This is a genomic window from Chengkuizengella marina (assembly GCF_009910845.1).
GTDB lineage: Bacteria > Bacillota > Bacilli > Paenibacillales > KCTC-33759 > Chengkuizengella > Chengkuizengella marina.
In genome coordinates, this window is sequence record NZ_SIJB01000016.1 from 1 (window position 1) to 57,671 (window position 57,671).

Here is a 57,671-nt window from a genome sequence, read left to right on the forward strand (position 1 = left end):
TTAAATAGCGAAAAAATAAAGAAGGCAACTGCTTTTCCTCCCACCCCTGAAGGAGTGGGTTTCCAAGCCGAAAAGTATATGATATTTCACTCCCACGCTGTAAATAAAAAAAGGAAAAAGAGAGAATTTTTCAAATTCTCTTCCTCCTTAATTATTTATTTAAAATAAAATTTAGTTTACTTTGCACCTGACATCATTTTTTGAAAGTAGATTAAATATTACGCTCGTGCCTCAAACCCCAAAGCATTCTCAACAATGATTTCAATCAAAAGCTCATTCTCATAATCAATCTCAACTTCTAAAGACTTTAATCTAGAAATAATAGCTGTAATTGTTTCTTGTTTTATATATTCTAAATCTTCACTTTCATCAACATCTTGAGCATACAATATAATATCTCGAATTGCATCGAATACTGACTCGAACTTTTCTTTATTATCAACATCAACGTTTTTACTTACTATGATCTTTACAAACAATAAAAGTTGATCTGTTAATTTAATAGAATCATGGGTTACATAACCTTTACTCTTCAAATATGGATATAAAAATAATCCAATAACAATTATTACAACACTAATTAATATAATCCAAACTGTTTCCATTATTTCTCCTCCTTATCGTTATCACTCAATCTATCTAACATGACGAAGAACAGCCAAGGCATATCATTGATGACATCTTGAGGTTTTTCAGAAACTTTCTTCTTCCAATCTTCAGCGTTATTTACTAAATCTTTCTTATTCAAATTATCAATAGCTTGATGTGCTAAATTAATTTCCCAATCTTTTAATTTCATTATAACTTCCTCCTTAGATAAACATTCATAATATTCCTTGATTACATCCTTGAGTAATTGATCATAAGATTTTCCCAATTTTGAAAGTGAATTTTGGGGATCAGTTTTTCTCTGAGGATCTAAAATATGATGTCCAACAATAGCTTTTGATGGATTCAATCCAAATTTGTAGCAAATATAAGCTAGTATCCAAGCATATCTTTTATAAGATTCTTCATTACTGATATTTCCTCGTTTATATGAATAGCAAAGCTCAACACCGATAGCAATATCATTGGCATCGTCTCCAAATAATTGATTATCCATCGTTTTTTGATACTGAACATGCCACGCCTTTTCTGGTGTTCCTGTTAATGCTGGAATACACTCATAAATCCCAGTGTGATCCACAAAAATATGAGCAGAAGCACTCATTATATTTCTAGAATTCTCATAATATTTAATATTCTGTAAAGCTGTTGAACCATCATTTCCAGTATCATGAGCAACAATAAACCCCACTCTTGGCATCTTGATTCCTGAACGCCTTTTTGTGCCAGAAGTGAGGTATTTCTTATTAATTGAATATTTCATTTTGAAACTCAAACTTAATCATCCCTTTCTTTAAATTGGAATATCGTTATCTCCTTCTTTTTTTGATTTATTAAAACCACTTATTGCTTCCTTAGCCATGTTAAAAGCATTTATTCCTGCTATTGCATATATCAGAGTACTCATAAAAGTAAGTAAATTATCTGAGATATCACCATCTAATACATACATCGTTAATCCGAAGAATGATGAAATTAAAAATATTAGAATTAATGCACTAACCTTTACTTCATCAACAGAAAAGACCTTATCAAATAAATTATTCATTTAAATCCTCCCTAACCAAGTGTTTCTTTTAGTAATATCGTTAAAATAGAACCCAAAATCCCTATTAAAAACCAAACTGATTTTGACCAAAGTTGCTCCCATTTAGTTGTTGAACCTTCTCTAAACTTCTCTAAATTTTGTGTTAATTCATTAATCTCTTTGTCTCGACTTCTGAACATTTCATTAATCTCATCTCTAGGGATAAAAGTCTTATTCCAGGTGTCTAGCTTGTTATCCATTTTCATTATCAAATCACGCATTGCCTTAATCTCAGCTTCTAACTTTGCCAGTCTCTCAATATCTTGCTTATCCATTTCAAATCAATTCCTCCAATTTATGGTCATAGTAAATCTATATAAAAAGAGTAGCGAAAAAAAGCCACTCTTTGAAAAAAAGCGACTGATAAAATCGGTATTTTATCGAACGAATCAAGCTACATATTCTTCACCTGTAATCTCCAAAAACTCAGCTTCAGTAATCTTTTCTCTCTCAACAAAAACCTTCACCTGGTCAATGGTATAATACTTCGGATAATATCGCTCAACAATCTTTTTCCAATCCATTAAATGACACCTCCCTCAACAAGTGATAATGTAAGTCCAGCTAATTCACTTTCTAGTTCTTCAATCTGATTTTCTTTTTCAAGTGAATCAAGAAACTGTGTAGCATTTTCACTTTCTAACTCTTCGATTTGACTCTCCTTTTGTAAAGAATCAAAAATGAGATTTGCATTTTCTTCTTTTAGTAATTCAAGTTCATCTTCCGTTGTAAGGGGTACAGGTCTAGATTTAATATCCATTACATCATCATAAGTAAACTTAGTCATATGAGTTTTAAAAGTGATTACTTCAGTAACCTCAATATCTTCATATGCAAGTTCTAATTCTTCTGTCCATTCTTCGTGATCTTCGGTGATTTCAAGAGGTTCTTGATCTTCATAGTTTGTTATAGTTTCCTCGATTTCTTTGTAGTAGAGTAGGTTTTCCTCATCATCCATTTGATGGACTTCTACTTGGTCGGCAGTAAAGAGTGGAATCATTTGACCTGTAGGGACTTGCCCCCAATAGAGTAGGTTTCCTTCATCATCCGTTTTGTGAATATCATCGTATGTCTCGGTTTCTTCATTCCACACTTGCTCAATGACGGGTTCATCGGTAAATTCTATAGTTTCGCCCTTGACTGTTTTTTCGTATGTCTTTTGGTTTCCTTGGTCATCTAGTAAAGGTATTTGAATTGTCTCTATATTCGTCACTGGATCATCCGTTGTTTCAGTAGTTTCAATTATCTTAGTGATTGTTTCATTCACTTCTAACTGAGGTTGAGAAAGCAAGTATAAAACGTTACCTTCCTCGTCAAACTTTTGTTTCTGTTCAATGTTATAGATTGTTTTTTGTGCATTTTCTAAGTACACATTTTGGATTGCATATTCAAAAGGCTGTGGATCTCGATTGAGTCCCACAACCTTGTTAGTGCTTATGCTTATAATTACAGTATCCATTTTACACCTCCTTGATTAGTGGATTTCCTGTAATTTTGTAATCTGCTTCTTCTGAATTATGTGAACTTCCACCTGAGATACATATTGCATCATTCCCATAACGTGTTCTAACTCGTAAATAGATTTCTTCATTTATTACTACAAGACCAAAAATTATAGTTAAATGTGGGATTGGATATGCCAAATCTTGACCAATGAAAGCTGGTAAACTGCTATTAATGGAACCAATAGTTGCACTTTGAGAGTTAAGCCAAGAATTAATTATTGGAATATGAATAAAAGGCATGTCTGCATTACCATAACTAGAATGATTTTTTAACTCAACTTTTTCATTCAAAAGCAAATAATCAAATACATCAGTTCCTTTAGGGAGTATAGGTGAAAGGATTTTGATTTTTGATTCACTGTCAGTATACTCCCTATGATGAATATCCCCTGTTCCTCTAGTTGTCACAACCAAATCATTAGACAATGTTAATATCTTACCTTCTTTAGTTTCTAACCCTTGATACGGCACATGGTCATACCAAAGAGCCACACTATCCGTTATTCCTGTGCGGTAATCTCTAATGAGATATTCTAGTTTTATCTCCTTTGTTTCTTTACGGACTTTGATGACGTTGGATTTGACGTAGTCTATTTCTTCGCTTAGTTCTACGTCTAGTTTGATGTAGTCGGTGTATACTATACTGTCACTGTTTACTCCTGCTGGATGGGTACTGTGGACTAGGATATAGACTTTTTGGTTGTTGGTGGTAACATTTACTGAACTTCCATCCCCTAAGCTAGATATTGTTGTGCTAGGAACTGATGAATTGTTTGAACCACCTGAATACTCAAACCAAGAGCTTATATCATTACGCCAATACATTATTTTTACCCCATAAGCCAATCCACCACTCCCATCATCACCTTGACCGTATCCAGTCCATGAAACGGTGAGTTTACGGATAACTTCTTTTAGTTCTGATAGAGATAAGCCTAAGTGGGATAGGTCGAATTCGAATAAATTGGCTCTATACGAATTATCATTTGTAACATAATTACTAAGTAAATTACCATCCATTTTAGATAAAGAATTATAATTATAATCTGTTAATTCAGTTACAAAATCAGAAGGTGTTAGGGTTGTGATATCTGTCGCTTCTAAATTGTATGCTTTATGCGGTACACTAATATCATCCCCTACGACTTTCCCCAAATAGTTTAACGTGGGTTTAGATTTTCGCCCTGGTGTCCATGTTGGGTTAGGATTGATGCCTTTTTCTATTTTGAAATTAGAACATCTTAACATAGGTGTTCTATCAGGTATATCTATATGTTCCTTATTAAGCGCCCAACAATAGAAATAATTTGCAGTACTATTCTTATCAAACTTTTTAGTAACATATATTCTTCGCTTTTCTCCTTTTTTCATAGTTGTTTGCGTTTCAGTAGAGCCTGCTATATTGTCATAAAGATTAACTGAATAGCGAAATTCTTCATCATATAAGGCTTCTATAACCGCAGAATATGTCACATATTCATTTAAAGGAGGGTTGTCAATATAGTTCAAAAAACCGATAATAGCATTATCATTTCCGTCCGACTTATAGGAAATTTCTATTACTCCTTTATCAACTGCATCTACATAAGAGCTATTATCGTAAATATAAAATCCTTTCACATCCACAGGAAATGCCTGATTCGTTGTCAAAAGGTTCTCAGTCATCACTGGAAACTCATTTTCTGGAACATGTACATCATATCCTGTTTCGGATACATCGACTTGGATTTCCAACTCAACGTAATCTGTATAGATGGTAGATTTTACCTTAAAATCATAAATAGCTTCTTGGCCTGCTGTGACTCTTGCTGTATCATTAATTCTTTCTAAAGTAAACTGGATTCCATTTACATCAACTACTTTCCAAAGATTTTCACCAGATTCCGTATGAGAAAGATAATCTCCTATTTTCACATAGTCTCTTATATTTTCTGAAATAATGTACGTTCTTTCTTCCCCTGTTTCAATTGTGTCATCTATAGGAAATAATAGTGATGTTTTTACATCTACTGCTGGATCGGTGTAGGTTAGATAGTGGGCAAAACCATTATCATCAATATATTGCGGATGATTGTTCATATTTACAGTAAAATCAATTTTTGTTACAGCACTATTTGTATGAGTGGCAGGCTCGTAAAAATACCATGAATTATCATCATTTCTCCACCCACTTAAAATAGCCTTATTCCCACTAGGACTCCAACCATATCCCCACCAATTACATGCTATTCTATATATCCTATCCTTCAATCTTTGCACCTTATCTTCAATTGTCACGCAACCTTCAAAAAAACCTTCGCCTAGTTTGTCGGTGATGGCTCGGATGATGTTGAAGGAGAATATGTGTTGAGTTTGATTTAAATTTATCTCTGTTGCTGAATCATATGATATATTATCATGTTTACTTATTTCTCTATAATTAATATCCGTAATCTCATGTGTAAATTCATCAGGACTGTATAAATGCTCACCATTTCCAACGGCCTTTGTTATATGAGGGTTTAAGTCCGTATCCCCACCATATTTCCCCTCAAAATTAGCCTTAATCGTCACAATACCCTCATCAGATTTAACTAACTTCTGCTTATTCACTTCACCTTCCAGCACTTCAGTTGGTACATGTTCAATTCCGTTTCCACCTGCATAGTTAATACTATACTCAATCAAAATATCTGCTGTATTATCACTTGGCGGTGTGTCTATAGTATAGGTTGCTTCACTTGTTGCTAGATTTGTCCATGTTCCGATGATACCATCAGCTTTGACCTTTGGAGTTGATGTGTCTGCTGTGGTTTCTACTATCCAATAGGTGCTTATGTCAGAACTGTTGTATTCTACATCCGTTGAAACAATATTATTGTCAACGTCTATATCAATTACAGTAATGGTTAAACTATAATCTATTTCGTAGTCTGGTTGCCAAAGATTATAAGTGTCTCCTATGGAGAGTTTCGACACATCAGTTACTGTGAATTTTGTAGAGTCTACAGTTAAATCTTTGTGAGTTTGACCATCTGCATAGCTAATAATCTTAGTTAATGCTGTATCTTCATCAATCACACCACTAACAATACCATCATAACCATTAATTTTAATCGTATCTCCTGATATCCATTCACCCTCAACACTTTGTGCAACCTCTATATGTGGTAAATGTCCATTAGATAAAACTTCTATTTTATCGGACACTTTTTGACTTGTTTGTGCATCGGATAGGATGCGTTTTTGGTCGGTTAAATCGAATCTAGTATTTATTTCTCCGTTGGCGTAGTCGTATGGAACGTACCATTTTCCATGTGGGACGAATACTGGATTAGGCTGCTCACTTATGGAAAGACTTGGTGCATTTATATAAGCTGTAAAATCATAAGTGTTATTTCCATTAGGTCTGATATATAAACGTGCATCGCTCCCTTGTATCGAAAAAGTAATACTATATTTAATCCACCCATTTTCTAAAGATTTTTTATTAGAAGATATTATTGATAGATTGTCATTATTATAATAATCAATTGATTTTTTATCTTCCCACCCTTTTCCATAGAACGAAAAAGTGTATATTATCCCTTCTATGTGCTTAAGAACTAGATAAGTCCCTTTGTTCATTGGATTATAACCAGTATTTCCTGTATTGGTTGCTTTTAATTGCTGTGATTTTGTATTCGTAATATAAAATATATCATTTACTATGTCATAATCAGTAGCATTATAATTTCTAAAATCGGAACTAAGCGTGTCGACATTATTAAATAGTGGGTCTTTAAGTAAATTCTCAACAATATTAGGATAATTATTCACATATGGGAGTTTTTTCACCAATTCCTCACCTGTGAATTCAGGGTCAACATCTATTTTATCGTAGGTTTCTTTATTTATTTCATATACTGCAAAATCTTTACCGTAACCATATTCGCCGTCTATGCCATTAATATAAACATGGGGATTAATACGAGTTGCATCACTTTTAAAACTATCAGGTTCTAATTTTACATATGAATATTTAAACTGTGAATCAGTTACCAATGCACTACTTCTATAGTCTCCACTAACAACATCTCCATCTACATATAGTTTTGTGCTTGTTGCTGTCCCATTTTTTATTTGTGCTATAACTAGATAATAAGAATTTTCATTTACTACATAACTAGCATGATAAGCAGTTGCAGTAATATCGTCATTTATTTCAACTTTTATTAAATCATCTTCTAAGGTTAAAATAGACCTAGAACCATTATTGATCCATCCATCTATTCCATTTTTAGAGATATCTCCATGAACTCCTATTAAATTAACCAATTCCCTAGTAATCCCATCATTACCTAACACCTTTACAGCTTGCAACTCAGGTTCAACATAACTAGGAGCTTTCTCCAATCCAAAATATTCTTTTTTCATGTCGACATTTCCGTTTTTACCCTCTAGCAAACGATTAAATTCTTCTTGCATAACTTTGTTGTAATCTACACTTGTAAGGGATACTTTGTGGCGTAGGTCGATGACGTCACGTTGATCTATGATGTTGGAAAATAGATTGTCTGGTCGGTCTGAGGTGTAAATGTAACCTCTTGCATCAGTCACACCACTGCTGCCAAAATGTTCTATGGTTATTTTGTTTGTTCCATCTTTAGATAAGACCTTAAACCCCCAAGTTGTATCATTAGAGTACCAAGTATCACCAACCACAACTTTTCCATAATCTAATTCTGCTATAGATATTTGCCTTACTTCATTATCATTTAATGTTGGGGAAAAAGTGTAATCTAGTACATAATACTCCCTAGCACCATTCGTATTTTCAACGCTATATCCTCCACTGTTTCTACGTTTAATACGAAACATAGGGATGGCATAGACGTAGCCGTCTGCTGTGAGTAAGGCATCTTTTGAAGTATCAGAACCATTACCAGCAATAAACATTCCTAGATCGTTGAAATGTAAAAAATACTCTGAATCATGATGTGTAGTAGCATGTGGGTTATTATATATACTTTCACCAAAAAACATATACATGGCATTGTTTGGACTGATAGGTTCAGAGTTTCCTCCTTGTGGTTTAACTAACTCATTTTTTTCTGAATAATTAATGATATTATGATCAAAAATTCCTTCAGAATAAGTTTCAAAATCAACCCCTGCAACACTTCTAAACCTCCAACTCATTTCATATCCATTACCCTCTATAGGAAAGTATGTTTCAAAGAAAACAAGATCCTCACGTATTCCCTCCGTTGGTGCAGGTGGTAAATCTATAATCGTTCCTGCTGAAATAGTGTTTAAATAGCCATTAACATTAACAACAGTGTCCTGTAAAATCTTAATTTTATTTGGCTCTGATAAGTCTAATTCTGAAAGATTTAGAAAACCTGAGTGGATACTATTACGTACTATTTCAGCTTTGGCATGATCGATAGTAGATAAAGCATTCGTCGTTGCATATCCAGTTAAATTCAAAGAATGGATATTAATCCATTCAGATCCATTGTACCTGTACCAATCATTTGTATCTTTTACCTGGACTACATCTCCCAACGATGGAGATGGATAAGTAATTGCAATATCTGCAAAACTGTCAACTGGATTCAAGTAATTTAATTTAGTGGTAGTGGCTGCACTATTAGCACTGTTTGTGGCTGCTTCAGTATTTACGATTGCTTCAGCAGTATTTGTTTGACGTTCTTGTTCTTGTCGTTCTCTAATTTCTTCTGCTGTCACACGATTGTCTTCTTCTTTTGCTATTCCCGAATTTAATTCTTGTACATTTTCAACTTCATTATCTAGAGTTTCATAAATTTCATCTATATCACCTTTTAATGTCTTTACGACTTCCCCATCATTTTGTTCGGTGTATACCATGGTAGATGGGATGTAATGTAGGCCAGTACCCTTGTATTGGAAATTTAATTGCAATCCATTCCTGGAACTATGAAATGTGACTATATTCGATACATAATCTATAGTGAATTGATTTTCATCTAGCTCACCACTCGATTTCTCTACCCATTCAACTGCGTCCCCAGTAACTTTAACTTTATGAAATCTATCAGGAATTTCTTTAAGTAGTGCTTTAGAATTTACAACTAACACCGATTCACTAATGTCTATGTATGGATCATCATCAGTACCAGCTCTGCGTTTTGTTAAAATTGGATCATTGTATTCAAAACTCAACCTGCCATCTCCTTTTCTTTGCAAATCAAAAAGCACCTCTTAATCGAGATGCTTTGTTTGTTCCAATAAAAGTCTAGTTTTATCGGGTATTATTTTTTATTTTTATCATTACTTTTTTGCTTTTTAAGTCGTTCATTTTCTATTGTTAGTTGCTTTAACTGTGCTTTAAGAATTGCTTCAGATCTAGACTTCGATTTAATTTCGTCTAAGAGTATATCAATAATGTCTAAAGACTCTACTTTATTATTCAGTCCCCTCATCCTCCCTTATAATATTTTCAACAATATTTTTTTCAATTCTTAGTCTCTTCTTATTTTTATCGATTTCTATTTTTTCTTCAGCAGATACAAATTTTTCTATTATCTGTCCATTGTTATTCACCAACACTTTATAGAGCAAATTATCACCACATTTCTAAATGTCATATACTTCTAATCTGTAGTCCTCAAAATCTTTTCTTTTTGCCTTGATTTCATACGCAAATTGAATGTCATCGCCCCTCACAATAAAGTAGTCTGTATGTCTCTCTGATAAATAAATAGTTCCACTTCCATAAGCCGTTAAAAAGACATGATATTCAACTTCTGTATTAACAGTTTCTTTAAACAAATTGTCTATATCTATTCTGCATTCTCCACTAGAAACTTCACCTTTACCAATATCGCCAAAATAATATTCTGCTGTCTCATAAGCACTAACCCCTACATATCCGAGAGATGTAAGAACACCTGCATTCTTAGTTCCTCCAATGGCTAAGAAATCTCCAATTAGCGTAGTGTCCCCAGTTAAAAAAAGATCTCCACCTACTCCAGAACTTATAGACACACTCCCCACTCCTGTAATTGATGCTGGCTCTTCAGAAAAAAGCGATAACCTACCACTAGAATGCAATCTTAAGCTTCCCGGAGCTATTGTATCCTCGTTTTTATAAGTAGAAATAGAGTAATTCCCATAAGACATTACACTTGCAGATTCATACCCAGTTTCAGAACTATATGATGAGTACATTGAAAGTACTTTCTTTTCATTTCCGTTACTATCTTGATTATAGAAATTTATACTATGAGGATCTGCCTCAATTGCAATTCGAGTGTATTCTTCTTCACCAATGATTTCTATTTTATCTTCTGCTATTTCTACCCTGTTTGGTTGATCGTTCTTTTTTGACTTAATTGTAAATCCCACTAAGATTCCAGCCAGTATACTTTCTGCTTCAATTGTGCCGGATTTAATTTGTCCGCCATCTATTAATGTCGTATCTGAGTATTCCCAATTATCAAAGGGAAAACCATTAGCATCAGTATAATCTTTTGCTGCTTGCTCTCTAACAGACATAATTTTATTAATTAATTTTGATTTTTTATTTTGTACATCATCAAACTTGCTATTTATATTAATTCTATTTTCTTCGGTAACTACCATAGGATAATTTATTTGATCGATCCAATTTTTTATTTCAGATTCAAGTGTAGTCAGGGCATTCTCATAATTAGTTTTTTCAGTTGTTATTTCTAATTTATTTGCAGCATCAATAAAATCAACTGACTCAGATTTGACTTGATTTAAATTAATTTTTAAATTTTCAGATTCTGCAAATTGAATAAAGCCATCATCTGAAAATTTACTTATTTCTGTTTGTAGCGTGTTTATACTCTCAACAAATCCAGAATCCAGATTGCCTTCAGACAAACCACCTATAATAGTTAACGTTGCACCATCTAAAGTTGCACCATCTTTATCAAATGTGAAAGTTCCTGCTTCATTTTGTATCGTTAGATTCTCACCGGCAATAATTTGTCCCCACAACCTCTCAGCAATAACGCCTTGAGATGTAATCGCGTTTTTGAATGTATTTCCCCCATCATTCGTTATGGCCAAAACATTATGCACGGCTCTTAAATAATTTAAATCATCTGCAGGACTCTTTAATGTTAATCCTCGTTCATCAAGAGAATAGTTTAAATCCTTACCCGATAAAATTGCTCTTTTATTGGCATCCCATTCTTGCTCTAATAGTTGTCTCATCTCTGTATTTGTTTCTTCTGCTAGATCCCATTTAAATTTACTCATATCGACGGTTGTACTTGTACTTACAGCACGTTGAAGTAAATCTGCAAATTTAAGAAATCCATTCTTTATATCTTTATGATTGGCAATCGTAAGCTTTAATTTATTTCCATCAATCTCGTGTTCAATTTTTATTACTTTTGCCTTCAGATCAATTCCTAGATTCGAATATCGAACCGTAATAATTCCACCTAATTTTAATCTGTTCCAATCATGAGGTGTGTTTAGAGCATTTAGAAAATCAATAGAATCTATTTCGTATGAAATTATTGGTTGGCTAAGTCTTTTTAATCGTTCAACACCTTCCTCATATAAATCGTCAGCAGAGGAATAGTTGCTGTCTTGCCAAACCTGTTCTTTAATAAACCTGTTTCTTTCAATAATTAACTCTTCCGCGAAGTTATTTTCAACTGCTACTTCTGATTGCAATTCACTTATTTGTATTTCTACATTTTCTATTTCTGCCTGCTTAGCTATAATCTCATCTTCTTTATCAACAACTTGATTCTCTTTTTCTGCCTTTTGCTCATTAAGGTCACTTAAATCATCCCCAACTGCAACTGCAGTATCTATATTGTCTTCAATGATTTTTAGTTCAGTTTCGAGTTCGAAAAGTTCATTCTTTAAAGTTGTTTGTTCAGATTGTAACGTAGATTTTTGATCCAGCAATATCGTAAATTGACCATCTTTTGATTCTAAAAGCTCGTTATATTCTTCTATAGCAATGCACAATTCATCACTCATGTAAGGGCTATGACTAATCACATTACCTTCTTCATCACGTTCAAATCCATACATATAAAAAGAAAAATCCTCAATGTAATCAACACCAGTAGGATTTTTTGAATTAATGCTTATATTGTCTTTTCCATAAATATAAAGCCTGGTTACGACATCATCAAAATTTTCATTTTCACTCAAACTCTTGAGATAATTGCCTTGCTCAATTGTTAAACCTTCATTGACACCCAGATTCTCAGAAAAGTAAAACGAAACTTCTTTATTGATTGTATCGATGATTGGAATTATATCTCCATACCTATCGTAGTTATTGTAGAAAAATTCTAAAAGATCCGTTTGTGTTTCATCAAACGTCCTATATTTAAGTTCAATACTGGGATCAATATATTTTACTTTCCAGTCTGTTTTTGCAAGCAATGTATCGTTCAAGACACCATCATCATCAATTGAAGAGTCATATAACTTTTTTGTCCCAGTGTAATTCCGAATTAATTTGTTTTTCCATTCATACTGCAACTCCATACACTCGACCGTTTTCTCTTCTTCGCCATCTGATGTATTAACTTCTGGATTCGTAATTATAAAATAGATTTTTTCATGTCCTTTTTCATATCGAATCAAGTAATCGCCGCGAATCAACGGAATATGAGGATTATCTATCGGCTCAAAATCCTGCATTATTTTAGTTGGGAGAGTAAATGATAGTTGGCTAACCCCACCGTAGTTAAATGTGATTCTTCTGTCTCTTGCCTCATGTAGCACTGCAATTGTTGTACGGTCTGGCTTGCATAAATAAAGCTGAACTTTTTCAGGTTCGTTATTAAAATCTACTGCTAGCATTCCTATCATCCTTTCATTGCGAATCTGTAGTTAAAAACAATTTTACAAGCACCTTTAACTTCCAATTTGTTAGATCCATATACTAATTCAAGCCAGTTCATATTAAACGAATCATACCTATATAAATCAGGATCAGATGTTTGTATTAATCGTTTTTTATTGTCCATATTCACTGTTTCTCCGTCAAATAATTCAGAGAACAAAAAAACCCGTCCTTCGTTGGACAAGTTTGTAATTTGGAGTTCTCCATCACCATATTTTAGAATGTTTAATTCTGGAAACAATGAGACATCACCTAGATTATCAAATTCAATTGTTGTTGGTTCTGATATATCCGATAAATCATATATTTTTTGATACTTTTGTGTATATGTATAAGGTGAGATACTAAGAAAGGTTAGTTCAACGTAGCCTTGCTGGTTTCCATTAGTTATAAGTTCACTATCACCTTCTAGACACAGAAAGTATAATTTATTAACATCGTCAACAGAGTAAAATTCAGCAAACTTACCACAATCTAGCCACCTTGCTATTTCTCTTCGTTTAACGGTAGTCCAATATAAACCATCGTCTAGTGTAAGTGTGATTTTATATTTTGCAGGGTTGTCCTGGTATCCATAAATATATGAAATGGGTTCGCCAATGTTTCGTTCTAATATTATTTCCTTATCCGGCAAATAAGGTTCGCCAATAAGTCCTGGTTTTGTTTTAACTAACTGCACTCCCATTGTTTCACTTCTGATTCCATTATAGGAAAAATAAGTTGAATCCAATTTATCACCTCCGATTTTCATCCAATAAAAGACTAATTTTATTGGATATATTTATTTTATTTATCATTTATTAACTGAAATAAAAAGACAATTAAATGTCTTTTTTAAATCTAAAAAATTACTTAACTATTGTTTTTTTAACCATATCATGTTTCAGAGGGGCAAAACCTTCATTATAAACACCTGAAGGAATATCGCCTTTTAGCTCTATCATTGTTGATGAAATTTTTTTATTTTTCCTACTTAATGATTCTAAAATTATTTTTAACATTCTACCTCCTGCAATAAAAAAAGATCCCTTGAATGAGATCTTCTATTTTGCTATTGGTTTATTATAACTTTTAGCCTCTGATTTTTCTTTAACAATGATTTCTTTAAGAGGGGTAAATCCTTGATTATAAGTACTATATGCGATTTTCCCTATACCTTTAACTTTAGTAGTTGAGATTTTGTTTTTTCTTTCATTTCTAATCATGATATTACCTCCTTTAACTAATTTGTTCAGCTTTATTTTTAATTTCTTCACAAAACTTAGTATTGAAACCTAATAAAAGAAAATATGATGTCAAATCATTAAACTGCTCTATATTCTCTGTATTAAAAACTTCCTTTTCCTTGCTTATTATAGCAAGCCCCAATCTAAATTTACCATAGTTCTTAACAATTGCAAATTGCTGTATTTCTTGTGATGAAGGGACGATATCCTCTACATATTTTAATACAAATCTTGGATCATTCTGTATTAAACATGTGCGAACTAAGGCGTTTGTTGTAATAGAATCAACGACTTCATCTTCCAAATAAGTTAATAAAAAATCCTCACCATTCTCGTCACTATCATCTGGTGTTATCCAGAGAACTTGAAAATTACCATTATCAAAATTAAAAATTTCTTTTACTCTATCGTGTACTCTAGTCATTAGAGTAACCAATTTATCATTAACATTTATACTAGAGTGCTGATGATCTATAGCATTGATAACCGCAGCTACTTCTTTTCCAAAAACACTTTGACTTATAACTTCTTTTTTCCAAAAATAAGAATAAAAAACTGATTTTAAGACTGTATATATACCCACCATAAGTAGATATACTATGATTACAATCCCTAATATAGAGAAAAAAGAGATTATATTGTTTTCTATAGTAGGAGGTTCTAAGTGCGAAATCCATGAGACTAAATAATAAAGTATTGGATGAATTACATTGAGGAGATCAGCCAAAATGGATTTTAAACTTTCTTTAAAAAAAATAATTAAACCTCCACCAACCAATGTTGGCAACGCACTCCATTTGATAACTTTCATGTTCATTAAAAAATGATCTCCATTAACTTGATTTAGAATCCTTTATTTTACCATTTCCTTTAATTGCTGTTACATTAACTTTCTGACCACTCTCAGTATAATAAGTTTTTGTACCCAACACTTCACCTGGTTTAACAATCTTTTTCAAAGGCTTAAATGAGCCAATTCCTACATTTCTGTTTTTTTTCACTCTCACATACCTCCTAAATCTAGCATTTAGGATATATGTATGTAGAAATAGATATTATATGACTATATTATACCATAATCTGCTAATGTCCACACTCTATTTTTATTATTGAAAGTATAATAAGACCGTCCATTAGAACGATCTTATTATAAGAAGACATGTAGCACGCAATTTTTTCGCTAGAAAAGTGTCATTATTGTTCTAAAGGTGGGCTACCTCCTAAGAGTACGATTTTCCAATCAGATTCCTCTTTTTCTTGAATCAAATGGACAGCATAATGATTTTTTCCGTTTCTCATATCTGTATTCTCTGGATCTATTTCTCCACGCAAGCTAAAATCTAATTCAGTATATAGAACTCGATAATCATAAGCACCTTCGACTTCTGATTCTTCTGGTGCAATACTAGTGATATCAGACATTCTTAGAAATTTAGCACCAACTACTTCTTCATGTAACTTTCTGCCATAGCCTTCGGCTCTATCTTCTTTTATAAATCCAGTCATTAACTCTAGTGATTCATCGTACTTTTGCTCTCCACGTAATTTAAAGTGTTGCCAAGCTACTGCTTCAGCTCCTTCTAATGGTGGGGAAGTAATAATGTTCAATCCTTCTTTTGAAATATATCTTTTTCCATCACTCCCTGTTACTATCCCAGTTTTTTTATTAGGATCAGATTCTTCTTCAATTGATTCTTCAACTGATTCTTCAATTTTATCACTGGTAATTTCGTCTCCAGTTGTTTTTGCTTCTCCACATCCGCTTGCCACAATTAACAGGAACAGTATTAAAAACATATAGATATAAGTTTTAATGTTCATCAATCTATCAACCCACTATTAACCCATACAGTTTGATCTCTAACCACTAAATCATAACTCCGATAAAAATGCTCGATTATTTTTCTATAAGAGTAACCATCTAACGCCATATCATAGGAGCCATATTGAGACATTAGTGTTCCATTATCACTTGCATTGGCTCTGTAGCCAGTTTCATAAAGCTTACCTGCGAAACTATCTCTCTTACCTATAACCATTTCATCAACATAATCGACAGCAGCGTTTGTATTTGTTTTTCTTGAACCTGCTATGTATACTTGCGATTTAGTTCCATTTGTTACGTGTGCTCCACGATCAGGATCTTTCTTCCAATCTACTACATGAAACCATCCAAAAGTTTTTACTGCTAGTGCCCCTGCTCTTAACGAATTTTTCCCACTAGCAGAATTCCCCCAATCAGCTCTCCACTCATTTGGCAATACATCTTTAACATAAGTCTCAAAATTTACAGTTACAGTTTTCTTATATGTGCCACTTATTTCTGCTTTTGTACTACTTAAATCATATATAGACACTTTAATAGTTTTAGGCTCTGGATATATTTCAACCTCAACCAAATCCAACAATTCAGGAGGAACAGCGCCTTGCGGTGAATTCTTCATTTTGCTACTTTCGCTACTTGACTCTACTGCTTTTTTAAGCTGTTCAGTAGTTATTCCATATTTACTTTTCAACTCTTCTTCAGTCGGCCCTACTAGTACAGGTGGTAATCCTGGGGTAGCATTTGATGGACGATCTACTATTGGGACTTCATTATTAGTAGATGCAAATGCTGAAGGAATTACTAGTGATAATGCCAGTATTGTTGCTGCAACTTTCTTTTTCATTAAATTAGTTCATCTCCCTATTGTTTAGTATATTATACCATTATTTGATAGATACACTAAAATAGTAGCAAATCATAACTATTGTGTCAAAATTATATTCCACTTTAAAATCTATATTTTATTGGAACTTGTAGCACGATCAAAAGGAAAAAGAGACTAAAATTAATTAATCTCCTTTACTAAGTAAGTCGATAGATATGCCGTTTTTAGCTGTTTTTTCGTCATCCAAATAAAATTATTATTTTATCGCACAAGATTACTCCCATTATTTTAGAGATTTTTTTAATTTCCCAGTTTTTTCCCATTGCTCAACTACATTGAATTTACCTAAAGAACCCTCCACGTCTATAAAGAAAGAGTCGTCTCTATCATCTAGACCTCTGTATAATTTTGATAATTTTATGTTGAATAGCCCATTAGAATACGATTCTTCTTCCAAAACAAGTGCTGTACTCTTTGATATTTCACCATAATATAATTTTAAGATAATTGTGTCGCATTTTGGATCATAGCACTTAATATCATATTCATCTTCAAACCAATTAACAAAATCGTTTTTATCTGGTTTAGTTATAATAAAGGTTGCAATCAATACAATTAATGTAAATAAAATTATGACTATTATTTTCTTTTTTATTTGGTTCACCTTCTCCAATTTAATCCTTAACGATATTATCTAAGATTTCATTTAACTCTTTTACTTTTTCTATGGTTTGGTTTGTTTCTTTATAAGGATCTAAACCACGTAGCTGATCAGTAAGTTTGATTATCTCACTTAATTCTTCGCTGTCAATAGAATTATTTATATCTTCATTAACTATTTTATTAGCATGTGAATCCATATTTCTATATAAGTTATATAAGTTTTCAAAATCATTTTCTGAAAGAATTTTTACCTTCTCTCTAAATCGGACAGGGAAATAAAGTTTATTTTCCATTCTATAAGTTTCCGCCATTCCCCTTGTAAAATCTTCACTTTTATCGGATGTTATACTTTCAATTATCTTTTCATATTGATGTATTTTTGTGGAATAGTAATGTGATTGCAATTCATTGGTATATTGTTTATATATTGCCTCATCCATTGCTTCATCGGATACAGACTTATTTGAACAACTACTAATAAGTACAGTTATAGAAATTATTATTAAAATTTTTTTCATATGTACACATCCCCGCATTTACTAAAGCTTCTACATCAGCTATCATTTAAAATCATCCTCTTTTGTATTAATAATAAGTGGGCACCCTCAGTTTGAAGATACCCATAATATTATTATACAATAAGCTGCCGCCCTAAGTTAGTGCCTCAGCTTATTAAATTGTGAAAGGCCGATTCCACAACTTTGAGGAGTCAAAATATTTTATATTGTATAAGTATTATACACAGAATAATAATCAAACTCTTCTACATTAACTAAACTAAAAAACGTATTATGCAATCGACCAGGATTAATATCATTTAAAACTTCGTATAAAGCCGGTTCTTTTTCTTTGAACTCATCTAATTCGTATGTATTAATTGCTTCATAAAATACTGGATATCCCATACCTTCGGTATGAATAATTCCAAATGCTTCATTAAGTGTTCTGGTTATCACATAATCGACACCGTTTTCCCATTGAAATGAAAATGCTCTTAAATCATTCACAACAATTTCTCCTTTTGCTTCACTTATGCTAAAATGAAGCTACCGATATTTTTTATCAAAGGTGTATATCTGCTGCAACAGATTGCGCCTTTTTCATTTTCTCAAGATGTCGTTTAGCAATGTTGATTGTTTTTTGTAATGACGAATGATCTCGAATGAATTCCCATGCTTCATATTGATGAGACATATATACTCATACTCCTTTCTAGTGAACTGTATTGAAATGTAATAGATTTATTTACCTTATAGGTAACTTATCCTTATATTACCATTACCTAGAAGGTATGGTCAAGCTTATATTTAAAATAATTGTTAAATTTTTCTTTATAACTATTTAGTGTAGGTATATAATAAAATCAATATTATAAGCAGAGAGGGCGGATATTTATTTCTTCACTGGGTATGAAAATAAAATCAATGCGTTTGCAAAATAATGTTTCCCAAAAAGAACTATCTAAATTTTTAAATATTAGCAGCGTTCAAATTTCTCGATATGAATCTGGAGAGAGAAAACCTAGTTCTGAAACTCTAGAAAAAATTGCAGACTTTTTTAATGTTTCGACAGATTACCTTTTAGGCAGATCCTCTAAATATCTTCTTGATTATAATCTATCTAATGAAACTACGTCTGATATTATAAATGATGTCGAAGATATTAGTTATTTAAAATCTTTAAAATCAACCAAAAAAGAAAATACTTTATTCATAAAAGACATCGAGCAACCCTTAACGGATGAAGAAGCAAATCACCTCCAAGAACAATTAAAAATGTTTAGATTACTTAAGCAACAACAAAATGCAAAAAAGCAAAGCGACTAAAAAACGACTTTGCTTTTTATTATCCAGATAGTTATTTTATTTATCACTTTTTAAAGAATTCAACCAACTAGCGTCAGATCAGTCCTCTCAGTCTCAATAGTCTTATATGCTTCACTAGCTAACTCCCATTTATTGTAATCATCAATTACATCTAAGAAATTATAATGTTGTTTTAAAGTTGAAGGTTTATAAGGTTTTTTACCTTCTTTTGCTCGATCAGCATTAATTTTTTCCCATTCATTCTTTCTTCTAGAGTATACATCAAAACTACCTAATAACTTCATTTTTGAAAACAACTCTTTGTATGCATCTTGAATCTTCCTTCCAAAATATTTATTAGCAAGTATCCTGATTTTTTCATCAAAATTAGTTCTATTGCAAACAAACATTTGCTGTTCTTTTATCAATTTATTTTCTTCTTTGACGCTCTCTACTGTCTCAGTTAGTGAGGATATATTTTCTTCAACTAGTTCAAGTCTCTTATTTTGTTTATGTAAAAGTAAATCTTTTTCTACGTCTTTTAATTGAATTTGAATAAGTCTATCGTTAGGATCAATTTCAAGTAGTTGCTCCAACTTATATAACTTTAGTTTTAATTGCTTTTCTCTTTCATCTTCTACTTCCATAATTTGATTTTCTACTGCATCATATCTACCTGTCTTTTGAACTTGTTTAACCATCCCTCTTACCTTTTTTCTAAAATCAACAGCCTGTGGAAGTTGGCTTTTATAAGTTAAGTCAATTACAGCATCCACGCTAATAAATGTCTCTCCAGCATTATTTAATTTTCGGAAGTCGCGATTTACGACATCTGAATTTTTAACCTTATACTTCAAATCATCGTCTACATGTTTACTTAAAGCATCCCTAGTATTTAAATATCCCAACAATTCTGCTGTTTGTTTTCCGTTCAGCAGAGCCTCTCCATCAAACTCGAAATTCACATCGTTCTTTGTTAAAAACTCTACATTAAAATTATCAAAACTGATTAAGTTGGCTATGATAATCCCTCCTATAAAATAGTTATTTTATTTTACACTTTAATTTAAAAAACTACGTTTTTACACAACTGCCATCTCAAGTTCTTTTTTAATTCTGTTAATTATGTAAACTTGTCCACGAGGTGTAACCCTCGTTGTTCTACACAAACGTTTTTCTCCATTAATCTCCTTAACTCCTTGCGAGACTTCAAAATACCCTCTATTAACTCCGCCCTGTTTTGGCTCCGTCTTATCTTTCATTATTAAGTTCCAGTCACGCAATTTTTCAAACAACTGATTTTGTCCAATCTTAATACCTTTTTCTGTAGCCAATTTAGCTACTTCTCGAACTAGAACACTGTCATCACTTTCTAAGCAGCTTTCAGCAAAATTTACAAGAGGTTCTTGCTCATGAATCTTATTTTCTGCTTGAATACGAGCTTCTTTTTCTTCTTTTAATGTAGTAGCAAGTTGAACAAGAAACTTTGGATCAGTAAGTGCTTTTTCTAGAGTTTCGCCAGTCATATACGCTCCATGCTCATGAACGGACGGCAACACTTCATCAAATATCCATTTTTCATATTCCTTAGCTTTTTCTCGAATCTCTAGATTTTTACTTTGTTTTGCTGCACTTACTATTAATCGCGAAACATTCCCAATTGTGATGAATTTCTTGTACTTTTTTCCTGTAGGAGAGCTGACGCCCCAAGTTAGGGCCCCAGCTTCATCACAGTGATCCGTAACGGCTTTATGAGGTTTTGCATACTGTAATGATTTTGCTACTTCATTCGCCCCAAAGTAATTCTTTCCTTCCACTTCAATTACTGGTAATTCACCAAATACTTCATGATTAAACATTTTAACTTCACTCAAACAATCTTCATCTCCTTTTAATTTTATTTTACACTTTTGACCAATAAAAAAAATGCCTCTTAACCGATTCATGATGTTAAGGGTATTATATCACTAAATTTTCCAGTAGTCAATAAATTAATTTTATTTTTCTTTTAAGGAGATGGAGATTTGTTTAAGTAAATGGTTTTAAGTCTTTGTCACATCAGCGTAAAATTACTATTTATACTATAGAATTAGTTCATTATTTGGTATAATTTTCATTATAGATATATACACATAACTATGAACAAATCTTTGTCAAAAGGTGTGATCCCCTTGAAAAAATTAATTTTATTTTTGATGTTATCTTTAATTTTAACTAGTTGTAGTGCTGATACTACGACAGAGGTTAGTGATATAGAAGAAAAGTATCAGGAGGCTGTGTTTTCTACAAGCATAGAAGATTGGACTAAAGTTGAACTATTAATTAATGAAATTCCTGATGATTACAAGGATACGAAAACTATAAAATTACTTTTAGACTCCTGGAATAGTTATAAAGAGGGAGATTTCGAATCAAGTCTTGAATCCCTGCAAAAAATCGATGCTCAATACGATGGAGATATCAAAGATGACGTGTCTTTTTTTAAAGAGTATATCCCTGAACAGATAAAAGAACAAAAAAATATACAAGAGTCTACTTTGAAATTAGCAGATGAAACAGCTTCTCTCAAAAAACTACTATCTTCTGCAAAGCATGATGAATCTATTGAGTACATTACTGACCTGTATGTTAGTTCTAAAATTTCTTTTTCCGAAAAGGAAGCTTTATTGAACTATGTTAGAGCATTAAATGACTTTTTAAACGGTTATGAAAATTCAGCTTTTGAGAGATTATCTAATATCTCTCCTAACTATATTGGGTTTTATGCTGAAGAAGTTAATAAAACTCTTGTCACACAGGGCAGTAAAGTAAGACCTCCTGTCGTTGGAATGACTAAAGATGAGGTCTTGGCTACAATATGGGGAAAGCCAAATAAAATAAATACAACCACTACAACATCAGGAACAGATGAACAGTGGGTATATGATGACAATAAGTATGTTTATTTTGAGAATGATGTTGTAGTAGCCATTCAAGAATTTTAATTTTTATTTGAGTGTAAATCCTATTGCCGCCAGTTCTTTGTTTAGATCTTTTGCAATTTTTTTAATATCTGTATTGTTATCCATTCTCTCAACGTGAATCATTTTTCCAATGCTTAATGTTTTCGTGTTATCAACACTCTTGTTATTAATAGTGCCTGTTGGAAATTTGGGGATCGGCGCTTGTCTAATTAACGAATTTGCAATTTCTGCAGTTTTCTTTATATTTTCGAAGTTATCGGGATTTAAAACATACTCTTTTTCGTGGAGTACTGCTAATTTTCCACCCTTAAATGAGCCAGTGTATCCTCCAGTATCCAAGCTAGCAATGTATCCCATGTCTCTTAGATCATCTATAGAATAATCTTTAAACCCATATTCCTCGCGATACTCATTGTTTTCCTCATGTAATTCTTGTTGCCTATCTGAGTCACTAGTTCCATATCTTTTATAAATGTTGTACCACTCAACTTTATTATCTATGTAGTCTTCATATGCTTTTTCTTCTGCACTTTTTCTATTCTTAGAACTAGTAGGCTTGTCTCCATTTACTTCTTTTAATTTATCGGCTGCTTCATCAAGTTTATCAATTAGATTACCCTCGATGACATCCCCTAACTTTTTCATGTCGTCTTTAACTGAATCGCTCATGCGATCAAGTTCTGATAGAAGATTATTTACATGCCCTTTATTAGCTTTTTCTATTAACTCATTATAATATCTTTGATCATCTATCTTATCCTGCCAATACTGTTGCTCTGCTTCCTTCTTACGATTCAATTCATCTAATTCAATCTCATACTTTTCTTGTGCAGCATCTCTTTCGGCATCTATTTCCTTTTTCTTTGTATCTAAATTATGTTGTAGATTTTCTTTTCTTAGATCAACTTCTCGATCATGTTTCATTTCTTCAATTTCTTCTAATTTATCAGCCAGCTCTTCTTCTAGTTCTAATATAGAAGCTTTAGTTTCAGTAGAATCGTCAAGTGAAAGTTCATTAATTTTACCTCTTATCTCTTGTGCTTCACCCTCGGATTTAGCTAATTTCTTGTTAAAGTCATCTTCGCTTTCTTGATCTTCAATAGCGTCGAGTTGTTTATTGATAATGTCTTCGTATTTAGAAAGTTCATCATCAAGCAGATCCATCTTTTCATCGTGGGCATCTTTAAAAGCATCAATCTCTTCTTCAATAGCTTCAACTTCATATTCTTGACGTTCTCTGTAATAATCTTTCATAGCTTCTACAGCATCTCTGACAGCACTTTCTAAATCAATTTGCCACTGGTCTAATTGCTCTTGACGTTCTTGGGCACCTTCTTCTAATTGACGCTGCTTTTCTTCTTCAAGCTCTATTTCTTTGTCAATTAACTCATTTTTAACTCTGAAAATCTCGCGTTCTATCTCTTTGCGAACCTCGGCATTCTCTTTATGAGTCTCTAGTACACGTTCATAAGCAGCTAATTCTTGCTCTAGTGACAGACGATTATAATATTTTTCTTGTTCTATCCAATCTTTAGAGTGACGCAATTTTTCATTCATAAGGTTTTCATTCAAATGAGTTAGTTCTAAATCAAGAGATTGATAAGCTTCTTTATTTTTAGATAAATATTCTTGATGAGATTTTTGAAGTTTGTCTAATGCTTTGATCTGTTCTTCAGTAGACCAGTTATGTTTATCGGTAAGATATTTTATATAACTTAGTTCTTCTTTATATGCCTCTTCAAGAGGATCACTACTAGAGGATGATGAACTCTTAGAGGAAGTACCAGTGCTTCCATTTAAGAGATTATCTCTTGTTTGTAAAAGATACTCTAGATGTCCTTTTTGACGTTCTATTACATCTATCTGATCTGATTTATCTACCATATCAGAAAACATCGCACCTACAGCTGTACTTGATATTAATCCTTTATTGGACATCTCTTCCATCTTTGCGTATTGCTGTTCATATATCGCATATTCTGCTTGAAGAATTTGTAATCTTATATTCGACTCTTCAATAGTTGTGTTTGTTTTCTCTATTTCCGCATTTATAAACTCAATTTTTTCTTCTTTTTTAGCGGAAATAAAGTTTAATATCTCATCATTTGTTAGTCCTAAGACATTTATAAAATCATCATATTTAGCTACAAGCCCATCTAATGTATCCTGTGTCAGTTTTCCTTCATCATTAATCTCTTCTTCTGCCTGTCTTAATAAGCTCATTTCCTCTTTTACTTGCGACACGTTTTCTTGAACTTCTGCTAACGTTAGAGGGAGATCGCTTAATGATTCATCTGTTTCTTCAACTTGAGTTTCAAATTCTTCAAATGTTTTTGAAAGCACTTTTGTAGATCTTTCCAAAACGCTTAATTCGTCTTTAATATTTTTCAATCCAGAAGAACTATATATCTTGGATAGATCAATTTGCTCACCTTCTTGGAGTTGTAAAATCTTCTCTATCTCATTTTTAAACAAGCTATGCATTCCATTAAAGTCTTCTTGAATCGCCTTTTCATTCACCTCAACAAAACTCTCAGCGAACGACTCAATAAACTTTTGTACAGTGCCATCTTCTATATCAAGTGTATCTGTAAATTCATAGAAAGGCTTCTTTAACGTATCAAGACTTTCTCTTACTTTTTGGCCAGTTTCATTTACCTTGCCATCGAAGATATCAATTGCTATTTCTGCTTGTTGTAAGTTCTCAGTAATATAATTACTATAATCTTTTATATCTTTCTTCTTACCAAATAAGTCGAACCTGATATCACTCTCGAGTTCTTTCGCTAGATCAGTATCTAAACCTTTTTCATAAACTAATCCTTCTACACCTGTTTTTAAATCATCTAAAAGGTTATTTAATTCATTCATATACTCTTGAGAACCTTGTTCTAGTTCACTAAGGTTGCTTTTAGAGAATAAATCTTTAAATAAAGTTAGTCCTTCTTCTTTTATAACTGCTTTATTGTACTCTTCAATAGCTTTTTTCTGATTCTCTAAATTCTCTGATAGTGTATCAGTAACGCCATCGATATTACTCAGAGAGTCACCATATATTATTTTTGCACGTTCAAGATTTAACTTGCGATATTCTTCAGTTAGCTCTCGAACTTCCTCTGAGGTAGCATATACAGCCTCTCCCTCATCGTCATAGTACTTGATAGATTTAGGTAGTATCTCATTGATCTCTTCACGAACTCGTTTTAATTCAGCTTGTTCTTCTAATGAAAGAGATAACTTCTCAGATAATATTTCATATTGTTCTGTTAGATCTTTTAGTTTATTGTAATTCTGTTCAAAGGATTGATAAGCATCTTTAGTTGATCTAACAAATTCCTCTTGTTCTCGCTTAGCCTCTGCAACATTGCCGGTAAATTCGGATATTACCCCCACCAAACCAGCAACCGCAACCGTTAAACCGAGTGTCATGGTTCCCTGTAATGCAATTGTGGCAAATCTTGCAGCTATAGCTGAATTCTTATATAAATTCATATGCCATGTTGTTTTCTCTATTTGAGTTGCAAAAGCACCAATTGTAGATGCTCTAATAGTACTATTAAATGCAATTAGAGCAGTGGTAGTTACACCGGCCACACTACCTACACTCCCAAATGTATCCGTTAACTTGGTCATTAACAATACAGTTGAAGTACCAAACTCTACAAAGTTTTTAACTGCCTCTGTATCGATAAAGTTCTGCCAAAAACCAACCGTAGCGTTTTGAAACTCTTTAACCTTTGCTTCCATTGAGTTTAAATAGTTTTCATACTCTTTTGCTGCTGATCCAGCCGAGTTAAGACCAACTTCCAAAGAGTCTGTGGCATCTTGCCAGTTAGCCAGGAGGGATGCAATGATGTTACCTTGTCGTTTACCGGCTACTAATTCAGTTATATTCGCTTGTTCAAAATCTGATAAATCTTCCCAAACTGTTGCTAAATCATTAAAGATGTCATATGTAGACTTAAAAGTGTTTTCATCCTGTTTTAAAGTCAATCCAAGATTTTTGAACGACGATTCTAGAGTAGGTACTAAACGTGAAAGATCTTCACCTTCCTCTCCGATACCTCTTATACGCATTGATACTGTTTTTAGAGCTGTACCTACGCTTGCAGGATCTTGAATAGTTGTATTTGCAGCTACTATTAATGCAACTGACTCTTCAATAGTATTTCCTGCTTCTTTTAATGAACTTGCTGATCGCCTTAGTCCTTCACCTAGCCCGGCACTAGATGTACTAAACTCATTTCCTACCTGATTGTATAAATCGATTATCTTTCTTACATTTTTACCCTGTTCATCAACCTCAATGCCAAAACCTTTGATAGCAGATAGTAATGCTTTGTTAGCATCCTCAACTTCCATGTCTCCAACGTTTGCATATATAATGGTTTCTTCGGTCAACTTCTGAGCCTGTTGAATGTTGTAGCCTAATCTAGCCCACTCTGTACCAGAATTGATTACGTCTACAGTCATAGCACCTAGACTTTGTGCAACTTTATTTGATGTTGCTTCAAAGTTTCTGTAAGTCTCCTCTGTTTCATCGGTGACTTTTCGGAGGTTGGTCATTGCTTTATCTATTTCGTAGATATATTGAATCCCTTGCTGAAAGGAACGGATAGGAAAGTAAAACGCTGTCATGGCTCCCATCCAGATAGGAATACGAGCTGCTGCAATTTTAAATTGTTCACCAAACCCTAAATTTCTCGCTGTAACTTCTCTCAAAGCTTCACTATTCTTATACAAACTACCCGTTGTTTTATCGACTGCACCCTTGATAATTCTATTCTGTTTATCATTCTCTTTTAATGAGGCTGTCCATTGTCCTGTAACTCTATTTAAAGATATCTCTCTAATTTCTCTATCTTTGTAAGCTTGATTTAATTTTAATGTGTTCTCAATTTCTTCTTCAGTTATATTACTACTTTTCAGTTGATTGTTTTGATCAATTAGAATCCCACGTTTAGATATCTCTTGAAGTTCTTTAATCTTTTCTCTAGTCTTATCAAGTTCCGCATTAGAATCTTTCATCGAAATAGAACGATTCAACTTCAACAGTTCATCTCTAGAAACTCGCCCATTATTTTTAAGCGTAATTAATTCTTTTCTAAGTTCTCTCTTAGCCTGTGTCAACTTCTTGGTTTCATTTTCTCTAGCCTTGAGATTATCAACAATCTTTGTTCCGACTACTTCATCATAGTTATTAAAAGTCGTAGTGCTTTTTACATTGTCATTCTCTCTAGTTTCAGTCGAACTTAGCTTGTTATTTTCTACATCTAATTTTTGTGTCTGCTGAATGAGTTTTCCTTGCTCTTCTAGAGCCTTATTATCTCTTTTTACAGCATTAGTATGTCCCTCAACGATCTTAGTCTTTTCATCAATTAATTCTTTAGACTTCGTGATTATTTCACCATTAGAAAGAGTAATCTCCTTTTGTTTCTCAATAGTTCCATTCTCTTTTTTAACAACTTGCTCATGTTCTTTAATAATTCTAGTTTGTTCTTTCTTAACTTGATTAAACTTATCTGCAATGCTAGCTAACTGCTTAAGCTGCTCCCCAGATATTCCATTCAGGTTAACTTTAATGTCGAGTTTATCAAACTTCGTTCTCAAACTTTTTAACTTCTTCTCAATCGTCTCCATCGACTTCTCTTTTAATGCAGCCTCAATGAGTATTCTTATATTATCTACCAATGTATCACTCCTTTTTTACACAACAAAAAAAGTATCGAAATTTGTCGACGATACTTTTGAAATGTGTTATGATTTTATCCTAAAATTCTAAATCCACTTAATAGGTATATTTAGAATTTTAGGATAAGAGGTGTTTTTTATTTTTTAATTGGGGGGAAATAATAGTTGGATACACAAAACAATGAGTTCAAAGATATTAATGAAAGAGATGAAAAAGAAACAAATGATATTAAACCTTGGTTTTCGATTTGGTTAAAACCGAGAAAAACAATGAGATATGTATTAGATACTAAGCCAGGCAAATTATTTTTGTTGATTTATTTAGGAATACTCGTCACAACTTTAGATCGTGGGGCTTCAAATGAACCAGGTGATACAATGAATCTATTTTCAATTTTATTTACTTATATTATAGGTTCACTTTTTTTTACTGCTATTGCTTATTACATAGTTCCATTATTATTGCGATGGACAGGAAGTTTATTAGGAGGTAGAGGAACCACTGAAGAAGTCCGTTATGCCTATGCCTATTCTTATATTCCATATGTCTATACATTGATATTTATTTGGATACCTTCATTATTATTATTTGGAATTAATAATTTTACTACTGAATATGCACATAGCATTTATAGCAGTTCAACGCTTACAAATTTAATGTTTATTTTCAATTTACTTGATTTAATTATAGCGATATGGGCTATTTTCACGACTATAAAATGTTTGGCTGAAGCTCATCAATTTTCATCTTGGAGATCATTAGGTGCAATAATAATAAGTTTCTTAGTAATATTTATACCTCTTTTTATATTATTTGCATTAATATTTCCAATATTAATTAATTTCGTGGTTAATTAACTTACTATTGAACAGCCCATTTTCATATATTGAAGTTAACGGGCTGTTTTTTCCAATAAAATTCCTCTTTTATCGGTCTAAATCTATTCGTTAATTATTTTCATAACTTTACTCATATCAATCTTTCTGTAGCAAATAAATAAAACTGACTCATATTGCTTCATATTTTCTTCAACTCGATAAAAATCTTTTTCAGAATCAATCCATTCTCTCATTTTATGATTTTTAACATTTTCAGCTAAGATAAAAGTATCTTTATAATAAACTACTCTATACCGTAGATACTTAGGTAATTCATAAATATTTTTATTTGTTTTTTTATCCCTACAAGCTCTTTGTCTACAAACATCATTACAATATTTTGCATCCCTTCTAGTGGCAAAAAACGCCATACCACAAACCATACAAAATTTTTCTCTTTTCAAATTGATCACTCACTCCATAACATTTTGTCACAATTGTCACAGATATTAGTGTTTCCAAATTTCAGTAAAAAGATAATAAGAGGCAATGAAGCCTCTTTAAATGATTAAACAAATATTCTGTTTTTCTCCTCCTCGAAGTCTCTAAGGTCATAAATTTGAGTAGTAGAAATATCTTCATGATGAGCAACATATTTTGAAACTAATTTCATGTCGATTCCAGATTCTAATAGATGTGTAATACATGAATTTTTAAATATATGTATATTTACTCTTCTTCCTAAGATATGGGATAATGTATCGCACAAAGCATCTGCCCAGTCGGCAGACATTTGTTTTGTTTGACCATGATGCTTAGTTGTAAAGATGTATTCGTGATCGTATCCACGAACTTCTACCCATTTTTTTAAGTAAGGTAAGACATCTAAAGGTATCATATACTGCAAAGGTTTTCCATCTGTCGATTTTCCTTTACCTCGAATAGTGTGAGAGAGAACATAACTCTGATTTTCAGGAATAGAGTAATCCAAAATTTCAGTTTTAAATTGAATGATTTCAGACTTTCTTGCTCCTACTCTAAATGCAGTTGCTAACCACGCCATGCCAAGATAATTTTCATCTTCGGCCAGCATTTCCATCAAAAGGTCGTACTCTTCTTTTGTAACTTTAATTTTTTCATATACTTTATTCTTGGGAATTGGGGGAAGTCCCCTAGTGAAGTTTCTAAATCTCGTATAATTCTCATCTTCATCAGCAACTACATTTTCAATATAATTACATAGGCTTGAAACACTATTTTGTTTAAATTTTTTAGAGCTTGAGGATAAACCATGATCTTCAAGAAAGCTACGATATCTTAAAAAATCACGTTTAGTTATTTTGTAAAGAGGTTTGTTATTCATTGAACTGTATATATAATATCCGAATTGACGTAATGCACTTCTATATTGCTTTTTTGTTTTAGGAGAGAAGTCTTGTACAGAAACAAATTCTTCTGCAATGATTCTAAAATCCTCATTGACCTCTCTCCACATTTCATCAGTTACTGCCGGCAATTTCTTAGCACGTTCTCTTAACATGTTCTTTTTAATTTTAGTAATAATCATCACCTACTTAATTTCTAGCATCCATACCGCGTTGATGAAGCCCATCTTTCATTGCCTGTTTGGCAATACCCTCTTCTTTTAGCCTACGTTTAGTTTCTTGAGTGAAGGGACGACCGTCTGTTAGCTCTTTTGGTACATCATAAGTGTAGCCTTCACCCGTTTCTACAATGTAAGCTACGTTTTTATCGCCATCTGATCGAACATTTTGAATTTCTAACGTTTTAGCATCTATCATTTTGGTTTCAATATTATCTTCATCAATTAATCCGTCTTGGTAATATTTCCGTTCATATACTTTTGGACTATAAGCATCATACACTTCATCTTCGATCTCTTCTTGCATAGTCTTAACTGCTGCTTTAGCGACATTATCATTTAAAGATTCTGTTATTTGCCTTGAGAGGTATTTTGTTAAGTCTCCTAAATTAGTGAAGTCCTTCGGCATTGTCCTCACCTTTGATTTTTTCATGGTTAATTGCAGAAGCCATAATCTCTCCAATTTGCTTACCCATCTGATTCGACTGTTCAATTGCTTTATTAATCTTTTCTAATTCATCTTTTTCAAATTGCTCAAATATTTGCTCATAAATTCCAGTATCCACTAGCTTTTCAGCTATGTTAAACAATTTATATAAATCTTCTTTTTTGGACATATCTAATTTCTCTAATCCTAAATTAGTAAACTGTTTAAGGATTAACATCTGACTCAACAACATCATATTTTGAACCTGATTGTAACTTACAGTTTCCTTTCTTAATACCTCAAATGCTTCTTGAAAATCTAAAAGCAACCTAGAAATCTTTGTGTCTCTAAACTTGATATATACATCAAGCTTAAAATCACCATCATTTAGATAAATAGTTTTCATTTCATTCAGTTTACTATCTAACTTATTTACATCTGTTAAAGATAATTTTTTAGCTATTTTAATCACTCCTTTTTAAATTTTAGTCCGATAAAACATTAATTTTATTTGGCAAATTAAATAGGGTAGACCATAATTGATCTACCCTTGCAAGATTTTATGCAGCAATTGGGATTCGTAAAGACTTCCCAAGTACATTTGAAGTCTTAGGTTTAACAACTCTTAATTTAGTCTCCATTGAAGTTGCCTGACGTTCAGATTGAGTACTAATGGAAAAACTTCCATCTGGTAGAGCATTTTCAAATTGAAATTGAATAAGGTTTAATGGCGCTTCAGTTCTCTCATCAATTTCTAAAGTTTCTAAAATTGCCTCAACACCTTTAGTAAAGGTATTTGTATCGAATTCGATGGTTTCAGTATTGGCATCTGTCTGGTATTTATATGTTCTAACTTCTACCTTATCACCTTCACTAACCCCACTAGCAAATGTTACAGTTTCACCTGAGAGAGTACCTGTATCAATCTCTTTTCCATCAGAATCAAATATCACTAAATCACTGTCAGATAATGGAGTATTCTTCAAGTTAATATCGGAAGAGCTGCCCACTTCATACCATTCAGGAAAAGCATAAGCAACTCCTGCACCTGTTACTATATCTTTACCAGCTTTCATTGCTACCCAATCATAGTGAAATTCTGTATCTGTTAAATTTAATTCAATATCTCTATTTGAATGGATAATCCCTCTTAATGGATCCCCTTGCCCTCCTCGAACTTCATTTTCACCAACAGTTACTGCAAGGCCTGCATCTGTCAAAGTCGTTGTCGCAAAAATCTTACCAGTTGCCTTATCTTTCAATAAGACTTTAAAAACATCTGCTATTATTCCCAAATTTTTTTCCTCCTTTAAAATAAAAAAAAGCAAAGGAATTTTCCCTTTACTTAGTCGCGTGATTTAAACCATTTAATTTACTTTTACTAACAAACAAATTATCGTACGGACTTTCTGATAATTTAAGATTTTCTGCATAGTGATTTATACTTACTTTTTCAGCACCTGCACATTTCATTCTTATAGCATTATCATAATCCTTTGATTTCGATATCCTATTAAAATCAGAATGTATTTGATAAATTGTTTGTTCAGATAATTGATCATAAGTCTTTCCTGCAGTAATGGATATTGTTGATATCATATCTTCCATTAAGATATTCGCTTTACCTTTTGCTCTAGCCTGCAACACTTCATTTGCCCACTCTTGAACTAAAGCATTTTTATAAACTTTAGGCTCATAAATTAAATTTTGAGTCATTGCCAGTTTTCTAAATTCATCGTAGTTTGTACTATGAATTCGATGAATCTCGTCAATTGCAAATACGTATGTATCATTATTACTTGTAAATCTAACTTCTTTTTGAATTATAAGTGAAAATAACTTTTCCAACCTTTTGATTATATTACTGTCTTTACTACTGAAAACTATTAAATCCAATAAGGGGAAATGATGAACTTTTTCATCAAAGTTATTCTTAGAATATTGTAAGAGGTATGAACATTCTACAAATTCATCATAGTCTTTCAATTTGATGGGGTATATTTGTCCTACACCGTCAAGATGACTAGGTTTGCCTAATATATGCCTAAGCGACTCCATTCTTACCACTTCCAATACTGTATCTCAACCGATACCCAATGTAACTTTCAGGAGCTTCTATTGGTTGCCCTGACTCAAATAATACGTTGCCTATTCCAGTGATCTTCTTATCAAAAATTAAGTTGTTAATATGATCACAAATCCAAGACAGCCTCATATCTCTTCCGTCATAATTAAAGTGTGACAGCACATCAAAATATATCTCTTGATTAGCCAAGTAGTAATTATCAGTATTTGATCTTCTACCTGGATAAAATAAAAGCCTACACTTAGCCTCTTTATCTAGGTTTTCTGATGTTGGAGTAGTTTTAATCCTATCCTCAATAATTCCCCATCTCTCACTAACATCCATATCTAGAATATTCGGCTTACTCTCATCTATAGGATCATCATTTCCATGAGTAGGTTTATAGTAAAGCAGCCTTAAAAGAGTTTCATCCGTAGTGAACAGTCGGTACAAATCTTTCATATTCTCTCTCATTTTCATGACATCACCACCTATACCACCAAATCTGCTTGCACGACAATAACACCCGTATTATTAATTACTTGGGTGTAGTCTAAATGAGTTATTTTATATGTTTGATTGTACATTGCTAATTCTTTATCTAATTTTAATTCTTCATGGTCTGTGTATCCTATTGCAATTAGAAGGCTGCCATCAGGAATGTTGATTTTACTGTCTATATCCGAATCTGCCAGCCCATTTCTAGACTTTACTATACTAGGAAAAAATACTGGGATATTTTGAGTGTCCCATATTGGTTTACCTACATCGTCATAATCCACGATTGCTCGTACTTCCGACATCAATGTTAGACTATTGTTACACCTAGTCATTTTACCCGACCAATAAAAATCCCTATCTTCTCTTTCAACAGTAATTAGATATGATTGATCTTCAAAACTGACACTATCACCATATTTAATATCATATACATCTTTTCGAATCAGAATGGTTTTATCTACATTCTTCTGCCAATCATTTGAATCATTAATGATACATTCAAAATCGAAATCAGCTTGATTTATTTTCACATAGGATTTCTCACACATTTCAAAGACCATTTCCTCGTTATCTCGACCACTCGACATCCATAAACTATAGTCTTTCATCAGTTAATACCTTTCATGATATTCCGCGTGAATGATCGATTTAATTCTGATTGTATATTAGTCAACATTTCTCTTAGTGCTACAATCTTGGACTGTATGCCAGTTACCTCAAGCTCAGACCTCTTATTGAAATGATTTGCAATTTGTAGAGACTCACTAAGCTCTCTTTCCCGATAGTTTTTATAAATCAATCGACCTAAAATTCTGTTGTGATGAACTGGTATTTCTTCTACTATACTTTCTCCATCAATTGTTAGTGTTTGACCTAAATTTTCTTCATACTCATACAATGCTGACTTTAGATATGCTTCAACTATATTTGATTCCACATTAACATCCAATTCTGGATATTTTGTTAAATCAATTTTTACTAATGAATAGAATACATCGTAAATATCCTCTAATTGTGTAGCCATAAGCTATCACTTCGTTTCTTTTTTAGATGTCTGTTTCTTTGCTTTTTTCTGTTCTTTTACATCGTTTACATTTTTTATATCAGATCCATCGACTTCTGCAATTGATTGACCAGTTTCAGTTTCAATAAACTTCATTTTCTTAGCATCAAGGCTATTTTCTTTGTATTCTTCTCTAGCTAGTAATACAATTTTTTCTCTTGTTCCATCGCTTAAGTTAGTTTGAAATACTTCTTTCAGATCATCTAATGACCCTTTTACATACTCTCTAAGATCATCACGACTTAAAGCATTTATATCAACAAATTCTGCTTCCTCTAAACCAAGTTCAGTTCTCATTGCTTGACTATCAATATATAAGTAACCTTTCTGAATTGTTTTACATGTATTAAAAATATGCCAAATATCTTCAGAATCAAGTTGAGTAAATGTACTAGGTTTTCTTAAGACAGAAGATTTACCATCAGATTTTACAATTCCTAGCGCTCCATTAGGCATATTATTGACAACTTTATATTTTTTCTTTGCCATTCTTGACCTCCATTTTGAATATTAAAAGGAAAGAGAGCAATTTCTCTTTCCTTTAGTCTTTATCGATTATAATGATGTGTTTTCGTATAGCGCCATGTGATTAACTGCTAAAACTGAAATTCCAGCCTTGCGGTAGTACTCTTTTGTATAAGACCAATCTTTACCTTGTGATTCTTTAATGTGGAAACCACCTTCTAAAACTATCTTCACTGGTTTATCACCGCCTACAGGCATAAGGTAGGTATAACCATCATCTAATACTTTTGCATTGTTAGTCTCATCCTCAAATGTATTTGGCAATTCTACCACGCCACTACCCTTATACATTCCAACGTGTCCCATATTTCTGATATCTAGTCTATCTTGTTCGGTAGTCTTATTCCAATCAAATCCAGGGCCATTTGAAATTTCAGATAGTCCCACGCCAGTGCCAATAATCACAGGTCTGCCATAAGATTGTACTGTCCCTTTTAATTTATCAAACTCTGATTGATTAAAAGTACTATCGGCAAAACGATTAGCATTATTGGTCATTCCAAATGCACCAATTAATGCATCTTGAACTCCGGCATATATTTTGTCCATAATAGAATCTGTTAATTTCATAGTTAATTCTGCAAAATCAACTTTTCCTGTAACTAGATCTTCGTACTCAACATAAACTGCTCCACCAATAGGTGCAGTCATGGTAGTAAGGGAACCATTATAGATTTTTTGCCTTGGTTGTTCAACGCCTAAAGCAGTGTAAGCCGAAGTGATTTTCCCATTAGGAACATGCCATTTTTTCGTTACACCGTCTGCAACTGTTTCAACATCGGCAAAGATGCCAAGAGCATTTCTTAATTTTATCGGTAATATTTGATTAATTGTTTCCTCAACAATTTCATTTATTAAGATGTAATTTTGACGATAATTTTCTCCTAATTTATTTAGGTATTTACTCATACCGTCAGCACGTTGTTCAGGTGTAAATTCTTTATTCGTACTTCTACCAAGTGCCGTATCAACAGCACAGTTTAAAATTCTCTCATTAATCATGTATTAAAATTCCTCCTTATTGTTTAACTTTTACTTGAACAGCGTTATCACCATTCAATGTTGTTTTATCAATAACTTCCACAACAGTAGTTGCATTGGCTGGAACATCTGCTGGAGCAGTTAAGACTAATGTTCCAGTAGGAGTAGTTCCTAAATCTCCAATTTCAATAGAATCGAAGTCTCCCCTTGCATTTGCTACACCTGTATATGCTATTTTTGTTACAGTGAAGAGATCGCCTACTGGTAATGTGAATGTACGCGGATGTAAATTTGATCCAGCCTTATTAACAAAGTCACCTTCATTCATTGAGTCGTATTGATAAGCTACAGAAGCCACTAGTACCACATCGTCTGTAACTGCTGTAGGTGCCAACAATTCTCCATTTACCTCATCTTGCACTGCAAATGTACCATTTTCAAAATCTACTTTCGCTTTTAATCGACCATCTGGTGTTCCAGAAATACGATCTAATCTGCAAATTCCATATTTATTTGCCATTAAAATAACACTCCTTATTTATTTTATTTATCATTTATTACATGTTGAATTGAGTTAATTGATCTCCACCTAAATCTTTTTGATCATCAACAGAGAAGTAATTTTCTTTATTCTTATTATTATTTAAGATAATTCTTTCTTTATATTTAGCAGCCATAATTTCGTTAATAAGAGCTTTTACCTTCTCTGGCTCTTTTTCAGTAGCCACTTGATTTATTTTACTCAACTCATCTTCACTTAAACTTACTTTAACCTCGTTAATCAAAGTTTCAATCTTACCTTTATTCTCTTTTTCAACTACATTATCTTTAAACTTATTTAGTTCCTTAACCTCTGCTGTTAATGTATCCTTCTCTTTTCCTAACTGTACAATAGTTTCGTTTGCTTCATTAAGTTTTACTGACACTTCATCTTTCTCCGATGTTAATGTTTCCACCTGTTGTTTAAGATTTTCACTTTCAATTAATAGAGATTTATTTTCTTCAATTACCTTATTAATATCTATATTTTGATTTTCCATATTATAAACTCCTTCTTTATTATTGTTCTTCGTTTTATCATCCGATAAAATATCTGTTTTATTGCTCAATTTATCACCACCTTTCAATGAATCATTTAACTCTGAAGCTAATTTTAAAACTGTAGATTCTGGTTCAGCAGGAAAACTTACAATACAATCTGACATCAAGTGATTATTGGGACTGGCACCAACAATTAGATGATTGTTTTCATCAATTGTATAATCTGATACAAATGCTTCTACAGACAGATTTAATCCAATAGGGGATTGATATAATTCCATCAACATAGTAACTAAATCTTCATTTCTTTTAGAGACCCTCGCTTTTCCATGAAGTTCTGCTATATTATTTGAATCATACTTTTTCTCAAAAGAAACATAGGATCCAATTTGTTCAGAATAAAATTTCTTTACAATTTTTGAATAATTATGTTTCAAATTTAAGAAGTCTTCGGACATCAATTTTTCAGCATCAACAACAATAGGAAGACCTACATATTTCTTCTGATTCTCAACAATCTCATCTATAAAATCTTCTTGAAAAAAATAACCATTAAGATTAGGCGAATTTTTCAACAACAAAATATCTAATTCCATAAATAAGTCATTCGAATTAGATTCATTTAAGATAGTTTTAGTTGAATTAAAAAGTAATCTTTTATTTTTCAATATTCCACCTCCTTTCTAAACTAAGCAGAAGGCCTCGGGCTAAAATTACCCCCATTACTTTGTGATTTTTCTGTGTTTTCTCCACCTTCTCCTGTGCCATTTGGTTTACCTACGTCTTTTGCTGACGTTGTAAAAGAGGTTGCTAACGCTTCGAATTTATCTTTATAATCAAGATTGTTTTCAACTGTTAAAATATCCATGTATTCTTCTAAATTAAACCCTCTGGCGGAAATACTAGGAGAGAGTGAACCTCCTTTATCCAATAAACCGTCAAAAATCTTAATCATTTTCTCACGGTTTTGCGAAGTAATCCCTAAAAAACGAGCTTTAAACTGATATTGACCTCCAGTTGTAAGTTGTTTAAATTTCCTATTCAACCATATGGACTCTATTTGTTTCATAATCTTCATTACGGTGTTTGAGATAACATCAATATTTAAAACTCCAGTAGAAAAATTTCCACCTTTTAATGCGCCTTCACCAATACCTGCAGACACCAAAACATCACCCTGAACTTCTTTCATCTTTCCTTTTTCTAAACCAGACAATTCCAAAGGGATATTTTCAAACTTAGTACCGCCTAACACTGTTAAGCAACCAACATTAGGTGGTAATAATTTTTTCAAATTATTGTGTGATAAATTTATTTCTTCTTCCCCTAAAATTGAATTTCCATCTTTATCTACTGGTAATTGTTGAACAACTATTTTTCTCTTTTGAGAACTGATAATCGCCCGATCTAATTCTCTAATCTCATCATAAAAGAGGATATCGTCTATACTTCCAAACAGCATTCCGATACCCTCTTTGCTTTCTAAATTAGATCCTATTTTCAATGTATAAGTTTTATCCGACGGGAGTGTTCTCCAATTTAATTCATCTGATATCAATTCATTTGGATTGTCTATTTTACGTTTATAATCCATATATAAACTTTTAAAAACAGAATCAAAACCATTAAGTTGCATATTTCTTTCACGTATGTTTTGGAATTTATCAAAATATCTAAAATCAAACTGTATTATTGGATTTCCATCGAAGCTAATTCCTATAATCCTAGTATAGTCTAATGGAAGTGGTTGGATATAACTTCCACGATCATATGCTGAATATCTACCATATTTCACAAGTTTAAAAAATATATCTTCTAGAGTAATTTCGAAATTGCAATTCCATAAATAATTAGAAACAGATGATTGTTTTTCTTTAAATTTTTCTTCATCGAATTTTTCTTTATTTTTGATATGGGGTAAAATCACATGCTCGTTTGAAGCCAAATTCTTAATTGTGTCTACTAACCTTCTATAAATACCATTTGTGCTATAGAGATAATCAGATGTCTCACGAAGTTGCTTTGCATTCTTTACATGATTAGAAAGTAATTTTCGTATATTTTTTGTTGTATATTTTACTTCCTCAAACCTTTCAGTGAAATCATAGTAGCTAGAAGTGTATGGGGTGTAAGCTAGTTCTGCAGTAATGACTTTTCCTGTACTATTCTTTTGAATATTAACTACTTCAGACATCATTTCCTCCTTTCTTTAGTTATATAAAAATATTAGTTTCTTCTTATCTTTCTTCGTATTTTTATCTTCAAATTGTTTAATATACCATAACCCGTAAGCAAGAGCGCTGTATCTGTCTTTGTCAATTTTCTTAGTCACTCTTTCAACTGTATATTTTCCACTAGGTAATTTTTTCATTTTTAAATTCGCGATCTCTTCAAGAAGAAAATCAGTTTGCAAATGAGGAAGAACGTTGTTCTTAAAATAGTCAGCATCTGACACATCGTAACCTGAGTCTTGCCTTTTCTCTAATAATTGAAGCTTCTTACTTTCGATCATATCGATAAAATTAATTATAATGTCACTGTTGATGCCTTGAGCATGTAAATCATAAAGTATTTTTTCTGCACCTTCTAATTCAGGCTCTCTTTCATTATTAATAGTATTCCAACAGCCCAATGAATCCCCTGTGAGAGGATCAGTCGTTTCTTTAAGAGCTTCATCAACAATCGCAGATCCTAGTCCATTTCCATCAACAACAACTGCTTTGGCATTATACATGTTTTTTATCCTTTTTAATTCAACCGTTTGTGCAGTAAAATTTAAACCATTAGGTAGATTAATTAAATTTACTATCTTTATTTGAGTTATTTTCTCGTTTTTGTTTCGTTTTAATTTAAAAACAACTATACATGATTGGTTATTATTTTGACTCTCGCTTCTCGCTACATCCATTGATACTATATATTCAGATTTTCCATCACCTTTTAGTTCGGGCTTAACTAATGTTCTCAAGTCCATAACTTTGTTCATATCAATTAAGGCCCCGTCCGTTGCACCCACCCACCTAGATTGGTAATTCATGGCAAAAAATGTGGGGGACAACCTTGCTTTTTTGTCTAAAATCTGAGATTTCGTTTCTCCACGTCCATATGAACAAGCTAACTGCCAATCTGATCCAATTACTATCTTCCCTTTTAACTCGGCCATATCTTTAACCATTTCTATATTTCTTTCGTATTCATCAGATCCACGAAACCAACTTGTTGTAAAGAAATTAATTTGACCATTTAGTTCTTCAGGATTAACAAGAGCCTGCTTTCCTATAGTTCTTCTCGGAACATTGACTACAGGTTCAAGCACATCATCAAAAAGAGCAGCATTTAACTGTGCTGCTTCTTCAACATTTAATCTTTTTCTTCTTTGCCCTTTAGAACTTTGATTGTTTGCTAGTGTGTCTATTCGTCCACCAGATGTAAAATTCGCTTCAATAGTATCTTTACTATATCTATAACTGGTGATTTCATTTGAGATTAGTGGGTAAAATTTAATAATTTCTCTATGTTTTTCATTTACAAGCTTTGCTGCATTTTCCTTAGTTTGTGCAGTCATCGACAACTCAATATCAGGAAAGAAGATAGCTGTATGGTACATACCCATTACTTCCAACAGTGTATTATGACTTACAAATCCATTTGAAATAAAAGAATTACTGTTTGGCACAGACAAATCATAAACATGATTATTACTATTTTTTATATCTGAGACTTTGGAGAAAAAGTAATTTAAATTAAAAAACTCGACTAATTCTTCATATCCTTTACATTCTGAAGAATCATCGAGCGAAATCAGATATTTTAGTTTCTCATAGGTTAACTGGTTGTCTCCTTTGAGAACATGGTACACCTTGTCTCTAATACGGTAATTATAACTAGTTTTGTGTTTTATACTAGCACAGAATTCGTTTATCAACTCTTTTTGATATGGTATGACATCTTTGTTAGGATTTCTCTTTTTCTCGCATAGTTTAACAAGTTTTACCTGTTTTCTCTTACACGAAAATCCTATGTGTTTTAAATATAAGTCCATATTTTTCCCATATATCATTATTTTATAATGACTAGTTTTATATTGTTTGTTATAACGTTTTTTTCTCGTAGACATAATACCAAAATTCAATAATATTGTTTGAATCTGTTTAGATAATTTTTTAGACGCAGTGCAGTATTCTATATATGTGTTTGATAGACCTCCATCTGTATCAAATAGACCTTTTATAAATGAAGCAACTACTTTTTTAGGAGCATTAAGTACACACTTAGGAACCTCTTTATTAAATGAGTCAGCAACCTCCAACCCAATTTGTTTAAAATATTCACGGACAAATCTGCTATTTATTAAGTAGTCTATCGGATAATCTTTTTTAGGTTTGACAACTACACCTAGACGATTCTCCATAAAATTTTTATAATTCTCTACTATATCTTCATCAGTATTCGTAAAACAAATTGAATAATTCCTAGTTATACATCCGTCACCTATCAAATATCCAAGTATTAGTCCGAACTCTTCATCTAAATTTTTAATTATATTGCATTTTTTTCTTTCAACTTTCCATCTACTACTATTACTAAAATCATTAAGATAGCTATCCATATCAATATTTAAATCAGTTTTATTTCCCCAAACGTCATTATTTCTGTTTATTGCTAAATAATCTCCAATTTCGATATCTTCAGAAATTTTCCATTCTAAACAGCCTCTCTTGTTCATAACCAATAAAGGATGGTTTAAGCTATTTTCAACTTCATACCCTTCCTCAGTTATAATTTTCTTAGTAGGTTGATACCCACTGTAAACTCCAGCATTAGTACTTTCTAACTGTCCATGTCTGTTTACTAAGTTAATGTTAGATGAAATATAGAATTCTTTTCCATGGCTCGCAAAATTAAAAAACTCACCTAACTCTTTAATTCCTTCATTTGTAAATAAAAGTGTATCTCCACTTTGGCATTTTCCATATCCCCTTGGGAATACGCCATAAGTTGAAATAAACCTCGCTAGACTCCTAAAGAACACCCTTTGATCCATATCTAATCTAATACCACCAGTTTCAGGCGTTATCAGATCCCACCACAAGTCAGGATTCCATCTTGCCCAGCTAACAAAATCAATATATTTATTTAAGTTTCTTTCAAAATTGGTAGACTCCTGAATGCCTCTAGCCTCAACAGCAGGATTAAAAGCAGGTTCATTTACATCAAAACGATCATTTTTATGTTTTGCATTTTTCGATTGAAAATTTTTATATGAAGGCATCGAAATCACCGCCTTCGTCTGCCTCATACTCCTTTTTTCTTTCCTCATAGAACTGATATATATCTTCATAAGGCACTAAGGGAAGTCCCTGTAAATCTCTTATATAATTGATATAGCACCAAAGAGTAAAATCAACTTTGTCTTGAGGTTTCTCTTTGAATTTCGGAAGTATTGGGATTACATCAATTGCCTGTTCTATAGCTCTTACAAGCTGGCCAAACCCATCTAAACCATCTGATAAGTCTGATTTTGTTAACTGCGAAGGATTAATTTTTGCATCCTGTGCTGCCTTCTGAGCTAAATCTCCCCACGATTTTGCAGTTTTTACATCTCCTTCTGCAGTAGCTAATTCTTCCTTTACTCGGTATCGAATATAAGTCAGTAATGACTCTGTATGCATTGCTGTTTTTTCTGGATAATTATTCTTTAATTGATGATACTTTTTTTCAAAAGAACGGTACTCAATTTCTTGATAACCTTCTCCCCATTTATCTATAATTTCGTGAGTTACAAGAAATTTTTCTCTCTGGGTATCTTCATCTTCTTCTAATGAATCGAAATATATTTTTTCACTTTGCTGTTTCTCTTCTTCTTTTTGTTTCGCTTCCTCAGTCTCAGCGAAGACACTATCTTCCCATCCCTTACCCTTCAATCCTTTCAAAGCGTTTGCCATAGATAAATATCTGCCTAAAGTATCTTTTTCACCATTAGTAGCTTTTTCCCAGCATTCAAAATGAAAAGGAATATCCAGTCTTTTAAATAATGTAAACACTGTTTCTTTATCATCGTAATCAATCATACTTCTTAAACATTGCTTACATGTAGGGATAAATCCATCATATAAATTATTACTCGATTTATAAAAATTTGTCGGTGCTGCTTTATCCTTTTTACACTTAGCACACTTTACATATTCTTGTACCTTCTTACTCATATCCCCCACCTCTCTCTAGCAAAAAATGACAAGGAAAGGAGTTAAACCTTGTCCAACTAAAAAAGACACGATCCTTAATGCCTAAAACGACTACTTGTACGTCTTTAGCACGAATCATGCCTATTTTAAATAATTTGTAAATTTATCGGTATTGGAATTATTGCACTATCTTCTCTTACAACTATCATCCCTTGACTTGCATCTGTAGCACATTCCATTTCCTTACTATAATTGTTACGACCCATTAAGCATCCGACTCCGACCACCATCCCTCCATGGTCATCATCTCTTGTATACCAATTATGTAGATGGCCATGTACAAATACATCATAAAATTCTCTATCTAACGAGCTTTGCGTTTTTAAAATATGTTTATTTTTGGTTTTATGTTTATCTCCATGGACAAACTTAAACTTTTTACCATTTAGCTCTAACTCAATTGAAGTTTGGTGAGGTTTAGATTTAATGAATTGTAATCTTGGAGAGTTAATTAACTCTAACATATCCTCTATACCTTCGTTAATAGTTACATTAGCGTTGTCGCCATCAAAGTTTGCTGTTTTATCACCATTTTCTCTATCATGATTACCAGGTATTAATTCCGCAGTAATATTCACATATTCAGATAAAGATACAAGAAAATCTAATATCAATTTCTGTGCTTTTGCTATCTGCATGGACTTGCCAAATTCACAATCTTGAGATTGATTTTTCCTCATGGAAATGTGTTCAATAAAATCCCCACATCCTACAACATATAAGTCATTGATACTGTACAATCTGCAATAATCTAATACTTCTTGTTTTAGTTTGTTTACTCTTTTTTGAGCAATTTCATAGTTATAATTATTTCCGAGGCAATTATTAACAACAACCCCAATATGCCAATCAGTTATAATACATATTCCTTTATTTCTTGAATTAGGTAATACTGGATTATATACGTAATGCGGTACACTAAAATCCATCTCATCTAAAAGTATATTTCTAAATTCGTCAGCTAAAACTGCGGTTCGAGACAATTCTCTAAGGTTCTTATTAATTTCCCTCAACAAATCTTGATTGGCTGTCTTTTCAAATCTAACCTCTCCTACTATTTGTTGAATACGATCTAGCTTACTACTTGCAATTAAATCTGCGTGCTTAGGTAAACTGTGTAATTTTCCTATCTCTTTTTGATAATCTTTAATCATGCAACGATAAGATTCATTAAGATCAGAGTTGTCAAAGCCTTCTTCCTCCATCATTTGTTGATGCTGAGACCAATTACATCTTCTATTTGAGATATCTTGTAATGCTAACTTGATATCTACTGCTTTATCTAAATGATCTTTGCTGACCTCTACAATCATTCCATCTGAATTTGTATAACTCCTTATAACAAACTTCACCCCTCTCTAGATTTTTAATTTCTCATTCAACTCTTTTTTAAATTTATCTGAAAAATTACACTTAACTCCATACTGTTCAGGGATATCCACCTTAATTCCATTCCCAAAATCATGATCTAGCCTAGCTTTTCGCTTTCTAATTTCAAAAGTACCAAAACCCCATATACCTACTTTATCCCCTCTTAACAGAGATTTCTTAATTACTTCAAAAACAGAATCTAAAGCCATCTCAGCATCGTCTTTTGTTACTTTGTCATTTCCACTAATTTCTTTCAATTTGTCTCTAATTAGTGGTACAAGTTCTTTTTTATTTAATTTTTCTCCCAAATCAGCTCTACCCTTTACTTATTTTATTTATCACTTATTCAACTGTAACATAATTGGTTATATTTTTACCTTTCTCATCAAAAAAACTTCGTCTCTTTCCTTCCTCAACTATCATTATCGAATCCATCTTCGCATCGTTCGTCCAATTATTATACTTCCCATTTTTCCTTTTAGGTTTATTATGTACAATATATTGTTTTAAAGATTTACTTATCTTATATATAATTGCATTGTGTATAAACTCGTTGTTTATGTCTACTGGAACTACTGTATTTACTTTCATGTTACATCTTCTTCCGCTATTCCCAACAACTTCTTATGATAGCTTTTTAAATCAGTAAAATTAGTCATTCTTTTATCACCTCGTTTAAGCTTCTTCATTTTATAGTTTGACAAAATGTATTTGTCTTCTATATTCTTATCTTCACCTTTATCCTTAACCATACATAAATAATTTGAAAGTATCTCTAAACATACACTTGTCTTTTTTTGATCCCATGTTTTATAGAAATAATCTTCCCAATCTAATAATATATTGTTCACAGCTTCGAGCCTTTCTTTATACTCAAAACTTGTATTTAATTTAATTTTCTCCCCATTTGGGAGCTTTAATTTCATTTTATTTATCATCTTCTTTCTGTTTTAAATTATAACTTCTATCCCTTTATACCTAGTAAGGTAATAGCTAAGCCATATCTAGCTTTTTTTTCGTCACTTTCTTTTATTTTTTTCACATTCTTTACATTCTCCATAGAATCCGTCCCCTTTGAAATCAGATCTAACCCTATAAATACTCTTCGTTTTAGGTAAATTCTTATGACAAGACCTACACCTTTTAAACTCACTATTTAAATAATTTTCATGAGTCCATATAATCCATCGTTTTTTGTTTGTTTTACATATTTTTGTACAAATACTTTTTAATCTTCGCTCTATTCTTTGAGCAGTTGTCTTTGTGTAATAAGCAATATCTCTATAAGTAAATCCTTCGTAAAAAAGTTCAATTAATGCTTTCTGTTTCTCTGTTAAATCAGACACTATAATTAATTGATCCAAGTAAATATATGTATTTAATAACTCCTGATTAACTTCTTTTACATTGCCGGCATTAATATAAAAATTATCATTATTAGACTTGTAGTAAATGTCGATCTTATCTCTAAATAATATTAACCATTTAACTACATTGGTATCAGATAAATTCAAATTTTTAAGTATGTATTCTTTCTTATGTATGTCAATTTTTACTGCTCCTATAAAACCACCCCCTATGTTGTACTTGAATTATATCATTTTATTTATCACTTGTCAAATTTTACACCATTTTTCTGTAATATTTCAGTATCAATGACTATACACATATATCAAGATAGATATTAACAATCAATGAGAAGGAGAGTGTATATGGAAGACTTATTTCATAGTATTTCAAAAAGATTAACTTTCGATGATCTAAGTATTCTGAGTATTTTATATGACTATGACATTGATTCGCGATTTAAAGCTTTTAAGAAAAGAGATCTTAGAAATGAGGTAGTTAAACGAAGAGTCAAAGAGCAAGGAAGTGGAGATTTTACTGAAGCTAACTTTCGTAAATCAATATATCGTTTAGAAGCAGTTAGATTTATTGAAATTGTATACGGCGAAAAGGAACACAAAATTTATATGACTAAATATGGTTTGTCAGCAATTAGACAATCACTAAAAGGAGTGGGTTGAAAATGATTGGAATTTTAGGAGTAGGTGGAGCTGGAGGTAATATTGCAGATGAAGCAGCTAAATTAGGCTTTTCTACTGCAGCCATTAATTTTTCTCAAAAAGATTTAGATGCTTTGGACAATGTAAAACATAAACTAAGACTTGTTGGGAGTGAGGGAGTTGGTCACAACAGGGATGAAGCAATCAGGTTAATGCAGCAAGACAATTGGGAACTAGCAGTAGACTTTGTTAATCAAAACTTTTCCCATCCCTCTCTAGAAGTAATCTTTCTTACCTTTTCAACTGCTGGTGGTTCAGGAAGTGGCATAAGTCCAATACTAATAGATTTGCTATCAAACACATTAGACAAAACAATTGTTGCAATGCCAATTATTCCAGATAAAAGTGAAGTGGTTATAAATCAATTAAATTGTTTAAAAGCGTTTGAAGAACTTTCTAATTTAAACGTTGCTGTATTTCCAATCGATAACGAAAAAGTTAAGAACAAGGTATTAGGTAAAAACAAAATATATGAAGAAATCAATAAATCTATAACTTCGTTAATTAATGACATCTCATCCTACACACAAAAAAGTTCAAAGAATGGCAACTTAGATAGAAAAGACTTGCTAAACACTTTAAAAACAAAAGGAATTGGCATAATTACAAAAGCTGATGTCGCAACAGTTCTTGAAGGAAAATTAGAAATTAGTAAAAATGCATTTACCGAAGCTGTTCATTTGTCTTGGGATAATTCAATATTTGCGCAAATTGACAATGATCAAGTAATACGATCTGCAATCATTTTTGACGGTCATGAATTATTGATGGAATACCTGGACTATGAATCAATCTTTTCTAAGTTTAACAATGGGATGCCAATCGATCTATTTGAAGGAAACTATCACGAAAGACCTGGGACAGTCTATTCGATTATCACTGGTCTATCATGGATTAAATCTAGATTATCAGAAATCGATGAATTAATTAGACTTAAACAGGAATCAGTTGAAGAAGTTTTAGCAGCAAGTTCTTCCCAAACTTATAAATCAACAGTAAACAGCGACTTTTTAACAAGTGTAAGGCCGGAACCTAAGAAAACTAAATCCGCCATGGATATTCTAAGTAGATATCAACGTTGATATTTGTCTATCAATAAATATATAAAAGCAATGGAGGTAGATTTTTTCAATCAAAAATTAGTATTGCCCTCTCCCCCACTACCTCCCCCCTATCACAATAAACTAGATGCTATGATGTCATGACATCTAAGTTAACTTTTAGAAATTTTGAGGTGATGAGAAAAATGGAGGACAGTAAACTACAAAAAAGAAAACCAAGATTGGATAAAAAACACAGATTTCAACTACGCATAAAGCAAGAACTACATGCTGAAGCTGAGGTGATTTGCTTCAAACATCCAATGAGTTTCAATTTGTTTTATACCGAAGCTATTGATTATGCACTGGGTTCACAGGGATTTATGAATTATATTGCTAATAAATATCCTCAAGACGACAGAAAAGGTTATTTCACATACACACATACAGCGCAATATAGAGGAAGGAGTTTTTAAAGATGGGATTAATGGATTGGTTGATAGAAAAGACTGAAAAAACTACTATCTACCCTAAGATTGATAAACGTATAGAAAAAGTATTAACAACTTACATCGCTCTGCACAATGCACAGGTAGACGATGTTGACCATATCAATGAAAGTGATGTAGTTGAGGATGCTTTAAAATTATTTTTACGTAATTCTTTACATATCGATGATGATGCTCTACAAAAAAAACAAAAAAAGCAAAATTTAAAACCCGTTTATATCGATGATTATAGAACACCCAGAGGCAGAGCACAGGCACGAGAATTTCAAAGTATGTCTTACGATTAACCCCCTCTTTTAAGATGATCATAAACCGGTCATCTTTTTTATTTCCATTTTTTTATTGACTTTAAATAGGATATAATTTATTATATACTATATATAAAGTTGGGAGGTTTTTGAGAATGGAAGAAAAAGTAGTGTTATTTCAAACCAACTCAGTTTATGAACACATACAAGTTTTCTTAAATAAGCGCAAAGTAAATAGTTCAAACACATACAAAGGATACATTAAAGATATTAGGCAGTTCTTTTCAATTATGAGAAATAAAAAATTAGAATCGCTAGACGAATCAGATTTAAAATTCAAACTCTCTGACATTGAACAATACCAAACGCGATTAGCCACAGACTTAAATAATGGAAAACCTTATGCTCCAGGTTCAATTAACCGAAAAATCGATTCACTAAAGAGTTTATATAAAAACCTTGAAGCCAACGATTATAATGTAAAATCAGCCTGGTTTAATGTTTCTAAAATTAAAGGAGATCCTCAAAGTTACGGAATTGTATACTGGGATGATGTGCAGCGAATGATTCCTATTGTAATAAAAACTAGAAAAGGATTAATTAAATCTCTTCTAATTGAAACTGCAGTGGTTACATCTTTTCGTCAGGATGAACTTCTAAGATTAAGATGGGATGATGTTACTAATATAAATGGAACTTGGGTTATGCAAATTACTGCCAAAGGAAAAGTGATTGATCGAAAGCCTATTAAAGAGAATTTATACAACAGACTCCTTGAAATTAAACAACAAGGACAGAATAAAATATTCCCTCTAGATAAAAACACCATTTCTTCAATGATGATAATGCTTAGGAAGAAATTAGATTTACCTGATAATATTACTTTTCACAGTTTTAAAAAGTGTGGTATCAATGAAGTTTATCAGATCACAAATGGAGATATTGAGGCTGTTAAAAAACAAGGAAATCATAAATCATTCTCAACCACAGATAAACATTATAGGAATTTTGAGGAAGACCGTAATCTTCCCTCCTCTCCTAACCTGTCAATAGGTGAAAGCATCGATTTAACTCCTTTAGAAAATCTAAGCAGAGAAGCATTATTACAACTGGTTAAAAACTCTAGTAGATCCACTCAAAGTGAACTATTAGGCTCAATCCAAAAAGGGTAGCATTCTATTTCTACTACCCTCCTCTTCTTTCTCTCTAACTTTTCAAATAAACAAATCCACGGAACCCTGCATTATTATTATTTCCAAAAAAATATATTCTTATTCAGTCATAGGACATTCTTACATCCTCATATGATTTAACATACTACAAAAGGAGTTGATTTTGATGACAATTGAGTTTGTTAGAATGTTAATGGATCTACAGAAAAAAGGCACTCAAATCTTCCTAACTGAAGAAGGCTACTCTACGTTTTTAAAAATTATTCAACAAGAGGTTGAAAGTGAACAAATTTCAGAATTGAAAGGAAAGGTGGTTTAACTATGTCTGCTTCTTTAACTCCTCTGTTTGCAGTTGCTGGAACCGCATTAGTCTCACATCTAGTAGGAGATGTTTTAGAAGAAGTTGGGAAAGGAAAATATAAGTTATTTTTACAAATTGGAACATACGTCATATGTATGTACATTACGTTTAATTTATGGTGGGATGCAGTACGTTATGTTGCTCGAACTTTTGGAGTATTTTTATGAGAAGTATTTTTATGAGAAAGGATTATGTAGTAGTTAAAAAGCAACCTGGTACTCAGATAACTTTAAAAGATTTGCTTTCCTGGAGCCTACTTGCCGTTCAAATTGGATTAGGAATCTATGCAAGCTATCTCTTTACATTTATTAGTGATGACATCGCCAAAACAATTGTTGATTTATTAAGGTGGTGATTCAATGCTACTAACTTTAAAAATTTTGGGACTACTAACATCTTGTGTTGGAATAATTGCTACCTATCGAACTTTCCCTTCTAACGCAGCTCGATCTAAAATGTTTAAAGCATTCAAAATCGCTGACATATCCATTACAAAGAAAACAAAAAAACGTGAGATAAAAACTTATCCAACTATAAAGAAAGTAAATGTTTTTTCAGATAAAATCATCATTTTATTCAATATACCAGATGGAATAAACCCAGATATAATAGAAAAACATGAATGGCTTTTTAAACAGAAATTCGGTGAACATATAGAGATTACTCAAATGAATTCGAAACAATTCATCCTATCTATATACAAACAACCAATAAGACAGTTTGATTATAATTATGATGATATTACTAATTCAATTAAGAATATGAATCTCCCTATCTTAGTTGGTCAATCAAGGTCAGGAATTGAAGCTTACGATATGACTAAATACCCCCATCTTCTAATTGCTGGTGAAACTGGCAGTGGCAAAAGCACTCAACTTCGCTCTATACTCTCTACTCTCATACATTCCGATTCAAATAAACTTAAAATCTATCTTGCCGACTTAAAGCGATCTGAGTTTCACCTCTTTAAAGGGATTGCAAATAAAGTTGTATATGATGCTGACGAATTAATTAAAATTCTAAGAAAAATTAAAAAGGAACTTACGACAAGAGGTGAACTACTTGAAAAGTCTGAAGTTGCTAACATAGAAGATTTGCACTCCCCTCCCCCATACATTCTTTTAGGAATTGATGAAGTGGCGCTATTAAAAAAAGAAGATGACATTATGGAGATTATTGAAGAAATATCCGCAATCGGTAGAGCTTTAGGTGTATATCTGATACTATCTATGCAAAGACCTGATGCCTCAATTTTAGACGGTAAATTAAAAAATAATCTTACTGTTAGAATGGCTTTCAGACATTCCGATGAGATTAATAGTAGAATAACTCTCGGATCTGGAGATGCAGCAAATATAAAGCAAACCCAAAAAGGCTTAATGTGTTTTAAATTAGATGGTATTAAAAAAATCCAAGCCCCCTACCTTGAATTAAAAAATGCTAAGAGGTTACTTGCACCATATAAAAATAAATCAGTAGAAGAAAACGATCAATTTCAAGAGTCTAGTCCTATGTTTGGAGCATTAGAATTTGATTAGTCGTAACCTAGAAATTATTAATAATTTAGAAAAGTTTAGAGTTATGGGGCGAGATGATATCATTGACCTTCACTTTTCTAACCTGAAGGATCCAGTCACTCAATGCAATAGGACGATGAAAAGATTAATTCAAGGAGGTTATGTCATTGCAAATAAGGATCATCGAAAGTATATCTACTTACCTAGAAATGGCATTAAATATAACAGTTTAAAAATCCCACATTTCTTATCAATAGTTCGTTTTTACATTGAAATTAATTTCTATGAGAAACCAAAAGAATTTATTGTAGAGCCAAAATATAAAAAAGGATTTATGGAACCAGATATATTTATGATTTGGAAGTCCTCTCCTTTCTTTGTGGAAATTCAACGAAATATTTATTCTAAAAAAACAATTGGATCAAAACTAAAACGATATGAAAATTATTACAATTGTGAGAAATGGAAGAATGAGTATTGGCAGCCAAAAAATAAAAAGGTCTTTCCTACGATTTGGTTTATCACACAACATCAATACAATTTAAATGCTGAATTCCGTATCATTCAAACAAAAAATGCAAAAGAAATACTAAAACAGGCTTAAGGTGCAAGCCTGTTATTTTATTTAACATATTTAAAGTCATAGTACATGCATTATTAAATCATATAACTATGACGAAAGAACAAGTTGAAATGTATATAAAATATGTATTTCTAATTTTGTTTAATGAACTATGGATACAAAGTAGCTATAGTTCATGTAGAAGGTTTTAGGGGTAGATTATCTTTGAAAATTCACAGAAATAATAGTTGATACATAAAGATATTTAACCCTCAATCCTTTTGATATCAATAATGGTATCTTTAATTCTCTCTTCATATCTCTCATCTACATACTTCTTGATGAACTCATTTCGTTTTTCAGTGTTCTCCCCTTTTCGAAATAATCCTACCTTCATCATCCGTTCACTTTCAGGTAGCTTACTCCATTCCTTAGAAGCCTCACCTTCAAGAACACTAACAATTTTCCTTTGTAATATTAAATCATTTACTCTGTTCTTCCTCTCTTCTTCAATCTGAGTAGCTACTACTTCTTTCATACTAGCAATAATTTCAGTTTTTAATTTATTTATTTGTGCCTCATCCGTTATCTTAGTATCCTTTGAATCAAAATCTTCTGGAAAAGGCCTGAGATTTATTTCTTCTTGGTGCTGAAGTAAGTCAAAAATTGAATCAATAGTATATTTCTTATCTCTATATTCCTTTATAAATAGTCCAATTTTTAAATCATCTTGGTTATAAATTTTTTCACCAGACTCTACCCTATTAATATAGTGAATCCGTCTTTCCTCTAACTTTTTAAACCATGAATCTGTTGTAGTAAAGTGTTTACCCACTTTTTCTGCAAACTCTGATATTTGCCAAGATTCTACAAGCATATTCTCACCAACTTTTCTATTCTCTTACATTAATTATAATCTAGTACTTAAATATAATCTAGTACTAACCTAAATTCAATGCATTATTACTATATTAGTGATTATTAGTAGCTTAGAATCGTTATCAACTCAGCGAAAATCACTTGATTATTAATAATTTATCGATTAGATATAGCTTATTGAATATTTTACTTACTAATTTATTAATAATATCATATGTAGAAGTAATATATTACTACTATATAAAATATTTATTACATATTTAAATTTGGTTAGGAATAACGTGAAGTTATTATGCGATATTTCTTTTTTCTGGGTTAATTCATGAATAATTCATTATTTAATCAAAAAATGCTCTTTGGATGCATGTTTTTAATGGTTAATTCATGAATGATGTAATTGGTCATAACGAATAAACAAGATATTTGTAGAAATTTAAAAAATATATTGAATCATTCATGAATTGGTGTATAATGGTAATATCAATAAGGTATTATTAATAGTTTAGGAGATGGTTCTTTTGTCAATAGTTTTAGGAATTGATCACGGTAACGGATATGTAAAAGCTAAATCCAAATATAAATCCATAGTTTTACCTTCAGCTTTTTGCCGTTCCGATGCCTTTGGAGAGGACTCGTGGGATGGAGTAGGGAAATTAGATGTTAATATTATAAAATCTAGTAATTATAAAGATGAAGAATATGCATGGGGAAGAGATATAGACAAAGCTAATAACTTGATTAATACATACACCTCAGAAAATCGTTATAATCAAAAACCATACCAACTGTTAAGTGAATTTATAATGGCTTCACTACTAGAACCAGGAAAACATGATGATATTATTGTTGTTACTGGATGTCCAAGCGAAGAAAAAGGAACAGATCAAGAAGAAGCACTGAAAAATGTATTTTTAGGTGGTCACATTATTACTATTGATGAAAAAGATTATATATTTAACGTCAGTCAAGTAGTAGTTTTACCTCAGCCATTAGGAACTATACTAGATTTGTATATTGGTGAAGATGGATATGTATCAGATGACACTTATGAAGAAGATTATGTTGGCATCGTTGATATTGGTTCAGGAACAACTGATTTAGATGGAATTAAAGGGCTAAAAAGGCAGTCAGGCGATAAACAGACAATAAACATTGGAATGCATACTTGTTATCAGCAAATTGCAAATTATATAAATGAACAAAATACTTCAGCTCTTGCTAATCGTTTTAAAGTAGAGAAACAAATTATTCATAATGAAGAAAAAGATAGTTTTATTATTAGTAAAAGAGCTTCCGTTGATATTGCTCAAATTAAAGAACGTGTTTATAGAGAAACAGCAGAAGATTTGGCAAACCAAATTAATCAAATATGGACTACTCGAAGTAAGTTTGATAAGTTACTCCTGACAGGTGGGGGAGTAGATGACTTTGGAAAATATTTTAAAGAAGAGTGGGAAAAAGATGTCATACTAGCTACAAACAGTCAAATGGCCAATGCTAACGGATTTTATAAACATGGGCTAAATCTATTAGCGAGTGTGAATTCCTAATGAAGTTCTACCAATTGCCACTTGATGAACATATGGATCAAGATATCATAGATTACTTGAATAATATTCCGAGGATGAGAAAAGCCGAACAAGTAAGAGCAGCTATAAGGTTTATGATGAGTCAACAAGCAGGAGGGAACAATGTTAATTTTTCAAACAATATAAACTTTCAAAATGAAATATCTGCAACAGAAGAGAAGATTATAAAAAAGAAACCGAAGAAATTAGAGTTTTAGAAAAGTAAAAATTCCCAATCATAAATGACAGGGAATTTTACGCGATGAAAACTATACTAGTTTCATTAATGTATTATATTGTAATCCAATATTATCACATGTATTTAAGATATGCAATAGGAAAATTAAAACATTTTCCTTTAAAATATGACATTAAAATAGTATTTTTAATACATATTACAATAGAAAAAAGTGAAGGATAAGTCGAAAAACTAAGTAATTATTAGTAATCAACAGATAAAACGACAAATTAGTATTTTTTTCTTCACATGTTGGTAAATTTATGTTATTATGATATTGCGATGAATTACTAATTAGTAATTGGGGATAAGTCTATACATTTTTAATAGACGCTTTATCCGCAAACTAGTTTAGTTTTATTCAACGCACACAAAATAGAATGTGTGTTTTTTTATATTATAAATTACATATATAGTTAAAAAATAGTAAAAAAGATCAAATAAAACAGAAAAAGAAGAAGCACCGTTTATCTTTACTTAAGAATGCTGAAGTTTGGCGACCGAAACATTTTTAAGTAAATAGGTTGGAGATGCTTCATTCCATTTCCTATATATTATTTATGTCTTTATTTTAAAATATTTTATATGAAATGTCAAAGAAAAATCTCCAATTTTTTGCACTAAACGTGTGTAAAAATTTAGGAGGTTTTTTATATTGGAAATTGAAGGACAAATCAAACAATTCATACAATGGGAAAAAGCCACCAGAGATACAATAGATGTAAAGAAAATATATATTGATATAGTTGAAGATTTAGTTGCTGGGGTACTGCTATCACAAATCGTATACTGGCATCTACCGTCCAACAACAAATCAGAAGATACTGAAAAATCAAAATTGAGAATCAAAAAAGAAGATAGTCTATGGTTAGCTAAAGGTAGAGAGGATTGGTGGAGTGAATGTAGGATCAAACCTCGCCAGTATGATACTGCTATTGAAAAAATGGTGAAGCTAGGAATAATTGAGAAAAAGAGATTCAAATTTAACGGATCACCAACAACACACATTAGAATTATTTGGGATAAATTTTTAAAAGTATTTGTCGAAAAACTACAAGATTTTGACGAAAATGAAGAACAAAATGGTCTAATTTACGAAATTGTTAGTTCGATTTCACACAATGGTGAAAACGTTGATACTACTGGTTTTAACAAATCTGTTAATTCCAATTCACAAGACAGTGAAAACAATGATAATAATGGATTTCACGAAATTGTTAATTCCAATTTACAGCCTGAATCCCTTGATAATACTGGTTTTCACGAATCTGTTAATTCCAATTCACATAACCGTGAAATGAATTTGTCGAAATCTGTTAAATCCTTAACAAAGAATACGACAAAGACTACTTCAGAGAATACTAATCATTTGATTGAATTGAATGATATGAATGAATTGATTGATAAGGAGCATGACAAATTTAAATTTTTCAAAACAGGAAAAGATGAAAAACAAATAGTAAAAGCTTTGTATCAATATACAAAAAAAATCCAAATAGGAGAGAACGAATATCTAGGTAAATCATATTTGGGAGAACTTTATAATCTATTAATTCAATATTTTCCTGAACAAATCTCAGAAAATATAATAGATATAGCATGTAGAGAATTTTCAGAGGATGTTTTAAAAATTAATTTTAACTCAGAACAAGTAGTTAGTTTTGAAGAAATCAAAAATGTTGTGGGTAAATTTAGAAGATGTTATGAGAAAGCTATTAACCTCAGTAGAGCAGAACAAGAACTATGGGATCTAGAATGATGTTGGTAACATGTGGATAAACGGTTAGGGGAGGGGTGACTTATACACATATTAATAATTCCTACTATACTCAAAAATATTTACAGTCAAGAAGAGTACAACGCTCTTTTACGTAATGAGACATATATCGACATATTGAACTTATTCTATTCAGATATACCAGAACGAATAAAATTATTATTCTCAGAGATTAAGAATAAATATGGTTTCAAAGATGAGGTTCTTAATATATTGATCCATTATTTAATCGTTAGTGGCCAATCAGATTGGGATAACGAACAAACTGAAATGATGATTGAATATATAAATAATAATGGAATAGACAATTTTGAACAGGCTGCTGAGTTCGTAAATAGGAGGATAAATAGGAAAACGATATTGAAATCACAGAGGAAAAAATATTGGTAATATTATTTTATTTTTCACAATATGTATTTTGCATCACTGTATTATCTCTTTATCAGAATTAAATAAAGGTTGTTTAAATCTATTTTCATTTAAAAAACAACCAATACCATTAATCTGATGAATCTCTCTTAGAATTGATCCTAGGCACCTTAAAATCGATGTAGATAATTTATTTTAATTTTACTATTTTATTTATCATGCAGGCCATGCCTTCTTATGACGATATAAAGAGGGAATAGCGAATGTTTTGAAATAAGTACTTAGAACTCTATCTCTTTGTGTGTAAAACAACTCATATACAGTATTTACAAGCTCTAACAAAAAAAATTTAAACAATTCTAAGGATTATATTTTTTAAAATCAAATGATAATGAGAAATATAAAAGTGATCATGTATAACTCTATTTTATTTTACTTATGGGGGATTAATATGACTAAAAATCAAAAATTAAGTTTGCCTAAAGAACTAGAAAGCTACAGAGAACAAATTCAGAACACAGTAAAACCATCAATAAAAATTACTACTAGAAAACGATCTACGACAATTCATCAGAGCAAATTTGCTGGAAATCCTTTTTTACCTAAGACAGTAGAGCACCCAAAAGATGTGGAAGGTAAACCAATGAAATTGTTAGCTCAATTAA

63 protein-coding genes (1 of these 63 running past the window's edge) are annotated in these 57,671 nt (G+C 31.9%); 18 read left to right on the forward strand and 45 right to left on the reverse strand.

What is annotated here, in order from left to right:
* Window positions 1–218: 218 nt before the first annotated feature.
* The 21 genes from ERL59_RS06395 to ERL59_RS21275 form a co-directional block, all read right to left on the reverse strand.
* Window positions 219–605, reverse strand: a complete 387-nt coding sequence (locus tag ERL59_RS06395; RefSeq protein ID WP_160645364.1) for a hypothetical protein — start codon at window positions 603–605, stop codon at window positions 219–221.
* Window positions 605–1,372, reverse strand: a complete 768-nt coding sequence (locus ERL59_RS06400; protein ID WP_235929812.1) for a peptidoglycan recognition protein family protein — start codon at window positions 1,370–1,372, stop codon at window positions 605–607. The genes ERL59_RS06395 and ERL59_RS06400 overlap by 1 nt, the downstream gene beginning before the upstream one ends.
* 30 nt (window positions 1,373–1,402) lie before the next feature.
* Entirely contained in the window at window positions 1,403–1,657 is a 255-nt protein-coding gene (locus ERL59_RS06405) for a hypothetical protein (RefSeq protein ID WP_160645366.1), read from the reverse strand.
* An 11-nt stretch (window positions 1,658–1,668) separates the two neighbouring features.
* Window positions 1,669–1,971, reverse strand: a complete 303-nt coding sequence (locus tag ERL59_RS06410) for a hypothetical protein (RefSeq protein ID WP_160645367.1) — start codon at window positions 1,969–1,971, stop codon at window positions 1,669–1,671.
* Window positions 1,972–2,085: 114 nt separating this feature from the next.
* Window positions 2,086–2,220 (reverse strand): XkdX family protein, encoded by a 135-nt coding sequence (locus ERL59_RS06415; RefSeq protein ID WP_160645368.1) that lies wholly within the window; start codon window positions 2,218–2,220, stop codon window positions 2,086–2,088.
* The gene (locus ERL59_RS06420; protein WP_160645369.1) at window positions 2,220–3,155 is read right to left on the reverse strand and encodes a hypothetical protein; all 936 of its coding nucleotides are present in this window, start codon (window positions 3,153–3,155) and stop codon (window positions 2,220–2,222) included. The genes ERL59_RS06415 and ERL59_RS06420 overlap by 1 nt, the downstream gene beginning before the upstream one ends.
* Before the next feature lies 1 nt (window position 3,156).
* Window positions 3,157–9,369, reverse strand: coding sequence for a hypothetical protein (locus ERL59_RS06425; protein ID WP_160645370.1), 6,213 nt, complete (start codon window positions 9,367–9,369; stop codon window positions 3,157–3,159).
* Window positions 9,370–9,458: 89 nt separating this feature from the next.
* The gene (locus ERL59_RS06430) at window positions 9,459–9,629 is read right to left on the reverse strand and encodes a hypothetical protein (protein WP_160645371.1); all 171 of its coding nucleotides are present in this window, start codon (window positions 9,627–9,629) and stop codon (window positions 9,459–9,461) included.
* Complete coding sequence (locus tag ERL59_RS06435; RefSeq protein WP_160645372.1) at window positions 9,613–9,768, reverse strand: hypothetical protein; 156 nt, start codon at window positions 9,766–9,768, stop codon at window positions 9,613–9,615. The genes ERL59_RS06430 and ERL59_RS06435 overlap by 17 nt, the downstream gene beginning before the upstream one ends.
* A 15-nt stretch (window positions 9,769–9,783) precedes the next feature.
* Window positions 9,784–13,017, reverse strand: a complete 3,234-nt coding sequence (locus tag ERL59_RS06440) for a phage tail protein (RefSeq protein WP_160645373.1) — start codon at window positions 13,015–13,017, stop codon at window positions 9,784–9,786.
* A 5-nt stretch (window positions 13,018–13,022) separates the two neighbouring features.
* Window positions 13,023–13,790 carry a phage tail domain-containing protein gene (locus tag ERL59_RS06445; protein ID WP_160645374.1) on the reverse strand — a complete coding sequence of 256 codons (768 nt, stop codon included), beginning with the start codon at window positions 13,788–13,790 and terminating at the stop codon, window positions 13,023–13,025.
* Between the two features lie 118 nt (window positions 13,791–13,908).
* Window positions 13,909–14,061 (reverse strand): hypothetical protein, encoded by a 153-nt coding sequence (locus ERL59_RS06450; protein WP_160645375.1) that lies wholly within the window; start codon window positions 14,059–14,061, stop codon window positions 13,909–13,911.
* Between the two features lie 42 nt (window positions 14,062–14,103).
* Window positions 14,104–14,265: a hypothetical protein gene (locus ERL59_RS06455; RefSeq protein ID WP_160645376.1), complete on the reverse strand. Its 162-nt coding sequence runs from the start codon at window positions 14,263–14,265 to the stop codon at window positions 14,104–14,106.
* A 13-nt stretch (window positions 14,266–14,278) separates the two neighbouring features.
* Window positions 14,279–15,103 (reverse strand): hypothetical protein, encoded by an 825-nt coding sequence (locus ERL59_RS06460; RefSeq protein WP_160645377.1) that lies wholly within the window; start codon window positions 15,101–15,103, stop codon window positions 14,279–14,281.
* A 16-nt stretch (window positions 15,104–15,119) separates the two neighbouring features.
* Window positions 15,120–15,287: a hypothetical protein gene (locus ERL59_RS06465; RefSeq protein ID WP_160645378.1), complete on the reverse strand. Its 168-nt coding sequence runs from the start codon at window positions 15,285–15,287 to the stop codon at window positions 15,120–15,122.
* A gap of 193 nt (window positions 15,288–15,480) precedes the next feature.
* Window positions 15,481–16,107 (reverse strand): hypothetical protein, encoded by a 627-nt coding sequence (locus tag ERL59_RS06470; RefSeq protein ID WP_160645379.1) that lies wholly within the window; start codon window positions 16,105–16,107, stop codon window positions 15,481–15,483.
* Window positions 16,107–16,955, reverse strand: a complete 849-nt coding sequence (locus tag ERL59_RS06475) for a SpoIID/LytB domain-containing protein (RefSeq protein WP_160645380.1) — start codon at window positions 16,953–16,955, stop codon at window positions 16,107–16,109. The genes ERL59_RS06470 and ERL59_RS06475 overlap by 1 nt, the downstream gene beginning before the upstream one ends.
* Window positions 16,956–17,220: 265 nt before the next feature.
* Window positions 17,221–17,601, reverse strand: a complete 381-nt coding sequence (locus ERL59_RS06480) for a hypothetical protein (RefSeq protein ID WP_160645381.1) — start codon at window positions 17,599–17,601, stop codon at window positions 17,221–17,223.
* Between the two features lie 10 nt (window positions 17,602–17,611).
* Window positions 17,612–18,118, reverse strand: coding sequence for a hypothetical protein (locus tag ERL59_RS06485; RefSeq protein WP_160645382.1), 507 nt, complete (start codon window positions 18,116–18,118; stop codon window positions 17,612–17,614).
* 201 nt (window positions 18,119–18,319) lie between these two features.
* Entirely contained in the window at window positions 18,320–18,607 is a 288-nt protein-coding gene (locus ERL59_RS06490) for a hypothetical protein (protein ID WP_160645383.1), read from the reverse strand.
* 55 nt (window positions 18,608–18,662) lie between these two features.
* The gene (locus tag ERL59_RS21275) at window positions 18,663–18,794 is read right to left on the reverse strand and encodes a hypothetical protein (RefSeq protein ID WP_268894498.1); all 132 of its coding nucleotides are present in this window, start codon (window positions 18,792–18,794) and stop codon (window positions 18,663–18,665) included.
* 215 nt (window positions 18,795–19,009) lie between these two features.
* Between ERL59_RS21275 and ERL59_RS06495 the strand changes: the two genes are divergently transcribed.
* Window positions 19,010–19,426 carry a helix-turn-helix domain-containing protein gene (locus ERL59_RS06495; protein ID WP_160645384.1) on the forward strand — a complete coding sequence of 139 codons (417 nt, stop codon included), beginning with the start codon at window positions 19,010–19,012 and terminating at the stop codon, window positions 19,424–19,426.
* Window positions 19,427–19,485: 59 nt separating this feature from the next.
* On the opposite strand, the gene ERL59_RS06500 is transcribed toward ERL59_RS06495, so the two are convergent.
* Together ERL59_RS06500 and ERL59_RS06505 are read right to left on the reverse strand one after the other, a co-directional pair.
* Complete coding sequence (locus tag ERL59_RS06500) at window positions 19,486–20,370, reverse strand: BRO family protein (RefSeq protein WP_160645385.1); 885 nt, start codon at window positions 20,368–20,370, stop codon at window positions 19,486–19,488.
* Between the two features lie 117 nt (window positions 20,371–20,487).
* On the reverse strand, window positions 20,488–21,279 hold the full coding sequence (locus ERL59_RS06505) for a phage antirepressor KilAC domain-containing protein (RefSeq protein ID WP_160645386.1): 792 nt from the start codon (window positions 21,277–21,279) through the stop codon (window positions 20,488–20,490).
* A 297-nt stretch (window positions 21,280–21,576) separates the two neighbouring features.
* On the opposite strand from ERL59_RS06505, the gene ERL59_RS06510 reads away from it, so the two are divergent.
* Window positions 21,577–22,389, forward strand: coding sequence for an outer membrane protein assembly factor BamD (locus ERL59_RS06510; RefSeq protein ID WP_160645387.1), 813 nt, complete (start codon window positions 21,577–21,579; stop codon window positions 22,387–22,389).
* A 3-nt stretch (window positions 22,390–22,392) separates the two neighbouring features.
* Here the strand turns inward: ERL59_RS06510 and ERL59_RS06515 are convergent, their stop codons facing one another.
* On the reverse strand, window positions 22,393–28,059 hold the full coding sequence (locus ERL59_RS06515; protein ID WP_160645388.1) for a phage tail tape measure protein: 5,667 nt from the start codon (window positions 28,057–28,059) through the stop codon (window positions 22,393–22,395).
* 165 nt (window positions 28,060–28,224) lie between these two features.
* Between ERL59_RS06515 and ERL59_RS06520 the strand changes: the two genes are divergently transcribed.
* Window positions 28,225–28,917: a Yip1 family protein gene (locus ERL59_RS06520; RefSeq protein ID WP_235929813.1), complete on the forward strand. Its 693-nt coding sequence runs from the start codon at window positions 28,225–28,227 to the stop codon at window positions 28,915–28,917.
* 83 nt (window positions 28,918–29,000) lie between these two features.
* On the opposite strand, the gene ERL59_RS06525 is transcribed toward ERL59_RS06520, so the two are convergent.
* The 20 genes from ERL59_RS06525 to ERL59_RS06620 form a co-directional block, all read right to left on the reverse strand.
* The gene (locus ERL59_RS06525; RefSeq protein WP_160645389.1) at window positions 29,001–29,342 is read right to left on the reverse strand and encodes a hypothetical protein; all 342 of its coding nucleotides are present in this window, start codon (window positions 29,340–29,342) and stop codon (window positions 29,001–29,003) included.
* A gap of 104 nt (window positions 29,343–29,446) precedes the next feature.
* Window positions 29,447–30,445 (reverse strand): tyrosine-type recombinase/integrase, encoded by a 999-nt coding sequence (locus ERL59_RS06530; RefSeq protein WP_160645390.1) that lies wholly within the window; start codon window positions 30,443–30,445, stop codon window positions 29,447–29,449.
* A 7-nt stretch (window positions 30,446–30,452) separates the two neighbouring features.
* Window positions 30,453–30,890, reverse strand: a complete 438-nt coding sequence (locus ERL59_RS06535) for a hypothetical protein (protein WP_160645391.1) — start codon at window positions 30,888–30,890, stop codon at window positions 30,453–30,455.
* The gene (locus ERL59_RS06540; RefSeq protein ID WP_160645392.1) at window positions 30,871–31,380 is read right to left on the reverse strand and encodes a hypothetical protein; all 510 of its coding nucleotides are present in this window, start codon (window positions 31,378–31,380) and stop codon (window positions 30,871–30,873) included. The genes ERL59_RS06535 and ERL59_RS06540 overlap by 20 nt, the downstream gene beginning before the upstream one ends.
* Before the next feature lie 88 nt (window positions 31,381–31,468).
* Window positions 31,469–32,203 (reverse strand): hypothetical protein, encoded by a 735-nt coding sequence (locus tag ERL59_RS06545; RefSeq protein WP_160645393.1) that lies wholly within the window; start codon window positions 32,201–32,203, stop codon window positions 31,469–31,471.
* A 46-nt stretch (window positions 32,204–32,249) separates the two neighbouring features.
* Complete coding sequence (locus ERL59_RS06550) at window positions 32,250–32,966, reverse strand: hypothetical protein (RefSeq protein ID WP_160645394.1); 717 nt, start codon at window positions 32,964–32,966, stop codon at window positions 32,250–32,252.
* On the reverse strand, window positions 32,953–33,453 hold the full coding sequence (locus tag ERL59_RS06555) for a hypothetical protein (protein ID WP_160645395.1): 501 nt from the start codon (window positions 33,451–33,453) through the stop codon (window positions 32,953–32,955). Before ERL59_RS06555 ends, ERL59_RS06550 begins: the two co-directional genes overlap by 14 nt.
* Before the next feature lie 11 nt (window positions 33,454–33,464).
* Window positions 33,465–34,082, reverse strand: coding sequence for a hypothetical protein (locus ERL59_RS06560; RefSeq protein WP_160645396.1), 618 nt, complete (start codon window positions 34,080–34,082; stop codon window positions 33,465–33,467).
* Window positions 34,082–34,498 (reverse strand): hypothetical protein, encoded by a 417-nt coding sequence (locus ERL59_RS06565; RefSeq protein WP_160645397.1) that lies wholly within the window; start codon window positions 34,496–34,498, stop codon window positions 34,082–34,084. Before ERL59_RS06565 ends, ERL59_RS06560 begins: the two co-directional genes overlap by 1 nt.
* A 6-nt stretch (window positions 34,499–34,504) precedes the next feature.
* Window positions 34,505–35,026: a hypothetical protein gene (locus ERL59_RS06570; RefSeq protein ID WP_160645398.1), complete on the reverse strand. Its 522-nt coding sequence runs from the start codon at window positions 35,024–35,026 to the stop codon at window positions 34,505–34,507.
* A gap of 66 nt (window positions 35,027–35,092) precedes the next feature.
* Window positions 35,093–36,064, reverse strand: a complete 972-nt coding sequence (locus tag ERL59_RS06575) for a hypothetical protein (RefSeq protein WP_160645399.1) — start codon at window positions 36,062–36,064, stop codon at window positions 35,093–35,095.
* A gap of 16 nt (window positions 36,065–36,080) precedes the next feature.
* A complete protein-coding gene (locus ERL59_RS06580) occupies window positions 36,081–36,563 on the reverse strand; it encodes a hypothetical protein (protein WP_160645400.1) in 483 nt (160 codons plus the stop codon).
* 37 nt (window positions 36,564–36,600) lie between these two features.
* Entirely contained in the window at window positions 36,601–37,752 is a 1,152-nt protein-coding gene (locus ERL59_RS06585) for a hypothetical protein (protein ID WP_160645401.1), read from the reverse strand.
* A 20-nt stretch (window positions 37,753–37,772) separates the two neighbouring features.
* A complete protein-coding gene (locus ERL59_RS06590) occupies window positions 37,773–39,278 on the reverse strand; it encodes a hypothetical protein (protein ID WP_160645402.1) in 1,506 nt (501 codons plus the stop codon).
* A gap of 15 nt (window positions 39,279–39,293) precedes the next feature.
* Complete coding sequence (locus tag ERL59_RS06595) at window positions 39,294–42,356, reverse strand: LAGLIDADG family homing endonuclease (protein WP_160645403.1); 3,063 nt, start codon at window positions 42,354–42,356, stop codon at window positions 39,294–39,296.
* Window positions 42,343–43,290: a hypothetical protein gene (locus tag ERL59_RS06600; RefSeq protein WP_160645404.1), complete on the reverse strand. Its 948-nt coding sequence runs from the start codon at window positions 43,288–43,290 to the stop codon at window positions 42,343–42,345. The genes ERL59_RS06595 and ERL59_RS06600 overlap by 14 nt, the downstream gene beginning before the upstream one ends.
* Window positions 43,291–43,415: 125 nt before the next feature.
* A complete protein-coding gene (locus tag ERL59_RS21400) occupies window positions 43,416–44,681 on the reverse strand; it encodes a metallophosphoesterase family protein (RefSeq protein WP_160645405.1) in 1,266 nt (421 codons plus the stop codon).
* Window positions 44,682–44,687: 6 nt separating this feature from the next.
* Entirely contained in the window at window positions 44,688–45,008 is a 321-nt protein-coding gene (locus ERL59_RS06610; RefSeq protein ID WP_160645406.1) for an HU family DNA-binding protein, read from the reverse strand.
* Window positions 45,009–45,042: 34 nt separating this feature from the next.
* Entirely contained in the window at window positions 45,043–45,291 is a 249-nt protein-coding gene (locus tag ERL59_RS06615; RefSeq protein WP_160645407.1) for a hypothetical protein, read from the reverse strand.
* Window positions 45,288–45,626: a hypothetical protein gene (locus tag ERL59_RS06620; protein WP_160645408.1), complete on the reverse strand. Its 339-nt coding sequence runs from the start codon at window positions 45,624–45,626 to the stop codon at window positions 45,288–45,290. Before ERL59_RS06620 ends, ERL59_RS06615 begins: the two co-directional genes overlap by 4 nt.
* A 786-nt stretch (window positions 45,627–46,412) precedes the next feature.
* Here ERL59_RS06620 and ERL59_RS06625 point away from each other — a divergent pair.
* From ERL59_RS06625 to ERL59_RS06670, 10 genes are all read left to right on the forward strand, one after another.
* Complete coding sequence (locus ERL59_RS06625; protein ID WP_160645409.1) at window positions 46,413–46,727, forward strand: hypothetical protein; 315 nt, start codon at window positions 46,413–46,415, stop codon at window positions 46,725–46,727.
* Window positions 46,728–46,729: 2 nt separating this feature from the next.
* Window positions 46,730–47,848: an FtsZ/tubulin family protein gene (locus ERL59_RS06630; protein WP_160645410.1), complete on the forward strand. Its 1,119-nt coding sequence runs from the start codon at window positions 46,730–46,732 to the stop codon at window positions 47,846–47,848.
* 164 nt (window positions 47,849–48,012) lie between these two features.
* On the forward strand, window positions 48,013–48,282 hold the full coding sequence (locus ERL59_RS06635) for a hypothetical protein (RefSeq protein ID WP_160645411.1): 270 nt from the start codon (window positions 48,013–48,015) through the stop codon (window positions 48,280–48,282).
* Between the two features lie 2 nt (window positions 48,283–48,284).
* Window positions 48,285–48,602 carry a hypothetical protein gene (locus ERL59_RS06640; protein ID WP_160645412.1) on the forward strand — a complete coding sequence of 106 codons (318 nt, stop codon included), beginning with the start codon at window positions 48,285–48,287 and terminating at the stop codon, window positions 48,600–48,602.
* A gap of 116 nt (window positions 48,603–48,718) precedes the next feature.
* Window positions 48,719–49,735 (forward strand): tyrosine-type recombinase/integrase, encoded by a 1,017-nt coding sequence (locus ERL59_RS06645; RefSeq protein WP_160645413.1) that lies wholly within the window; start codon window positions 48,719–48,721, stop codon window positions 49,733–49,735.
* A 166-nt stretch (window positions 49,736–49,901) separates the two neighbouring features.
* Window positions 49,902–50,054 (forward strand): hypothetical protein, encoded by a 153-nt coding sequence (locus tag ERL59_RS06650; protein ID WP_160645414.1) that lies wholly within the window; start codon window positions 49,902–49,904, stop codon window positions 50,052–50,054.
* 2 nt (window positions 50,055–50,056) lie between these two features.
* Window positions 50,057–50,263 carry a hypothetical protein gene (locus ERL59_RS06655; protein WP_160645415.1) on the forward strand — a complete coding sequence of 69 codons (207 nt, stop codon included), beginning with the start codon at window positions 50,057–50,059 and terminating at the stop codon, window positions 50,261–50,263.
* Window positions 50,260–50,451 (forward strand): hypothetical protein, encoded by a 192-nt coding sequence (locus ERL59_RS06660; RefSeq protein ID WP_160645416.1) that lies wholly within the window; start codon window positions 50,260–50,262, stop codon window positions 50,449–50,451. Before ERL59_RS06655 ends, ERL59_RS06660 begins: the two co-directional genes overlap by 4 nt.
* Before the next feature lie 4 nt (window positions 50,452–50,455).
* Window positions 50,456–51,634, forward strand: coding sequence for an FtsK/SpoIIIE domain-containing protein (locus tag ERL59_RS06665; protein ID WP_160645417.1), 1,179 nt, complete (start codon window positions 50,456–50,458; stop codon window positions 51,632–51,634).
* Window positions 51,627–52,217: a replication-relaxation family protein gene (locus tag ERL59_RS06670; RefSeq protein ID WP_201763495.1), complete on the forward strand. Its 591-nt coding sequence runs from the start codon at window positions 51,627–51,629 to the stop codon at window positions 52,215–52,217. The genes ERL59_RS06665 and ERL59_RS06670 overlap by 8 nt, the downstream gene beginning before the upstream one ends.
* 223 nt (window positions 52,218–52,440) lie before the next feature.
* Here the strand turns inward: ERL59_RS06670 and ERL59_RS06675 are convergent, their stop codons facing one another.
* Entirely contained in the window at window positions 52,441–53,052 is a 612-nt protein-coding gene (locus tag ERL59_RS06675) for a hypothetical protein (RefSeq protein ID WP_160645418.1), read from the reverse strand.
* A 520-nt stretch (window positions 53,053–53,572) separates the two neighbouring features.
* Here ERL59_RS06675 and ERL59_RS06680 point away from each other — a divergent pair.
* From ERL59_RS06680 to ERL59_RS06700, 5 genes are all read left to right on the forward strand, one after another.
* Window positions 53,573–54,604 carry a ParM/StbA family protein gene (locus tag ERL59_RS06680; RefSeq protein ID WP_160645419.1) on the forward strand — a complete coding sequence of 344 codons (1,032 nt, stop codon included), beginning with the start codon at window positions 53,573–53,575 and terminating at the stop codon, window positions 54,602–54,604.
* Complete coding sequence (locus ERL59_RS06685) at window positions 54,604–54,840, forward strand: hypothetical protein (RefSeq protein ID WP_160645420.1); 237 nt, start codon at window positions 54,604–54,606, stop codon at window positions 54,838–54,840. The genes ERL59_RS06680 and ERL59_RS06685 overlap by 1 nt, the downstream gene beginning before the upstream one ends.
* A 675-nt stretch (window positions 54,841–55,515) precedes the next feature.
* A complete protein-coding gene (locus ERL59_RS06690; protein WP_160645421.1) occupies window positions 55,516–56,619 on the forward strand; it encodes a hypothetical protein in 1,104 nt (367 codons plus the stop codon).
* A gap of 231 nt (window positions 56,620–56,850) precedes the next feature.
* Window positions 56,851–57,027, forward strand: a complete 177-nt coding sequence (locus tag ERL59_RS06695) for a hypothetical protein (RefSeq protein WP_160645422.1) — start codon at window positions 56,851–56,853, stop codon at window positions 57,025–57,027.
* Between the two features lie 430 nt (window positions 57,028–57,457).
* Window positions 57,458–57,671 carry the start of a YwqG family protein gene (locus tag ERL59_RS06700; RefSeq protein ID WP_160645423.1) on the forward strand. The gene runs 608 nt beyond the window's last position, so 214 of the gene's 822 nt are visible here — the first part of the coding sequence; its start codon is at window positions 57,458–57,460; its stop codon lies off the right edge, out of view.

Coding starts and splice junctions, on each gene's coding strand:
- ERL59_RS06640 (WP_160645412.1), top strand. CDS start 48,285: ATGGGATTAATGGATTGGTTGATAGAAAAGACTGAAAAAACTACTATC.
- ERL59_RS06575 (WP_160645399.1), bottom strand. CDS start 36,064: ATGATTAATGAGAGAATTTTAAACTGTGCTGTTGATACGGCACTTGGT.
- ERL59_RS06600 (WP_160645404.1), bottom strand. CDS start 43,290: ATGAGTAAGAAGGTACAAGAATATGTAAAGTGTGCTAAGTGTAAAAAG.
- ERL59_RS06410 (WP_160645367.1), bottom strand. CDS start 1,971: ATGGATAAGCAAGATATTGAGAGACTGGCAAAGTTAGAAGCTGAGATT.
- ERL59_RS06405 (WP_160645366.1), bottom strand. CDS start 1,657: ATGAATAATTTATTTGATAAGGTCTTTTCTGTTGATGAAGTAAAGGTT.
- ERL59_RS06570 (WP_160645398.1), bottom strand. CDS start 35,026: ATGGCAAAGAAAAAATATAAAGTTGTCAATAATATGCCTAATGGAGCG.
- ERL59_RS06455 (WP_160645376.1), bottom strand. CDS start 14,265: ATGATTAGAAATGAAAGAAAAAACAAAATCTCAACTACTAAAGTTAAA.
- ERL59_RS06475 (WP_160645380.1), bottom strand. CDS start 16,955: ATGAAAAAGAAAGTTGCAGCAACAATACTGGCATTATCACTAGTAATT.
- ERL59_RS06620 (WP_160645408.1), bottom strand. CDS start 45,626: ATGAAATTAAAGCTCCCAAATGGGGAGAAAATTAAATTAAATACAAGT.
- ERL59_RS06615 (WP_160645407.1), bottom strand. CDS start 45,291: ATGAAAGTAAATACAGTAGTTCCAGTAGACATAAACAACGAGTTTATA.
- ERL59_RS21275 (WP_268894498.1), bottom strand. CDS start 18,794: ATGTCTCATCAATATGAAGCATGGGAATTCATTCGAGATCATTCGTCA.
- ERL59_RS06400 (WP_235929812.1), bottom strand. CDS start 1,372: ATGAAATATTCAATTAATAAGAAATACCTCACTTCTGGCACAAAAAGG.
- ERL59_RS06420 (WP_160645369.1), bottom strand. CDS start 3,155: ATGGATACTGTAATTATAAGCATAAGCACTAACAAGGTTGTGGGACTC.
- ERL59_RS06675 (WP_160645418.1), bottom strand. CDS start 53,052: ATGCTTGTAGAATCTTGGCAAATATCAGAGTTTGCAGAAAAAGTGGGT.
- ERL59_RS06650 (WP_160645414.1), top strand. CDS start 49,902: ATGACAATTGAGTTTGTTAGAATGTTAATGGATCTACAGAAAAAAGGC.
- ERL59_RS06395 (WP_160645364.1), bottom strand. CDS start 605: ATGGAAACAGTTTGGATTATATTAATTAGTGTTGTAATAATTGTTATT.
- ERL59_RS06665 (WP_160645417.1), top strand. CDS start 50,456: ATGCTACTAACTTTAAAAATTTTGGGACTACTAACATCTTGTGTTGGA.
- ERL59_RS06590 (WP_160645402.1), bottom strand. CDS start 39,278: ATGTCTGAAGTAGTTAATATTCAAAAGAATAGTACAGGAAAAGTCATT.
- ERL59_RS06555 (WP_160645395.1), bottom strand. CDS start 33,453: ATGAAAATGAGAGAGAATATGAAAGATTTGTACCGACTGTTCACTACG.
- ERL59_RS06470 (WP_160645379.1), bottom strand. CDS start 16,107: ATGAACATTAAAACTTATATCTATATGTTTTTAATACTGTTCCTGTTA.
- ERL59_RS06565 (WP_160645397.1), bottom strand. CDS start 34,498: ATGGCTACACAATTAGAGGATATTTACGATGTATTCTATTCATTAGTA.
- ERL59_RS06440 (WP_160645373.1), bottom strand. CDS start 13,017: ATGCTAGCAGTAGATTTTAATAACGAACCTGAAAAAGTTCAGCTTTAT.
- ERL59_RS06415 (WP_160645368.1), bottom strand. CDS start 2,220: ATGGATTGGAAAAAGATTGTTGAGCGATATTATCCGAAGTATTATACC.
- ERL59_RS06625 (WP_160645409.1), top strand. CDS start 46,413: ATGGAAGACTTATTTCATAGTATTTCAAAAAGATTAACTTTCGATGAT.
- ERL59_RS06550 (WP_160645394.1), bottom strand. CDS start 32,966: ATGGAGTCGCTTAGGCATATATTAGGCAAACCTAGTCATCTTGACGGT.
- ERL59_RS06530 (WP_160645390.1), bottom strand. CDS start 30,445: ATGATTATTACTAAAATTAAAAAGAACATGTTAAGAGAACGTGCTAAG.
- ERL59_RS06660 (WP_160645416.1), top strand. CDS start 50,260: ATGAGAAGTATTTTTATGAGAAAGGATTATGTAGTAGTTAAAAAGCAA.
- ERL59_RS06560 (WP_160645396.1), bottom strand. CDS start 34,082: ATGAAAGACTATAGTTTATGGATGTCGAGTGGTCGAGATAACGAGGAA.
- ERL59_RS06535 (WP_160645391.1), bottom strand. CDS start 30,890: ATGCCGAAGGACTTCACTAATTTAGGAGACTTAACAAAATACCTCTCA.
- ERL59_RS06655 (WP_160645415.1), top strand. CDS start 50,057: ATGTCTGCTTCTTTAACTCCTCTGTTTGCAGTTGCTGGAACCGCATTA.
- ERL59_RS06580 (WP_160645400.1), bottom strand. CDS start 36,563: ATGGCAAATAAATATGGAATTTGCAGATTAGATCGTATTTCTGGAACA.
- ERL59_RS06630 (WP_160645410.1), top strand. CDS start 46,730: ATGATTGGAATTTTAGGAGTAGGTGGAGCTGGAGGTAATATTGCAGAT.
- ERL59_RS06450 (WP_160645375.1), bottom strand. CDS start 14,061: ATGTTAAAAATAATTTTAGAATCATTAAGTAGGAAAAATAAAAAAATT.
- ERL59_RS06430 (WP_160645371.1), bottom strand. CDS start 9,629: ATGAGGGGACTGAATAATAAAGTAGAGTCTTTAGACATTATTGATATA.
- ERL59_RS06460 (WP_160645377.1), bottom strand. CDS start 15,103: ATGAACATGAAAGTTATCAAATGGAGTGCGTTGCCAACATTGGTTGGT.
- ERL59_RS06635 (WP_160645411.1), top strand. CDS start 48,013: ATGGAGGACAGTAAACTACAAAAAAGAAAACCAAGATTGGATAAAAAA.
- ERL59_RS06645 (WP_160645413.1), top strand. CDS start 48,719: ATGGAAGAAAAAGTAGTGTTATTTCAAACCAACTCAGTTTATGAACAC.
- ERL59_RS06495 (WP_160645384.1), top strand. CDS start 19,010: ATGAAAATAAAATCAATGCGTTTGCAAAATAATGTTTCCCAAAAAGAA.
- ERL59_RS06595 (WP_160645403.1), bottom strand. CDS start 42,356: ATGCCTTCATATAAAAATTTTCAATCGAAAAATGCAAAACATAAAAAT.
- ERL59_RS06485 (WP_160645382.1), bottom strand. CDS start 18,118: ATGAAAAAAATTTTAATAATAATTTCTATAACTGTACTTATTAGTAGT.
- ERL59_RS06685 (WP_160645420.1), top strand. CDS start 54,604: ATGAAGTTCTACCAATTGCCACTTGATGAACATATGGATCAAGATATC.